51 protein-coding genes (2 of these 51 cut by a window edge) are annotated in these 57,671 nt (G+C 59.4%); 41 read left to right on the forward strand and 10 right to left on the reverse strand.

Annotated elements, in window-relative coordinates; translation table 11 throughout:
* From ABIE59_RS13770 to ABIE59_RS13800, 7 genes are all read left to right on the forward strand, one after another.
* Positions 1-3,625, forward strand: partial view of an Hpt domain-containing protein gene (locus ABIE59_RS13770; protein WP_354447737.1) — the 3' portion only. 3,989 nt of this gene lie to the left of the window's left edge; the window shows 3,625 of its 7,614 coding nt (coding positions 3,990-7,614); its start codon lies beyond the left edge, outside the window; its stop codon occupies positions 3,623-3,625.
* Positions 3,625-4,677, forward strand: a complete 1,053-nt coding sequence (locus ABIE59_RS13775; RefSeq protein ID WP_354447739.1) for a chemotaxis protein CheB — start codon at positions 3,625-3,627, stop codon at positions 4,675-4,677. The genes ABIE59_RS13770 and ABIE59_RS13775 overlap by 1 nt, the downstream gene beginning before the upstream one ends.
* An 11-nt stretch (positions 4,678-4,688) precedes the next feature.
* Positions 4,689-5,150: a chemotaxis protein CheW gene (locus tag ABIE59_RS13780; protein ID WP_354447741.1), complete on the forward strand. Its 462-nt coding sequence runs from the start codon at positions 4,689-4,691 to the stop codon at positions 5,148-5,150.
* A gap of 74 nt (positions 5,151-5,224) precedes the next feature.
* Positions 5,225-5,716, forward strand: coding sequence for a Fur family transcriptional regulator (locus ABIE59_RS13785; protein ID WP_354447743.1), 492 nt, complete (start codon positions 5,225-5,227; stop codon positions 5,714-5,716).
* Entirely contained in the window at positions 5,709-6,482 is a 774-nt protein-coding gene (gene znuC, locus ABIE59_RS13790; protein WP_354447745.1) for a zinc ABC transporter ATP-binding protein ZnuC, read from the forward strand. The genes ABIE59_RS13785 and znuC overlap by 8 nt, the downstream gene beginning before the upstream one ends.
* On the forward strand, positions 6,469-7,281 hold the full coding sequence (locus ABIE59_RS13795) for an iron chelate uptake ABC transporter family permease subunit (protein WP_354447747.1): 813 nt from the start codon (positions 6,469-6,471) through the stop codon (positions 7,279-7,281). The genes znuC and ABIE59_RS13795 overlap by 14 nt, the downstream gene beginning before the upstream one ends.
* 82 nt (positions 7,282-7,363) lie before the next feature.
* On the forward strand, positions 7,364-8,380 hold the full coding sequence (locus ABIE59_RS13800) for a PAS domain S-box protein (RefSeq protein ID WP_354447749.1): 1,017 nt from the start codon (positions 7,364-7,366) through the stop codon (positions 8,378-8,380).
* Here the strand turns inward: ABIE59_RS13800 and ABIE59_RS13805 are convergent.
* Entirely contained in the window at positions 8,368-9,450 is a 1,083-nt protein-coding gene (locus ABIE59_RS13805; RefSeq protein WP_354447751.1) for a patatin-like phospholipase family protein, read from the reverse strand. The two genes, ABIE59_RS13800 and ABIE59_RS13805, sit on opposite strands and share 13 nt — an antisense overlap.
* A 139-nt stretch (positions 9,451-9,589) precedes the next feature.
* Here ABIE59_RS13805 and ABIE59_RS13810 point away from each other — a divergent pair, with 139 nt between their 5' ends.
* Positions 9,590-10,669, forward strand: a complete 1,080-nt coding sequence (locus tag ABIE59_RS13810) for a GGDEF domain-containing protein (protein WP_227513146.1) — start codon at positions 9,590-9,592, stop codon at positions 10,667-10,669.
* Between the two features lie 6 nt (positions 10,670-10,675).
* Here ABIE59_RS13810 and ABIE59_RS13815 read toward each other — a convergent pair whose 3' ends face one another.
* Entirely contained in the window at positions 10,676-11,596 is a 921-nt protein-coding gene (locus tag ABIE59_RS13815) for an alpha/beta fold hydrolase (protein WP_106696081.1), read from the reverse strand.
* A 178-nt stretch (positions 11,597-11,774) separates the two neighbouring features.
* Between ABIE59_RS13815 and folE the strand changes: the two genes are divergently transcribed.
* The 11 genes from folE to ABIE59_RS13870 all read left to right on the forward strand — a co-directional run bounded on the left by folE (position 11,775) and on the right by ABIE59_RS13870 (position 24,048).
* Positions 11,775-12,344 carry a GTP cyclohydrolase I FolE gene (gene folE, locus ABIE59_RS13820; RefSeq protein ID WP_058090792.1) on the forward strand — a complete coding sequence of 190 codons (570 nt, stop codon included), beginning with the start codon at positions 11,775-11,777 and terminating at the stop codon, positions 12,342-12,344.
* 25 nt (positions 12,345-12,369) lie between these two features.
* The gene (gene folX / locus ABIE59_RS13825) at positions 12,370-12,744 is read left to right on the forward strand and encodes a dihydroneopterin triphosphate 2'-epimerase (protein ID WP_072675972.1); all 375 of its coding nucleotides are present in this window, start codon (positions 12,370-12,372) and stop codon (positions 12,742-12,744) included.
* Between the two features lie 19 nt (positions 12,745-12,763).
* Positions 12,764-13,201: a CoA-binding protein gene (locus ABIE59_RS13830; RefSeq protein ID WP_354447754.1), complete on the forward strand. Its 438-nt coding sequence runs from the start codon at positions 12,764-12,766 to the stop codon at positions 13,199-13,201.
* A gap of 196 nt (positions 13,202-13,397) precedes the next feature.
* Positions 13,398-15,620, forward strand: coding sequence for a bifunctional diguanylate cyclase/phosphodiesterase (locus ABIE59_RS13835; protein ID WP_420195734.1), 2,223 nt, complete (start codon positions 13,398-13,400; stop codon positions 15,618-15,620).
* 53 nt (positions 15,621-15,673) lie between these two features.
* Positions 15,674-15,994 carry a hypothetical protein gene (locus ABIE59_RS13840; protein WP_354447758.1) on the forward strand — a complete coding sequence of 107 codons (321 nt, stop codon included), beginning with the start codon at positions 15,674-15,676 and terminating at the stop codon, positions 15,992-15,994.
* 248 nt (positions 15,995-16,242) lie between these two features.
* The gene (locus ABIE59_RS13845; RefSeq protein ID WP_354447760.1) at positions 16,243-16,686 is read left to right on the forward strand and encodes a MerR family transcriptional regulator; all 444 of its coding nucleotides are present in this window, start codon (positions 16,243-16,245) and stop codon (positions 16,684-16,686) included.
* Positions 16,679-19,267 carry a heavy metal translocating P-type ATPase gene (locus ABIE59_RS13850; RefSeq protein WP_354447762.1) on the forward strand — a complete coding sequence of 863 codons (2,589 nt, stop codon included), beginning with the start codon at positions 16,679-16,681 and terminating at the stop codon, positions 19,265-19,267. Before ABIE59_RS13845 ends, ABIE59_RS13850 begins: the two co-directional genes overlap by 8 nt.
* 132 nt (positions 19,268-19,399) lie before the next feature.
* On the forward strand, positions 19,400-19,849 hold the full coding sequence (locus ABIE59_RS13855) for a DUF411 domain-containing protein (RefSeq protein ID WP_342631412.1): 450 nt from the start codon (positions 19,400-19,402) through the stop codon (positions 19,847-19,849).
* 157 nt (positions 19,850-20,006) lie between these two features.
* Positions 20,007-21,725 carry a diguanylate cyclase domain-containing protein gene (locus ABIE59_RS13860; protein ID WP_354447764.1) on the forward strand — a complete coding sequence of 573 codons (1,719 nt, stop codon included), beginning with the start codon at positions 20,007-20,009 and terminating at the stop codon, positions 21,723-21,725.
* A 72-nt stretch (positions 21,726-21,797) separates the two neighbouring features.
* Positions 21,798-23,783, forward strand: coding sequence for a ribonuclease R family protein (locus ABIE59_RS13865; protein WP_354447766.1), 1,986 nt, complete (start codon positions 21,798-21,800; stop codon positions 23,781-23,783).
* Positions 23,784-23,844: 61 nt separating this feature from the next.
* Positions 23,845-24,048 (forward strand): hypothetical protein, encoded by a 204-nt coding sequence (locus tag ABIE59_RS13870; RefSeq protein ID WP_354447768.1) that lies wholly within the window; start codon positions 23,845-23,847, stop codon positions 24,046-24,048.
* 10 nt (positions 24,049-24,058) lie between these two features.
* Here ABIE59_RS13870 and yihG read toward each other — a convergent pair whose 3' ends face one another.
* Positions 24,059-24,958, reverse strand: coding sequence for a 1-acylglycerol-3-phosphate O-acyltransferase, YihG family (yihG, locus tag ABIE59_RS13875; protein ID WP_354447770.1), 900 nt, complete (start codon positions 24,956-24,958; stop codon positions 24,059-24,061).
* 179 nt (positions 24,959-25,137) lie between these two features.
* On the opposite strand from yihG, the gene ABIE59_RS13880 reads away from it, so the two are divergent.
* Positions 25,138-26,289: an alpha/beta fold hydrolase gene (locus tag ABIE59_RS13880; RefSeq protein WP_354447772.1), complete on the forward strand. Its 1,152-nt coding sequence runs from the start codon at positions 25,138-25,140 to the stop codon at positions 26,287-26,289.
* 136 nt (positions 26,290-26,425) lie between these two features.
* Here the strand turns inward: ABIE59_RS13880 and ABIE59_RS13885 are convergent, their stop codons facing one another.
* A complete protein-coding gene (locus tag ABIE59_RS13885; RefSeq protein ID WP_342631417.1) occupies positions 26,426-27,103 on the reverse strand; it encodes a haloacid dehalogenase type II in 678 nt (225 codons plus the stop codon).
* 140 nt (positions 27,104-27,243) lie between these two features.
* On the opposite strand from ABIE59_RS13885, the gene ABIE59_RS13890 reads away from it, so the two are divergent.
* The 10 genes from ABIE59_RS13890 (at position 27,244) to ABIE59_RS13935 (ending at position 37,845) form a co-directional block, all read left to right on the forward strand.
* Positions 27,244-28,155 (forward strand): LysR family transcriptional regulator, encoded by a 912-nt coding sequence (locus ABIE59_RS13890; protein ID WP_354447774.1) that lies wholly within the window; start codon positions 27,244-27,246, stop codon positions 28,153-28,155.
* A 222-nt stretch (positions 28,156-28,377) separates the two neighbouring features.
* Positions 28,378-29,595 (forward strand): Bcr/CflA family multidrug efflux MFS transporter, encoded by a 1,218-nt coding sequence (locus tag ABIE59_RS13895; RefSeq protein ID WP_354447776.1) that lies wholly within the window; start codon positions 28,378-28,380, stop codon positions 29,593-29,595.
* A gap of 249 nt (positions 29,596-29,844) precedes the next feature.
* Complete coding sequence (tpx, locus tag ABIE59_RS13900; RefSeq protein ID WP_152439418.1) at positions 29,845-30,342, forward strand: thiol peroxidase; 498 nt, start codon at positions 29,845-29,847, stop codon at positions 30,340-30,342.
* A gap of 282 nt (positions 30,343-30,624) precedes the next feature.
* On the forward strand, positions 30,625-31,956 hold the full coding sequence (locus ABIE59_RS13905) for an MATE family efflux transporter (protein ID WP_354447778.1): 1,332 nt from the start codon (positions 30,625-30,627) through the stop codon (positions 31,954-31,956).
* A 123-nt stretch (positions 31,957-32,079) separates the two neighbouring features.
* On the forward strand, positions 32,080-34,887 hold the full coding sequence (locus ABIE59_RS13910; RefSeq protein ID WP_354447780.1) for a monovalent cation/H+ antiporter subunit A: 2,808 nt from the start codon (positions 32,080-32,082) through the stop codon (positions 34,885-34,887).
* Entirely contained in the window at positions 34,887-35,225 is a 339-nt protein-coding gene (locus ABIE59_RS13915) for a Na+/H+ antiporter subunit C (protein WP_072675956.1), read from the forward strand. The genes ABIE59_RS13910 and ABIE59_RS13915 overlap by 1 nt, the downstream gene beginning before the upstream one ends.
* Positions 35,222-36,751 (forward strand): monovalent cation/H+ antiporter subunit D, encoded by a 1,530-nt coding sequence (locus tag ABIE59_RS13920; protein ID WP_354447782.1) that lies wholly within the window; start codon positions 35,222-35,224, stop codon positions 36,749-36,751. The genes ABIE59_RS13915 and ABIE59_RS13920 overlap by 4 nt, the downstream gene beginning before the upstream one ends.
* The gene (locus ABIE59_RS13925) at positions 36,748-37,242 is read left to right on the forward strand and encodes a Na+/H+ antiporter subunit E (RefSeq protein ID WP_354447784.1); all 495 of its coding nucleotides are present in this window, start codon (positions 36,748-36,750) and stop codon (positions 37,240-37,242) included. The genes ABIE59_RS13920 and ABIE59_RS13925 overlap by 4 nt, the downstream gene beginning before the upstream one ends.
* Positions 37,235-37,504, forward strand: a complete 270-nt coding sequence (locus ABIE59_RS13930; protein ID WP_354447786.1) for a K+/H+ antiporter subunit F — start codon at positions 37,235-37,237, stop codon at positions 37,502-37,504. Before ABIE59_RS13925 ends, ABIE59_RS13930 begins: the two co-directional genes overlap by 8 nt.
* An 11-nt stretch (positions 37,505-37,515) precedes the next feature.
* Positions 37,516-37,845, forward strand: coding sequence for a Na+/H+ antiporter subunit G (locus ABIE59_RS13935; protein WP_354447820.1), 330 nt, complete (start codon positions 37,516-37,518; stop codon positions 37,843-37,845).
* On the opposite strand, the gene ABIE59_RS13940 is transcribed toward ABIE59_RS13935, so the two are convergent.
* Positions 37,842-38,270 (reverse strand): thioesterase family protein, encoded by a 429-nt coding sequence (locus ABIE59_RS13940; protein ID WP_058090816.1) that lies wholly within the window; start codon positions 38,268-38,270, stop codon positions 37,842-37,844. The two genes, ABIE59_RS13935 and ABIE59_RS13940, sit on opposite strands and share 4 nt — an antisense overlap.
* Before the next feature lie 288 nt (positions 38,271-38,558).
* Between ABIE59_RS13940 and ABIE59_RS13945 the strand changes: the two genes are divergently transcribed.
* From ABIE59_RS13945 to ABIE59_RS13960, 4 genes are all read left to right on the forward strand, one after another.
* Positions 38,559-40,187 carry an MBL fold metallo-hydrolase gene (locus tag ABIE59_RS13945; protein WP_354447788.1) on the forward strand — a complete coding sequence of 543 codons (1,629 nt, stop codon included), beginning with the start codon at positions 38,559-38,561 and terminating at the stop codon, positions 40,185-40,187.
* A 316-nt stretch (positions 40,188-40,503) separates the two neighbouring features.
* On the forward strand, positions 40,504-41,850 hold the full coding sequence (locus ABIE59_RS13950) for a succinylglutamate desuccinylase/aspartoacylase family protein (protein ID WP_502915366.1): 1,347 nt from the start codon (positions 40,504-40,506) through the stop codon (positions 41,848-41,850).
* A gap of 46 nt (positions 41,851-41,896) precedes the next feature.
* On the forward strand, positions 41,897-42,865 hold the full coding sequence (locus tag ABIE59_RS13955; protein ID WP_354447790.1) for a DMT family transporter: 969 nt from the start codon (positions 41,897-41,899) through the stop codon (positions 42,863-42,865).
* A complete protein-coding gene (locus ABIE59_RS13960; RefSeq protein WP_354447792.1) occupies positions 42,862-43,389 on the forward strand; it encodes a carbohydrate-binding protein in 528 nt (175 codons plus the stop codon). The genes ABIE59_RS13955 and ABIE59_RS13960 overlap by 4 nt, the downstream gene beginning before the upstream one ends.
* Here the strand turns inward: ABIE59_RS13960 and ABIE59_RS13965 are convergent.
* Complete coding sequence (locus ABIE59_RS13965; protein WP_354447824.1) at positions 43,384-44,565, reverse strand: MalY/PatB family protein; 1,182 nt, start codon at positions 44,563-44,565, stop codon at positions 43,384-43,386. The two genes, ABIE59_RS13960 and ABIE59_RS13965, sit on opposite strands and share 6 nt — an antisense overlap.
* Positions 44,566-44,762: 197 nt before the next feature.
* Between ABIE59_RS13965 and ABIE59_RS13970 the strand changes: the two genes are divergently transcribed.
* Positions 44,763-45,650 carry an AEC family transporter gene (locus ABIE59_RS13970; protein ID WP_354447794.1) on the forward strand — a complete coding sequence of 296 codons (888 nt, stop codon included), beginning with the start codon at positions 44,763-44,765 and terminating at the stop codon, positions 45,648-45,650.
* Between the two features lie 32 nt (positions 45,651-45,682).
* Complete coding sequence (locus ABIE59_RS13975) at positions 45,683-46,573, forward strand: prenyltransferase (protein WP_354447796.1); 891 nt, start codon at positions 45,683-45,685, stop codon at positions 46,571-46,573.
* Here ABIE59_RS13975 and ABIE59_RS13980 read toward each other — a convergent pair.
* The gene (locus ABIE59_RS13980) at positions 46,563-48,206 is read right to left on the reverse strand and encodes a methyl-accepting chemotaxis protein (protein ID WP_354447798.1); all 1,644 of its coding nucleotides are present in this window, start codon (positions 48,204-48,206) and stop codon (positions 46,563-46,565) included. The genes ABIE59_RS13975 and ABIE59_RS13980 overlap by 11 nt on opposite strands.
* A gap of 203 nt (positions 48,207-48,409) precedes the next feature.
* Between ABIE59_RS13980 and ABIE59_RS13985 the strand changes: the two genes are divergently transcribed.
* Entirely contained in the window at positions 48,410-50,911 is a 2,502-nt protein-coding gene (locus tag ABIE59_RS13985; RefSeq protein ID WP_354447800.1) for an acyl-CoA dehydrogenase, read from the forward strand.
* Here ABIE59_RS13985 and ABIE59_RS13990 read toward each other — a convergent pair.
* Together ABIE59_RS13990 and ABIE59_RS13995 are read right to left on the reverse strand one after the other, a co-directional pair.
* Positions 50,908-51,480 carry a helix-turn-helix domain-containing protein gene (locus tag ABIE59_RS13990; protein WP_354447802.1) on the reverse strand — a complete coding sequence of 191 codons (573 nt, stop codon included), beginning with the start codon at positions 51,478-51,480 and terminating at the stop codon, positions 50,908-50,910. The genes ABIE59_RS13985 and ABIE59_RS13990 overlap by 4 nt on opposite strands.
* A 120-nt stretch (positions 51,481-51,600) precedes the next feature.
* Positions 51,601-51,750: a hypothetical protein gene (locus tag ABIE59_RS13995; protein WP_354447804.1), complete on the reverse strand. Its 150-nt coding sequence runs from the start codon at positions 51,748-51,750 to the stop codon at positions 51,601-51,603.
* Positions 51,751-52,004: 254 nt separating this feature from the next.
* On the opposite strand from ABIE59_RS13995, the gene ABIE59_RS14000 reads away from it, so the two are divergent.
* Both ABIE59_RS14000 and ABIE59_RS14005 read left to right on the forward strand, forming a co-directional pair.
* Positions 52,005-52,970, forward strand: a complete 966-nt coding sequence (locus ABIE59_RS14000; protein ID WP_354447806.1) for an esterase/lipase family protein — start codon at positions 52,005-52,007, stop codon at positions 52,968-52,970.
* 52 nt (positions 52,971-53,022) lie between these two features.
* Positions 53,023-54,066 (forward strand): lipase secretion chaperone, encoded by a 1,044-nt coding sequence (locus ABIE59_RS14005; protein ID WP_354447808.1) that lies wholly within the window; start codon positions 53,023-53,025, stop codon positions 54,064-54,066.
* Here the strand turns inward: ABIE59_RS14005 and ABIE59_RS14010 are convergent.
* Positions 54,011-54,985 carry a LysR family transcriptional regulator gene (locus ABIE59_RS14010; protein WP_354447810.1) on the reverse strand — a complete coding sequence of 325 codons (975 nt, stop codon included), beginning with the start codon at positions 54,983-54,985 and terminating at the stop codon, positions 54,011-54,013. The genes ABIE59_RS14005 and ABIE59_RS14010 overlap by 56 nt on opposite strands.
* Before the next feature lie 356 nt (positions 54,986-55,341).
* Here ABIE59_RS14010 and ABIE59_RS14015 point away from each other — a divergent pair, with 356 nt between their 5' ends.
* Entirely contained in the window at positions 55,342-56,223 is an 882-nt protein-coding gene (locus ABIE59_RS14015) for a DMT family transporter (RefSeq protein ID WP_354447812.1), read from the forward strand.
* Between the two features lie 530 nt (positions 56,224-56,753).
* Positions 56,754-57,671, forward strand: part of the annotated coding region (gene istA, locus ABIE59_RS14020) for an IS21 family transposase (protein ID WP_354447814.1) (this coding region is incomplete at its 3' end). The annotated region continues 275 nt past the right edge of the window; 918 of its 1,193 annotated nt are in view.

Consider the following 57,671-nt stretch of genomic DNA (forward strand, 5'->3'; position numbering starts at 1 on the left):
CGACCTGTCCCACGAACTTGAGAACCTGTTCGAGGGACTGACCGAGCAGAAGTTTGCCGTCACCGACACCCTGTCTGATCTGCTGTTCCGCTGCCATGACCGCCTGGCAGGCATGGTAGACGCCTTGGAAACACAGGAGCAACCAAGGCCGGCGCCGGATCTGATCGACGAAATCCACGCCTACATCGATACCGCACGGGGCTCACGCCCGGTCACCGACGTCAGCCTCTCTGACACCCCAGACGTGTCCGAAGACCAAGAGCTGCCGCTGCCCGAGGCTGACGAAGCACCAGACGAGACCACTGCGGAAGACGAATTACAGGCTACCGACCTCTCTCACCTTGATCCCGAATTGGTAGGCATTTTCCTTGAAGAAGCCTATGACCTGATCAACTCCACCGGCAGCTCGTTACATGCCTGGAGTGAAGACCCGTCGGATCGTGAAGTCGCTGCCGTCCTGCAACGGGAAGTGCACACCCTCAAGGGTGGTGCCCGCATGGCAGGTGTCGACGCTATCGGTGACCTGACCCACGTGCTGGAAGACCTATTCGAGAAGGTAGCCGAAGGCCAGATCGACGCCAGCGGGGAAATGACTGACCTGCTGTTTGCCTGCCACGATCGTCTGGCCCAGATGGTCGAACAGGTTGCCACCCAGAAGCCCTGCCCACCGGCCAGTGAACTGGTTCAGCAGGTGGAAGCGATTCTGCGGGGCGAGTCCCCTGCAACGTTGCAGGCCCTGCCTGTCGCAGGTCTGGAAGAGTTTGAAGAGCCGGAAGCCGAAGAACAGGCTGCGGAGACCATGACCGAGCCCGGCGCTGTCGCCGAAGAGGATCATGCCGAAACGCTGACAGCGGCCTCCGATGACGACCTGATCGGCATTTTCCTGGATGAAGGCCTGGAGATCCAGGACGCCATCACCGAATGCCTCGACCAGTGGCGTGAAGAACCGGACGAACTGGCCGGCATAACCCGATTGCAGCAGGAATTGCACACTCTCAAGGGTGGCGCCCGACTGTCTGACGTCGATCCGATCGCCGACCTTGCCGAAGCCTGGTCGGATGCACTGGACACACTGGTATCGGGCGGTAACGGTCAGCAAGGTCTGCTGAAGCTCAGCGATCGTGCCCTCGCCAGCCTCAAGTCCATGCTCGACACCATTGAGGCAGGCAACAAGCCAGCACCGGCCAACGACCTGATTGCCGACTTCCAGGCCGCCGGCCAGATTGCAGACGACCTCCCGGAAGCACCAGAGGCCAGCGCCGGAACAGAAGCCGACTCTGATGCGATTGATCCGGAAGTGCTGGAGATCTTCCTGGAAGAGGCCGGCGAGATCATGGACCAGCTCGAGCAACTGTTGGATGACTGGCGCAAAGAGCCGGCCAACCATCATTTCAACCAGGAAGCACAGCGCGCCCTGCACACCCTTAAGGGTGGTGCCCGGTTGTCGCAGCTCAGCGAATTGGGAGACAAGGCCCACGCCTTTGAAACCCGCCTGATTGACCTGGGTGGAAATGCTCCGGACGACAGCCAGTGGCAGGCGATTACCGAAGACCACGACACAATCATTGGTTTGGTGTCAGCTATCCGCACTCGCTTCGAGTCGGGTGCACCGGTTATTGCACCGTCACAGACACAGCCTGATTCAACGCAGCCAGAGCCGGCACCTGAGCGGCCAGCCGAGGTACCGGCGCCACAACCAGAAGCACCCGCCAAACCGGCCCCGGAGCAGCCTAAGCCAGCCAAGACCCCGGCCAAAGCACGCAACAAGGCTGCCGAAGCCCAGAGAGCAGCCCAGGAAACCATCCGGGTATCTGCACCGCTGCTGGACGAGCTGGTCAATCTGGCTGGTGAAACCAGTATTACCCGCGGTCGTCTTGAGCAGCAAACCAGCGATTTCAGCCACACCCTGGATGAAATGGCCGCCACCATCGAACGTTTGCGCGAACAGCTGCGCCGGATGGATATCGAAACCGAGGCCCAGATTCTGTTCCGGGCCGAACAGGAACACGGCCCAGACTACGGCGATGACTTCGATCCGCTGGAGATGGACCGTTACTCATCGATCCAGCAGCTGTCCCGGGCACTGTCCGAGTCATCCTCTGACCTTGCCGACCTGAGGGAAACCCTGGCCGACCGGGTACGGGATACCGAAACCCTGCTGGTGCAGCAGTCCCGGATCAACACGGAACTCCAGGAGGGTCTGATGAAGACCCGGATGATTCCGTTCGCCTCGATGGTGCCACGCCTGCGCCGTATCGTGCGCCAGATCAGCGGCGAGCTGGGCAAGAAAGTGGACTTTGATGTGCGCAACGCCGAAGGCGAAATGGACCGCAACATTCTGGAACGCATGATCGCGCCTCTGGAACACATGCTGCGTAACGCCCTGGACCACGGCATTGAAACCCCGGAAGAGCGCAAGAAAGCCGGCAAGCCCACCACCGGTGAAGTTGTGCTGTCACTGACCCGTGAAGGCGGCGACGTGGTACTGCGTATGATGGACGACGGCAAGGGCATCCCTGCCAACATCATCCGCGACAAAGCCGTTCGCCAGGGGCTGATGCGGGCTGATGAAGACCTGTCAGAGCGGGAAATCCTGCAGTTTATCCTGCAGCCCGGCTTCTCCACCGCCCAACAGGTTACCCAGATCTCCGGCCGTGGCGTGGGTATGGACGTGGTTGGCAGCGAAATCAAACAGCTGGGCGGTAGCCTCGATATCGACTCCGCTCTGGGCCGTGGCACCACCTTTACCGTGCGCCTGCCGTTTACGGTGTCGGTCAACCGTGCCCTGATGGTTGCCACGGGTGAAGACTTCTACGCCATTCCGCTCAATACCATCGAGGGTATTGTGCGGGTCAGCACCTACGAGCTGGAAGAGTACTACAAGCCGGATGCCCCCATGTACGAATACGCCGGCCAGCAATACCGCCTGCAGTACCTGGGCAGCCTGCTGAACAGCGATCACCATCCGAAACTGCAGGGCCAGGCATTACCGTTGCCGGTGATTCTGGTGCGCGGTGCCGAACAGCCCATGGCACTGCAAGTAGACCACCTGATGGGCAGCCGGGAAATCGTTGTTAAATCCCTGGGCCCGCAGTTCAGTACGGTGCGCGGTGTGTCCGGTGCCACCATTCTGGGTGACGGTAACGTGGTGGTGATTCTTGACCTGCCAGCGATGATTCGTTCCGACATTCTGTCCGAACGGCAACGCCTGGCGAACCTCGAAAAAGCTCGGGAAACCAGCCGCTACGAAGAGAAGATCACCACGGTTATGGTGGTGGACGACTCGGTGACCGTGCGCAAGGTTACCTCCCGCTTGCTGGAACGGAACGGCATGGAAGTCATTACCGCGAAGGACGGTCTGGATGCGGTGGCCCAGCTTCAGGATCATCGCCCGGACATCATTCTGCTGGACATCGAAATGCCGCGGATGGATGGTTTCGAAGTGGCCAGTTTCGTGCGCCACGACGACAACCTCAAGGAAACTCCGATCTGCATGATCACTTCCCGGACCGGCGAGAAACACCGCGAACGGGCACTGTCAATCGGGGTCAACGAATACCTGGGCAAACCGTTCCAGGAAGCCGAACTGCTTGACACCATCAAGCGGTTGACCGGGAATCAGTGATGGCCGGCCAATCTGGCCGGCCCGGGGTCGGGATTGTGTCCGACGCGGTCCTGCAACGCCATCGGTTGCAGGCCGCCACCGGCAAATTCGGCCTGGAAGTGTCATTCTCAGGCGATCCGTCGCGACTCATGAACTATCCGGAATTCCCGGATGCGTGCCTTTGGCTGGTCACGCTGGAGGATGAGGCTGATCATCCGGCGCTGTTTGATCATTTACTGGAAAACACCGATGCCCCGGTACTGTTCGGAGTTGACCAGGCCCCCAAGCCCGGCAGCACCGAGTATTTCCGCTGGGAACGGCGGCTGGTGGACAAGCTGGAGCAACAACTTGGCCACCTGGAAGAACTGGATACCGCCAATGATCTGGAAGAGTTGGTGGAAGCCGTGCCGGCGGCTCACTCAGCGCCGGAACTGCCTCACTGGATTGCACCGGCAGCGCCGGGTTCACTGGCAGAGGACGTCTGGGTGCTGGGGGCTTCCCTTGGTGGGCCTGCTGCGGTCAAAACGTTTCTGGACCACCTGCCACCGGGATTACCGGTAGGGTTTGTGTACGCCCAGCATATTGATGGTAACTTCACCGAGGTTCTGACCCGGGTTCTGGGCAGGCATGCCCATTACCAGCTCAAACAGGCGGCAGAAGGCTACCGGGTACGCAACGGTGATGTGGTGTTGATGCCGGTAGAGCGGGAATGGGGGTTCGACACCCTGGGCCAACTGACAGAGCGTAATAGCCCATGGCCTGGCCCTTACGGCCCGTCCATTGACCAGGTTCTGCTCAACGTGGCTGATTACTACGGTAAACGTTGCCACGCCATTCTGTTTTCCGGTATGGGCAACGATGGGGCCATTGCAGCCCCTATGCTGAAAGCCTACGGCAGCCGCATATGGGTGCAGGAAAGCAGTAGTTGCGGCAACAGTTCGATGCCGGATTCGGTCGCCGCGACCGGCTGCAGTAGTTTTTGCGGCACCCCGGAGCAACTGGCCAGGGAATTGGTAAAAACCATAGAGAACAACTGCCTGCTCAAAAGCCGGCAAAAACGGGATTCCGCTTGAGGTAACACATCATGAAAGAAAACAGCCAGTCCCTCTCCTGTGTCATGATCCCGGTCAGTGACCGGCAACTGCTGTTGCCCAACGTGTCGATCGCAGAGGTGGTGGATTTCAACAGCACCGACGCCGGCGCCAGTACCCCGGAATGGCTGGTGGGCTTTCTGGACTGGCGTGGCCTTACACTGCCGGTCATATCCTATGACGCGGCCAACGGCGGAATCCTGACTGTGCCCGGAGACAACCGGGGCAGAATCATTGTGCTCAATACCATCGGTGACAGCCATCAGCAAGCTCCGTTCATGGCGCTGGTCACCCAGGGCATTCCCAGCCAGGCCCGACTGGTGGAGGAGCAGATCCGGAAACTGGACGGCGAAGCCGGCCCGGCTGACCTCATGCAGGTGGAAGTCGACGGCGAAGCTGCCTGGATCCCCAACCTTGAGTACCTGGAGTCACTGGCGCTGACCGCCAGGCACTGATGACCATCCGGTCACACCCGTAGCAGTACTGCCTGCAAATGTTATAATGTTTCAAACTTTGCAGGATCCAGACTATGCCGGAACGCGCGCTTCCTTACCGCCCGCACAACCATGAGGCCTGTGTCAGCCAGGCTTTAGCGGATGCCCGGGCCATTTGCCGACAACAGAATGCCCGCCTGACCCCCATTCGTGAGCGGGTACTGGAACTGATCTGGCAATCTCACAAGCCGCTCGGGGCCTACGACATTCTCGCCATGCTGAGTACCGAGGGCCATAACGCCGCACCACCCACCGTGTATCGGGCCCTGGATTTCCTGTTGCAATACGGTCTGGTGCACCGGATTGCCTCCCTGAACGCCTTTACCGGCTGCACCCATGCCGGTGAACATCACCGGGGCACCTTCCTGATCTGCCGCCAATGCGGCAATGTGCTTGAACTGGACGTGCCGGACGTCTCACGGGCGGTTGAGGCCGCGGCAGCCGAGGTGGCCTTTCAGCCAGAAGAGGTCACCCTGGAAGTGGCCGGCCTGTGCCCCCGGTGCCGGGGAGAATCCGGCCATGCCTGATACCCTGGTTCAGTTGAATCAGTTGACCGTGCAGTTCGATGATCGACCGGTGGTGGACCGGGTGGAGATGACGGTTCGCAGGGGCGACATCATCACCATCATCGGCCCCAACGGTGCCGGTAAAACCACCCTGATCAAAGCCGTCCTGGGCATCCAGAAACCCAGCTCCGGGAAGGTCTCGCTGGCTAATGGGCTGGTCATTGGCTATGTCCCCCAGCACCTGTCACTGGAGGCGACCCTCCCTCTGAGCGTGCGTCGGTTCATGCTGTTGAGCGGCCGTTCCGGGGCAGAATGCGAGGCCGCCCTGGAACGCACGGGGGTCCGGCACCTGCTTGACGCTTCGGTGCACCACCTGTCTGGCGGCGAAAAGCAGCGGTTGTTACTGGCCAGGGCACTGGCGCGGCAGCCGGACCTTCTGGTGCTGGACGAACCTGCCCAAGGGGTTGATATCAACGGCCAGGCATCCCTGTATGACTTGATCCGCCAACTGCGGGATGAGCTCAATTGTGGCGTGATCATGATTTCCCACGATCTGCACCTGGTCATGGCAGCCACCGACAAAGTCATCTGCCTGAACCAGCACGTGTGTTGCAGCGGTTTCCCGGCGGATATTTCCCACGACCCGGCATTTATCGAAACCTTTGGCCACCAGGTGGCAGAATCCTTGGCTGTCTATCATCACCAGCACAACCATCGCCACAACCTGCACGGTGACATTGTTACCAGCACGGACGTTCAGGGAGCCTGTGACCATGAGCATCATTGATTCGGTGCTGGGGGATTTTTTCTGGCGAGCCCTCATAGGCGGACTGGGTGTCGCGCTGGTAGCCGGCCCCCTGGGCTGCTTCGTGGTCTGGCGACGAATGGCGTATTTTGGTGACACCCTGGCCCATTCCGCGTTACTCGGCATCGCCCTGAGCTTCCTGATCAGCGTTCCGCTGAATCTGGGCGTGATCATTACCTGCGTCACCATTGCCATAGCCCTGGTATTGCTGTCGCGAACCCGGGCATTGGCCACCGACACCTTACTGGGCATTCTGGCCCACAGTGCCCTGGCCATCGGTCTGGTCACCCTGAGTTTCATGCCAGATGTGCGGGTTGACCTGACCGGCCTGCTGTTCGGTGACCTGCTGGCCATGAGCCGCCAGGACCTGCTGTGGATCTACGGCGGCGCAGCTTTTGTGTTGTCCCTGTTGGCGATTCTCTGGCGCGGGCTCTTGATGAGCACCATTCACGAGGAACTGGCCCGGGTGGAAGGGATACCGGTAGAGCGGCTGCGCCTGGCGCTGATGCTGATGTTTTCCCTGGTAATCGCGGTGGCCATGAAGATTGTCGGGGTGTTGCTGATTACTGCATTGCTGATTATTCCAGCGGCCACGGCCAGGCGCCTGGCCAGAAACCCGGAACACATGATGGCACTGGCGGTGGTGTTCGGCTTTATAGCCGTGGCGGGCGGTCTGACGCTGTCCTGGCACCTGGATTCCCCAGCCGGGCCGTCGGTGGTGGTGACCGCATTCCTGGCTTTTTTGCTGGTGTACGGTACCGCCCGGAGCGCCAGCCGATAACCGCTTACTTCTTTCGAAAGCGGCGGAGCTGGTCTAGAGTAATCTGGACAACCTTTCAGCAACAACTCCAGAGGCATTCAGCATGGACAGCGACCTCTCTGACATCCATGGTCCGGGCCCGCGCCGGCCAGGCCTCTGGCCCGGGCTATGGGCCCCGGCCACTGTTCTGGTTTTCGGCGTCATTCTCAGCCTGATGACCGCCCGCTTCGCCTCTGATCTGACTTATCAGCTTGCCTACCAGCATTATCAGGCCCAGCATCAATCGCTGGTCAGCCAGGTAGTCATCCATCTTGCCCGCGTATCGCAGGAGAACGAACAGCTTCCAGAGCTCCGGAATACCCTGGCAAGGGGACTTCCTGACGGCGTCAGTCTCAGAGTAGATACCCTTGAGCGCCACACAAAGAAACCTCTGATACAGCTGGGCAGCGCTCGACATCCGGCAGGTAATGACGCCCTGAGAACCGAATTGCACACCAGCGGCCGGCACTGGATGGTGACGACTTTGCCGGATACCCAGTTTCTCGCGTCGCCGGCCCGGCGTATGGGGTGGCTCGTTGGCGCCAGTGGCGGGATGATTACCGCCGTGGCAACGCTGCTCGTCCTCGCCCTCTGCCGGCAGGCTGCCCGGAAAGACGACAACGGTCATCGGTTGGCCAGGCTGAACAGGATCGCTGACCAACGGATCACCAACTTGCAGGTCGAGAAGAACGTGCTGCGCCAGGCACTGAATGACAGCGAATCCCGCAGTCGGGACCTGGTCGCGCTGTCGGGAGCCATTGTCAGCGAACTGGATGAACAGGGGCAGATAGGATTCGTATCGGCACAGGTAGCGGATGTGCTGGGACTGGCGCCGTCAGACCTTGTCAACCGGCCGTTCAGCGAACTGGTCGCCGAGCCCGACCGTGAACGCTTCGACCAGTGCCTGGCCGCAGCCCGGCAAGAGGCCACCCTGGCCAGGGTAGATGTGAATCTGTTGCACCGCAGCGCCGAGCGGACGGTCCCGGCGGTGGTGCGGGTGATGGTATTGAAGGACCCGATCCACGGAGTGACAGGCTTCAGACTGAGCGCACTCAAGATTGCCAATGGCTACAATGGCTGAACCTGATCCAGCAGGCGCCCGCTCTCCACAAGTTCGAGGAACTCGTCCCCCAGCCGGTCACTCTCGGCAATGGATGCGCGCCAGGATCGTTCACGGCCTGAGTCGTCGCCAAGGTACTTCTCGAAGTCTTTCCGGTCTGGCAGTTTGCGGTCCGGCAGGCTGTCCAGATACGCCCGGGACGGGGAGACCAGCAGCACATCCTGTAATCGGGTGGCATCGCCCCGGCGCCACGGCAAAGTCTTGTCAAACCAACCCGGCACTACCTTATCGGTAAAGTGCGGGTACAGGATGATGCCCGGTTGCTCGTAGGGCAGATCCAGGTGGTAGTCCAGCAGCCCGCCATCCCGGTAGACGCCATCCGGGGCTCCGGGAATATTCCGAACACCGGACATAACCAGCGGAATTGAAGCGGAGGCCAGTAGCGCAGGCAGCAGATTGTCCCCAGACAGCGCCACTTCATGGCTAGGAAAATCCACCAGCTTGGACACCGGCGTCCTGATGCGGGCATCGTGCACGATACCCCGCTCCATGAATCGGCCAAGGTGGCGACGACTGACCATATTGGCGCTGATTGCACTCATCAGGCCCAGACCCAGGCGGCCCCTGGCGTCGTGTTCCAGCAAGCCCAGGCTGCGCACAACCACCACATTCAAACGGTACCAGGGGTGATTGAGGATATACTCCTCCCGCCCACCCAAAAGTTCTTCCAGAAACAGAACACTCTTGCGGGACACCTCGGCGGCACTGACCCCCTTGGCAAAACGCTGGCTGGTATAGAGTTCCGCCAGCCTGGCTAGTTGGCCTTTCGGATCGTTGGATGAGGCAATCGCCGCGAACCGCCAGCTGCCGATGGACGAGCCGATCAGCACCCGCTCTTGCGGTGCCCGGGGCAACCAGTCACCGAAGATGGCCTTGTCCAGACCGCTGATTCCCAGGGCTTTCGGGCCACCGGCGGCGCCGGGTATCACATGGACGTCCGCCGGTGTTAAAGGCTTGTCCCTCAGGCGCTGAAGGGCCCGTCGCCCAGCCCGGATGGTCAGCGCCGGTGTTCGGATCTGGATTGCAGTCATCACGTGTTCCTGCTTACGGTTCTGGTCAAAGTCCCGGGAGTTTATCGAAACCTGCAGTGGCCAGCCAATAACTCCGTGCTAGACTTGAGCCATCAGTGTTTCAGGGAAGTATGCCAGCCATGAGCTGCAGGAGTAGGCTGTGAACCTTTTTGCCTCGCCGGATACCATGGCGACCAATCCAACCCTTGCAGTATTGGGTTTCAAACGTCAGCTGGTGTACCACCTGCATATCTGGGCCTTTATCGCCGTGGCACCTCTGGTGATGGTGCAATGGCAACACGGTAACTTTCTGCTGTCTGCCCTTCTGATTCTGTTCTGTGTCAACGCAGCCCTGGTAATCCTGTTCCTGCGGTTGCGCAGTGTCTATTTCCTGAAAGGGCGCCTGTTTCCGATTCTTGCCGTGGTCTGCGCGGCCTACTCGACATCCATTAACGGTCACGCTGGTCTTTACTGGGCCTATCCAGCGGCTATCGCACTGTTTTTCCTGTTACCGCTGAAAGAAGCCATTGTCTGCAACATCATTTTTGTCAGCGTCATGGCCGTGGTGTCATTCCTTCAGTTTCCCGAAGCCGATTTCTGGCGGATCACCTTCTCCCTGGGGCTGAGTTGCCTGTTTGCCATGATCTTCGCCTGGCTGGTGGGCCGGCTCCAACAGGAGCTGACCCGGCTGGCCACGACTGACCCGCTCACCGGCTGCCTGAACCGGTCTCAGCTGGCCGACATTCTGAACAGCCAGATTCAGCTGCGGGAGCGCTATGAAAGGGTGTCCAGCCTGGTGCTGATTGATCTGGATTATTTCAAGACCATCAATGACCGCTGGGGGCACCTGGCCGGCGACCGGGTGCTTAAGGAAATGACCATCCGGCTGCGCAAGCGACTGCGGGAAAGTGATCAGCTGTTCCGTATTGGCGGCGAAGAGTTCATGGTGGTGTTGCCGGAAACCCGCCAGAAAGATGCCGACACCCTCGCCCATCAGTTACTGACCAGCATCAGTGCCAGGCCGTTCCTGGATGACATAAAGCTGACCGCCAGTGCCAGCGTGGCGGAAGTGTGCCGCGGCGAGACCTGGTCGGTTTGGCTGAACCGTGCAGATCAGGCGCTGTACGACGCCAAGGCAAAGGGCCGCAATCAGGTGGTCAATGCGGCTCGGCCATCCAATGAACCAGCGCACACCGCGGGGCCATCAACTCCGGCCAGTGATACCAGCGCGGCGATTTGAACAAGATCAGGACTCAAGCCCGGCGCGGAAATCCCGGTAAGCACTGAATACATCCCAGGGCGATTCGAAGTGCGGGTAGTGGCCGATGTTCCGGAGGCTGATGACGTCCGGGTTCCGGATCAATTCCCGGTAGCGCCGTGCCGTGGCCGCGCCCGAGACCGGATCCGCAGCGCCGGAGATCAGGCGCATCGGCTGTTGGGCATTCTGCAAAGCCCCCACCCAGCGATTACGATGGCAACGGCGTTCCTCCATAAACTGGATCAGTTCGTGCAGGATCCCACGGCCATTGTTGTAAGTGAGAAGATGCCAGAAGTCCTCCAGATCCTGCTGGGCAGGAGGATTCCGGTCACCAAACAACCGGCGGAAATTCCGTTCGAAACTACCCCGGGTAAGCCCCCGGCTGATCAGTCCACCAAGGGGACTCTTCAGAACTTTCTGGATAAACAGCGGGCTGTGCACCTCGGGAAACAGGCCACCGTTCAGCAAACACACACTGGTGATGTCGAAAGACAAAGACCCTTCCTGGTCCCTGGCCAACAGCTCCTGGGCAACCGAAGAGCCGTAGTCGTGGGCGAACAAGTGCACCGAATCCAACCCCAAACCTTCGATCCAGCCCTGGATCAAATCCGCCTGGTCCTCAATGCTGTAAACATAGTTGCGGGGCTTGTCAGAAAACCCGAAGCCGAGCATATCGACAGCCAGTAGTTGGTGGCCGGACGCCAGCATCGGCCATAACCGGCTCCAGTCCCAGCTGGCGGTCGGAAAACCGTGCAGAAGCACCAGTGGCGAGCCTTTGCCGGCCATGCGACTGAAGATGGCGTGGCCATCGTAGCTGAACCATTTACCGGCCTGCTGCCAGGCCTCGAGGGTATAGGTATCCTGGCGGCTGTCTGCCCTGATTTGTGAACCGGGTATTACCTGCTCCATTTGTTCGTCCCGACATACCTGCGGAACCTCCACTTTAGTCCAAAGCCGTACAGGCTGCCATATCACTAAACGCTGCCCGTGAACTGGTCCATAATGGGCAAACCGGCGTAAACCGTGGAGATGGCCTGAAAATTCCCTTAAGCTTGCGCCCTTTATCAGACACAAACCGGAAACGATTATGACCTTACCTCTGGACGACCTTGCTGGTCACTACCGCGCCATCATTGAAGGCCTCGGCGAAAATGCCGACCGCGAAGGTCTTCAGGACACTCCGATGCGGGCCGCCAAGGCCATGCAGTTCCTGACCCGGGGTTACCAGCAGGATCTTGCCGACCTGGTCAATAATGCTGTGTTTGAATCCGCCATGGATGAAATGGTGGTGGTCCAGGACATCGAGCTGTACAGCATGTGTGAACATCACATGCTGCCCTTCATCGGAAAATGCCACATCGCCTATCTGCCCCAGGGCAGGGTACTGGGCCTGTCCAAGTTTGCTCGCATTGTGGACATGTATGCTCGCCGCCTGCAGATTCAGGAGAACCTGACCCGCCAGATCGCGGAAGCGGTGGAAAGCGTTACCAATGCCAAAGGTGTCGCCGTGGTTATCGAGGCCCAGCACATGTGCATGATGATGCGGGGCGTGGAGAAACAGAACTCCCGGATGAAAACCTCGATGATGCTGGGACAGTTCCGGAAATCACAGGCCACACGTACCGAATTTCTTACCCTGATTGGCAACAATCGCTGAACCAGACGCCGAAAACGGAGGCATCATGACAACCATGACTGGTGATCACCTGGCCCGTGTCAGGATCAAGAACCTTCTGCTGCGTGCCTACATTGGCATCAAGGAAGAAGAGATCAACAACCAGCAGGATGTGGTGATCAACGTCACCCTTCGCTACGATGCCTCCGCCGCCATTGACCAGAACGAAATCTCCGCTGCCCTGAATTACCGCACCATCACCAAGCAAATCATCGGGCATGTGGACGGCAACAGTTTTGCTCTACTGGAACGGCTGACCCACGAAGTTCTCGAAATTGTGATGGAACATCAGGCCGTGCAGTGGGCACAGGTAGAAATCGACAAGCCGCACGCGTTACGCTATGCGGAATCGGTCTCTGTCTGTCTTGAGGCCCACCGTTAATTCTTCGAGGTCTGCCCCGATGCCCAGCAATGCCCCTGACCAGATGCGCGATATTCTGGAGTCTGTGCGCACGATTGCCCTGGTGGGCGCCAGCGAAAAAACCAATCGACCATCCCACGAAGTCATGGAATACCTGCAAAGACAGGGCTACCGGGTTATTCCGGTTAACCCCAGGCTGGCCGGACAGCAAGTGCTTGGCGAAACGGTCTACGCCGACCTGGCATCACTCCCGGCACCCGTAGACATGGCCGAGCTGTTCCTGGCCCCGGAACGCACCGATACTGTGATCGACCAGGCGATTGCACAGAAGATTCCGGTACTCTGGCTGCAGATCGGCGTGATTAACGAGCCCGGTGCCGCCCGCGCCGAAGCCGCCGGGCTGAAGGTGGTCATGGACCACTGCCCGAAACAGGAGATCCCGAAGCTCGGTATTGGGCCCATCGTTGAACAGGCCTGACTCCGTGTACCTGCAACCATCACTGCTCCAACCCGCTTCCGGAGTACCAGACCCAATGGGGCATGGCCAAACAGGATAACTATGGCTCATAATCAAGCGCGATTGGCCGTTAAACCTGTTCAGCCTGTCTTTTAACGATCTGGAGTACACTGTGGCAAAACCCGAAACCGGTACCAGCCTTGTTGTCCGATGGCTTATGAGCCCGGTGTTTGTACTGGTCATTTTTCTGGTTTTTCTTGCCATTGCCGCAGGCCTCCGGGAAGGGCTTATCCAGCAGGATAACCGTCAGATCGAAGCCAACCTCCGTAATGAAGCCAGGGCGCTGACGGATAACCTGGAGCGGGAATTCCTGGTGCACGTTCAGGCCATCGGGCGCATGGCCTATCGACTGTATACCCAGCCCGACACCCCGGAATCGCAATGGCGTGTGGACGCACGCAACTACCTGGAAGATTTTGGTGTTTACCAGGCCATCGAGTGGATTGATTCCAACTACATCATCCGATGGCTGGAACCGCTGGCTGGCAATCAGGACGTGGTGGGTTATAACGTGGCGTTCAACGACCAGCGCCGCGAAGCACTGGATAAAGCAGCAGCCACCGGTGATTATGATCTGTCCGGTATCATCGATCTTCGCCAGGGCGGCAAGGGCATGGTGATTTATTACCCCGTGGGCGCCGGAGACACCAATAACGGCTACATGGCCGGTGTGTTCAGGATGGAAGTTCTGGCCGAGCAGTTACTGACCAGCCGGGTACTGGAACACTTTCAGATTGAAATCCGGGACTCCGGAGAGCCTGCCTACGTTCTCAACTCAGACACCGAGATTGCCAGGAACTTCAGCTTCACCGTGCCCGTGCAGTTCCCCACTCTGGATTGGACCCTGACGTTACGCCCCAATCAATCCTGGGTCGACAGCCAACGCAGTTCCTGGCCGATGCTTACTTTCGCAAGTCTGGTCTTTATGGGCCTGCTTACCAGCCTGACCACTTTGCTTGTCCAGTTGATCCTCAAGCGTAACCAGGCGCTTTTGAAAACCCGCCGGGAGCTGGAGCGGGAGATTGATCAGCGTATCGCCATGCAGGTGGACCTGGAGCGACTGGAATCCACCGATACCCTCACCGGCCTGGCCAATCGCCGGTTCTTCATGGAAGACCTGGCTCACACCCTGAACATCGCCGACCGGCAAATGCGCCAGGTGGGGCTGGTCATGATTGACCTGGACAGGTTCCAGATGCTCAACGATTCCCTCGGCCATCAGTTTGGCGACGAATTGTTGATCAAGGTCTCTGAGCGGCTGAACAGCCTGAGTAATGAGCGGATTCTGGTGGCCTACTCAGGCGGCGACGAGTTCATGATCTGCCAGCAACACGTCGACGACATTGATGATGTGATTCACCTGCTTGGCCAGATCAAGCAGTGCTTTGCCGAACCATTCGAGGTTCAGGGCGATGCCCACAGCATTACCGCCACCATGGGTGTCGCCGTGTATCCCCAGAGCGGGCTGGACGCCGACACCCTGCTCCGCAATGCCGATATTGCCCTTTACCGTGCCAAGGAGCAGGGCCGCAATACTTACCAGTTCTACACCGAAGGCATGCAGGACCGTGAGGTGATGCGCCTGGAGCTGGACAAGGATCTGAGCCAGGCCCTGGCCAACGACGAGTTTGTGCTGTTTTATCAACCCCAGCTGAACCTGCAAACCGGTGAGATCAACAGTGTGGAAGCCCTGATCCGCTGGCAGCACCCCCGCCGGGGGCTTTTGGCACCCATCGAGTTCATCCCCCTGGCGGAAGAGAGCGGTCGGATTACCGAGATCGGCCGATGGGTGGTGCTTGCCGCCTGTCGCCAGCTCGCCAATTGGCGCGGCACGGCTTGCGAGCAACTCAGGATCGCGGTGAATCTTTCGGGCCGGGAGCTGGATGATGAATCATTGGTGGAACATGTACGGGATGCCCTGCTATCGGAAGAAGTGGACCCGAGCATGCTGGAAGTGGAGCTGACGGAAGAGATCTTCATCCAGAACATTGAACACAACCTGAATCAGTTGTCGCGTCTGCATCAGCTGGGGGTTCACCTGGCCATTGATGATTTCGGCGTGGGCTATTCGTCTCTCGGCTATTTGCGGGATTTCCCGGTAGATCTGCTGAAAATTGACCGGTCGTTTATCACCGATGTGACCGAGCGCCATGACGACGCGGTCATCACTCGGGCCGTGATCAATCTTGCCCACAACCTCGGCATTCAGGTGGTGGCCGAGGGCGTGGAAACCGAGGAGCAACTGAATTTCCTGAAAGCGCACCGTTGCAATCTGGCCCAGGGTTATCTGATCAGCCGGCCGATTCCAGCGGAAGACCTGGAGACAGCGTTGGCGGAAGGCATCCTGTTTACCGGTCAATCGATCAATTCGGGTTTGTAATGGCGGTTTCTGATCCCCAAACTTCTCTGTAACTTTTTCTTTGAGTGATGTTTATGTCTGCCAGATATCTGACTCCGGAGCAGGATGCCAGGCTGCGCCGCTGGGAGCGCTGGAACCGGAATTATTTCATGTTTGCGTTTGTGGCGCTGACGGTGGTGTTGGTGTTCAGTAGTCAGTTGGGGATTTCCAGTGGTGATGAGTGGGGGTCTCTGGGGGTGCTGCTGGTGTTGTTGGTGGTGCCGATTATTGTGTTGCAGTTGCGGCTGCAGTGTCCCGCCTGTGGGGTGAAGATTGGCTGGCAGGCTAAGCTGATGGCGCCTGATCAGTGCAAGTCTTGTGGTGTGTTTCTTCGCTCTAAGAATTCTTCTTCCTGATATCCTGCCTGAAAACCTTTGACCTGTGAGTTGGTCAAAGGTTTTAGTCTATCCTTCAACGTAGCGAGCTTGCCGTGCTGGCACGGGGGTAGCCCTTCCGAAAACCGCTGCAAGTACGTCCCTGTACGCTTGTCTCCGCCATCCATGGCTCCGAACATTTTCGGAAGGGCTACCCCCGCACCAGCACTCCGCTGACTTGATTCGTGGATTCTCGCTAACCGTTTACCACTTTGTGCTGGACGCCGTTTATGAAGGTCAAAGAGATCGCCACCGCCGCCGGGGTAAACCCCGATACCGTCCGGTTCTACACCCGGGAAGGTTTGTTACAGCCCACGCGCAACCCGGACAACAACTACCAGCAATACGATGCCGAGGATCTGCGCCGGCTGCGGTTTGCCCGTAAGGCACGGCAACTGGGGTTTTCGTTGCCGGAGATTCGGCAGATTCTGGCCCGGGCGGATGATCAGCATTCGCCGTGCCCGATGGTTCGGGACGTGTTTCAGCAGCGGTTGGTGGTGGTTGAACGGGAAATTGCGGAGTTGCAGCAGTTGCGCAAGCGGATGATTTCGGCGCTGGCTGCCTGGCAGGAGATGCCGGACGGGACGCCGGATGGGCATACGATTTGTCGGTTGATTGAGTACTGGGACGATCCCTCGGCCGAGTCTTGTTGCGAGGAGCCAAAGCATGAGTGATGCACCTGAGCTTAAACCGGCGCTGTCGATTTCCGGAGCCTCGTGTCAGGGCTGTGCGAAGAAGATTCGCAATGCTCTGGAGCCGTTGACCGGCAGTACCGAGCGGGTTGCGGTGGATATCGAGGCGCAAACGGTGGCTTTGCCTGACGGGGTGGATCTGGCCGAGGCGGCGCGGGTGGTAACCGAGGCAGGGTATCCGGCGGAGCCTGTGGCGACGTCAGAGCCGGCATCGTGTTGTGCTTCGAAGAAGGCTTCGTCCTGCAATAGCCAATCCGACAATACCGGTGCACCAGCCAAGTCGGCCAAAGAACACGCACAAGCATACGAAGCAGCAGACGATGACCAGGTTGTGCTGTCGGTTTCCGGGGCTACTTGTGCGTCCTGTGTTGCCAGTATCGAGAAGGCGTTGCTGTCGGTGCCGGGGGTGACCCATGCTCATATGAATCTGGCGGATAACACAGCCACGGCCCGCGGCAAGGCGGAACCGGATGCGCTGATTAAAGCGGTGGAAAGTGCCGGCTATGGTGCCAGCGTAATTGAGGATGCCGACGCGGCTGATGATCGCCGGCAAGCGGAGGATAAAAAGCAGTACAAAGTGCTGCTGGTGAAGATGGCCATCAGTCTGGGCCTCGGCTTGGTGTTGATGGTCTGGGGTATGGGTTTCGACACCATGATGGTGACGGAGGCCAATCAGCTTACCTGGATCAATTTCGGCGTTCTGACCCTGGGTGTGATGATCGCTACCGGTGGGCATTTCTTCACCGGGGCCTGGAAGGCCTTCAAACACCATAACGCCAACATGGACACCTTGATTGCCCTGGGTACCGGTACCGCCTGGCTGTATTCCATGGTGGTGTCGTGCGTGCCGGAGCTGCTGCCGGAGATGGCGCGGCATGTGTATTTTGAAGCTTCCGCCATGATCATCGGCCTGATCAACCTGGGCCAGGCATTGGAGCTGCGGGCCAAGGGCAAAACCTCTGAGGCGGTGCGGCGGTTGCTGGACCTGCGGGCCAAGACCGCCCGGGTGATTCGCAACGGCGAAGAACAGGACCTTCCCGTTGAGCAGGCTCGCAAGGGCGACCACATACGGGTTCGGCCCGGAGAGAAGTTGCCGGTAGACGGGGTGATCGTGGAAGGCAGCACCCGCATCGACGAAAGCATGCTGACTGGCGAACCCATGCCGGTGAGCAAGGCGAAGGATGATGAGGTGTCGGCCGGCACTCTGAACACCCACGGTTCGATCATTTACGAAGCCACCCGTGTCGGCAGCGAGACGGCGCTGGCGCAGATCATCAAGCTGGTGAAAAAAGCCCAGGGCTCGAAACCGGCCATTGGCCGGTTGGCCGACAAGATTTCCTCGGTGTTCGTGCCCACGGTCATGCTGGTTGCCATCGGCGCGGCACTGGTCTGGTACAACGTGGGGCCAGAGCCGGCGGTGGTTCACATGATGATAGCGGCCACCACCGTGCTGATCATTGCCTGCCCCTGTGCTCTGGGCCTGGCCACGCCGATGTCGGTGATGGTGGGCGTCGGCAAGGCTGCCGAGTATGGCGCGCTGATTCGCCAAGGGGATGCGTTGCAGACCGCCGGCAAGATCGATCTGGTGATTCTGGACAAGACCGGCACCATCACCGAAGGCCACCCGGCCGTCACGCGGATGACCGCCGTTGATAATAACGAGACCACCTTGTTGGCACTGGCAGCCGGGCTGGAGCGCCACTCCGAGCACCCCCTGGCAGAGGCCATATTGAGCCGGGCCAACGAAGATGGCGTAGAGCCTGAAACAGTGACGGACTTTGAAGCGCTCAATGGCAAGGGCGTGCAAGGCAAGTTCGATGGCCAGACGGTGCGCCTCGGCAACCGGCGCTGGCTGGAGGCCGAAGGCATCGACGTGACAAATCTGGATTCGGCCGCCAACACCATTACCGAGGAAGCCGGCACGCCGTTGTTTCTGGCACTGGGCGCCAAGGTGCTGGGCGTTATCGGGGTGGCCGATGCCATCAAGCTGGATTCCGAAGCCGCCATCCGCCGCCTGCATGACGCAGGCATCAAGGTGATGATGGTGACCGGGGACGTTGATGCCACCGCCAAAGCCATCGCCGCCAAAACCGGTATTGATGACTACCGGGCCGAAGTACTGCCCGAGAACAAGGCCGAAGTGGTCAGCGAGATGCGCGGCAAAGGCTACACCGTGGCCATGGTAGGCGATGGCATCAACGACGCCCCGGCACTGGCGGCCGCAGATGTCGGTTTTGCCATTGGCACCGGCACCGATGTCGCCATTGAAAGCGCAGCCATAACCCTGATGCGCGGCTCCCTGCACGGCGTGCCGGATGCCATCGAGATTTCCCGGGCAACCGTCACCAACATCAAACAGAACCTGTTTGGGGCGTTTGTATACAACACCATGGGTATTCCCGTGGCCGCCGGGCTGCTCTACCCTGTATGGGGCATCCTGATGAGTCCGATTCTGGCCGGTGCCGCCATGTCGTTGTCGTCGGTGACAGTGGTGTCTAACGCCAATCGGCTGCGCCTGTTCAAAAGCAGCCATAGCCCGGCACAGCAAGAGGAGCGGAACTGATGGAGACGATTCTGGTCAACGCAGCAGGGCTGGCCCTGATGGCTGCCGTGGTCTGGTGGTTCTGGTTATCCGACAACAACTCCGGGCAGAACCAATAATCCTGTTTACACATGCATTACCGAGGTAACCGCCATGAAAAAACACACCTTAGCCCTTGGCCTGGTGGCCGCCCTGGGATTTAGCACCACAGCCGTCGCCGGCGGAGCCGCCCACAGCATTCACGTGTATAAATCGCCCACCTGCGGCTGCTGTGGCGACTGGATCGACCACCTGGAAGAAAACGGGTTCGACGTCACCGCCACCGACACCAATGACATGGGCAAGATCAAGGCTGAGGCCGGTTTGATTCCGGGCCTGGGCAGCTGCCACACCGCTTTTGTGGGTGATTATGTGGTGGAAGGCCATGTGCCGGCGGATGACATCAAACGCTTGCTAAGTGAAGCCCCGAAAGCCACCGGTATCAGTGTGCCTGGTATGCCCATGGGGTCGCCCGGCATGGAGATGGGCGACCGCAAGGATCACTACAAGGTCATCCTGTTCAACAAGGAAGGCCAGACCCGGGTGTTTGCCGAGCACAACTGACCGTTTTGCGCTCAGGCCAGGATATCCTTGCACAGCCAGCCCGGCTGTGCACCCGTGAGGCTTGCGGGTCTGTCTGTTTTTTCTACACTGTCGTTCCGGGCTGTTCTATTATGGAAGTCAGTGTTGGAAACAAAACAAATACTCGCAGGGATTCAGCTTGAGCCTTAAAACCCGCCTTCTCGGCCTCGCATCGTTACTGATCATTCTCGCGGCGTCTGCCTCCTGGCTGGCCTACCGGGAGTTGTCAGAAGACATCATCGAACGCTGGGGCAAGCAGGTTACTGAAATTCAGGTGCGTTACGACAGCGCCCGACTGTTGCAGTCCCTGGAACGGGAAATCGGCCTGGCCCGGCAAATGGCGCAATCCTCTACCCTGCTGCAATGGGCCGCCAGCCCGGACAATCCCGAGCTAACCTCCGCTGCCATCCGCCAGATGGAAACCTTCCGCAATAACTTTCGGGACAACAGTTACTTTGTTGCCCTGCGGGAGAATGGTCACTATTACTACAACAATGCTGACAATCAGTATGCCGGTGACCAGTTCCGTTACGTACTGGACCCGGAAAAACCGGATGATGCCTGGTTCTTCCAGCTGATCGAAGAAGGCCGGGATTTTCACCTGAACGTGAACCCGGACCAGGAACTCGGGGTTACCAAACTGTGGATTGATGTGCTGATGCGTGATGAGAGCAACGAGATTCTCGGCATGGTCGGCACCGGCCTCAATCTTGACACCTTCCTGCAGGACATCGTCGACATAGGCCAGGAGGGCATCACCACGCTGTTCGTGGACTACAACGGCGCCATTCAACTGTATCGCGACCGCAATTACATTGATTTTGCCAGCATTATTAAACCCGAAGGCCAGAAGAACACCGTGGACCTGCTGTTTGAGGATCGCCAGGACAAACAGCAAATACTGGGCATGCTGCAGATGCTCAAACAGCGCAACGGAGAAGACGGCGCGGTGGAAAGTGGTTTTGTCACCATTGACGGCCGCAAGCACCTGGCCGGCGTGGCTTTTCTGCCGGCTATCGGCTGGTTCGAGATTACCCTGCTGGATTTGAACGCACTGATACCCACCAGCTACCTGTGGCCCCTGATTGCTGTTTTCCTGGTCACCTTGCTGGTCGCCCTGATTGCCTTTCACCTGATCATTCAGTCACGCATTCTCAAACCGGTATTGAGCCTGGAGTCTGCCGTGATGCGGCTGCGAGAGGGCCGGTTTGACCTGCCCTACCTGCCCAAACCGGATAACGAAATCGGCCGGCTGGTAGACCACTTTGAAAAGATGACCAGCAAAATGCGGGATACCACCGCCGAGCTGGAGCACAAAGTCGCGAAACGCACGGAAGAACTGCACCGGCTGGCTCGGGTGGATGCCCTCACCGGCCTGAAAAACCGGCGTGGCCTCGATGAAGTCATCGAACAGGAAATCCAGCGGTCAGAACGTGAAGGGAAGGGATTCGGGCTGATCTGGCTGGATATCGACCATTTCAAAACCATCAACGACACCCGTGGCCATCAGGCCGGGGACGACATTCTGTGCCGGGTGGCACTCTGGCTGAAAGCGGCGGTTCGCCCCTATGATCAACCGGGCAGGTGGGGTGGCGACGAGTTTGTGGTGCTGTTGTCCCCCTGCGACAAAGACACCCTCGAACAAATTGCCAACCGGGTGCGTACCAACGTGGAGCAGGAAAGCCAGCATACAGGTACATCAGTCACCATCAGCGTAGGCGGCTATTTCAGCCAGCCAGGCGATGACATGGACACCTTGCTCCGTAACGCCGATCAGGCCCTGTATCAGGCCAAACGCGGGGGGCGAAACCGGGTATGTATCCAGACTGCCGCCGGCGAAGAGACATACCCGGCCTGACAGATCTGACTCGCACCTGCATAACCGTTATACTCCGCTGCATCACCCATTTTATAGCCAGGTCTTTTCTACATGCTCAATGCCGACGCTCTCAATCAGTTGCGCCAGCTGAAAACCGATATCAAGCAGAACAAGGTGGTCTTCCCGGGCACGGTCAAGCCCACCAACGGGCGCTTTGGCTTTGTGGCTCTGGATGAAGGGCGGGATGTGTTCCTGCCACCGGAAGAAATGCAGAAAGTGCTGCCCGGGGATCGGGTGAACGTCACCGAGCAGGAAGTGGAAAAAGGCAAAACCCAAGGCGTGGTGGACGAGCTTCTGGAATCGCACCTGACCACCTTTGTGGGCCGCTACCTGATCAAGGGCAAGGGGCATTTTGTGGCGCCGGAAACCCCGGGCATCAACCGCTGGATCTTCATTCCACCCAAAGAGCGCATGGGTGCCGAGCCCGACGACTTTATTTACTGCCAGATCCATCGCCACCCGATCAAGGACGGTAAAGGCCAGGCAAAAGTCCTGCGCGTCATTGGCAAGGCTGGCCAACCGGGCATCGAGCGGGCGTTCACCCTGGCCAGTTTTGACCTGGCAGACGCCTGGCCGGAGGAAGTGCAGAAACAGGCCGACAGCCTGAACGAAGCATCGATAGCCGCCCATACCGAGGGCCGGGAAGACCGCACCGAGCAACCCTATGTGACCATCGACAGCCCGGGTACCCAGGACATGGACGACGCCCTGATGGCCACGCCCAACGCCACTGGCTGGACGCTATCGATTGCCATTGCCGACCCGACGGCGATGATCGAACCGGGCAGCCCCGCCGAGGAAGAAGCCTTCAACCGGGCCACCGCCATCTATTTCCCGGGCGAGCCGCTGCCCATGCTGCCGGACAGCATCAGTACCCGGCTGTGCTCGCTGATGCCGGATGTGCCCCGCCTCGCTCTGGTGTGTGACCTGCAGGTGAATAACGACGGCAGTCTGGGCGATTACAGCTTCCACCAGGCCATGATCCGCTCCAAGGGCAAGCTGAGCTACGAACTGGTCTCCCATCTGATCGAAGGCCGGGAAGACGACGAGATCAAGGCTCTGCCAGACGAGGTCGCCAACAGTCTGGACCAGTTACACCAAGCCGCCACCGCCTTGCGCAAATGGCGCGCCGAACACGCGCTGCTGAGCCAGGACCGGCCGGAATTCCGCCTGCGCCTGGATGAGAACAAACGTATCCGGGTGATTGAACCGGCGGTGCAGAACGAGGCCCACCGATTGGTGGAGGAGTGCATGGTGGCAGCCAACCGCTGTGCCGCAGACTTCCTGACCCAGCAGGGCAAAGGCCTGTTTATCCAGCACCCGGGCCTGCGGGACGACCGCGCCGACAACATCCGGAAATTGCTGGAAAGTCATGCGCCGCACCTGGCCGAGCACGACGCCAACACCGCCGAGGGCTTCAAGGCGCTGATGAAACACAGCGACCAGCCACAGGCCGAGGTACCGGTGAAAGCCATCCTGTCCCGCCAGCTGGCCCGGGCGGAGCTGGGCTTTGACGCCGCGCCCCACCAGGGTATGGGGCTGGACGCCTACACCACCTTTACCTCACCGCTGCGCAAGTTCTCAGACTTTTACGTGCACCGGCTGATTAAAGCGGCGCTCTGGGATACCCCCATCAAACCTCTCAACAGCCAGCAACTGGAAGCCCTGCAGGCCACCCAGTTCCGCGCCCGCCAGGCCGCCAACACACTGGAAACCTGGCTCAAGGCCGACTACGCCAAGACCCTGCCAGAAGACCCCATGGAAGGCACCATCAGCCGCACCATGCCCTCCGGTTTCTTTGTGCGCCTGGACAGCAACGGGCTGGAAGGCTTTGTCAGCTGCAAGGACCTGGACGGCAAATACGGCTTTGATCCGGTCACCCTGCGGCTGGTGCACAACAAGAATGGCCGCATCTTCCAACTGGAGCAGCGGGTTACCGTCAGCTTCGCTGGCGTGGACGACGAGCGCCGGCAGATTAATTTCAAGCTGCTTGAAGCAGAAGAGATTGCCAGTCGTGATGGCACCGACAACGGTTGAAAAACCGAAAGCTCAGGCGCACCGTACGTCATAGGAGACAACCTTTGACGGGAGGTGCGCCATGCCCATCAGCCCCCAGGAATTTCTGAAGAAATACGGGTTCGACAAAGAAGACGAAGAGCGCGATCACAGTCTGCGTGAAAACGCGCTGGACCATGCCAAACACCTGAAGCGCCCCCATGCCGGGACGCCTCACGATTGGGAAGAATGGGAGCGCTACAAGCGTGAACACCCCGACGAGGTGGAGGACGAAGACGAGTCTTGACCCGCTTTGTTCATTTACTCGTACCCTGCACCTGACTCAGGCGCTCATCCTTGCGTTGCCATAACTCTCCCAGCCAGTCCTTCACATTCCGGCGATGTTCGGCATCGCTGGAATAATCCCGCCCTTTCAAGTGCTCCGGAATTATCTGGGTGCTGATATCCAGCTGGACTTCAGGCACGCGGCCACACATGAAATCCCAGAAGGTGGGCGCGCCGTTGGGGTAGGCAATGGTTACGTCTACCAGGGTGTCGATGGAATCGCCCATGGCATCCAGCACAAAGGCGACGCCGCCGGCTTTCGGCAGCAACAGGTTCTGGTAGGGGGATTTCTGCTTGTCGTGTTTGGCTTTGGTAAAGCGTGTGCCTTCGACAAAGTTCATGACGCTTACCGGGGTGTAGCGGAATTTTTCACAGGCCTTGCGGGTGGCTTTCAGGTCTTCACCGCGTTTTTCCGGATGCTTGATCAGGTACTCCCGGGTATAGCGTTTCATGAACGGGAAATCCAGGCCCCACCAGGCCAGGCCAATCACTGGCACCCAGATCAGCTGCTGTTTCAAGAAAAACTTCAGAAACGGCGCCCGACGGTTGAATACCCGCTGCATGGCAAAGATATCCACCCAGCTCTGGTGATTACTGAGCACCAGGTACCAGCTTTCCCGCTTCAGGTTGTCTGCACCGGTCACCCGCCAGCGGGTGCCGTGGGTCAGTTTCATCCAGCCAGTGTTGCAGGCCACCCAGGATTCCGAGATCCAGATGATCGCTTTGGTGCACAATACCCGGAACCCCTTGTGCGGGATGACCAGTTTCAGCACCGCCGGAATGTACAGCAGCAAGCACCAGAACAGGGTGTTTAGGCCCAGCAGAATGGAGTTGAGTATTCCGACAACGGGGGCGGGCAAGAAACTGAGCATGAGAAACCTGTTTTCATTGTTTGACCAAAGGGCCGATATCATAACAATGAGATACAGGATTGGGCAGTGGCCTGAAGTGACCATTATGCCGGCCAGATGTGACGGTTTTGCCATGGTGCCCGGGCAACAGCCCGCCTATCCTGTCCGGAACAGTGACTGAAGCACCAACGGAAACACACATGCTTAACCCCGTGAAAACTGCCCTCAACCTGACCTCTGACCTGGCTCGCCAGGGCACCCTCTATGCCGGTAACGCCTTTGACCGGGTGTTTCGCGCCGCCAGCCTGGTACAGGCAGGCCAGACCCCGTTTGAAACCCTCTATTCGGACGGATTGGTCAGCCTGCGTTACTACCCGCCACTGAAAGAGGATTTCATTGAGCTGGACGATATGGTGATCCCGGTGGAACGCACAACCCATCGCACACCGATTGTGATCATTCCGCCCCTGGCGGTGAACATGCTGATCTACGATCTGTTCCCCCAGCGCAGCCTGGTGCGGTTTCTGCGGGCGAAGGGATTCGAGGTGTATCTGATTGACTGGGGCATTCCCAAGCGGGAGCACACCCACTACAACATGCATACCTATGTGGCGGAGTTGCTGCCGGCCTATTTGAACCGGGTGCGGGAGCACAGTGGTGAGCAGGAGTTGTCGCTGCATGGCTGGAGTATGGGCGGCATGTTCACGCTGTTTTACTCGGCCCTGAGCAAGGACCAGCACATTCGCAATGCCATTGTGCTGGGTCTGCCCATCGACAGCCACGCCTCCGGCGCCATCGGCTGGATGTACCAGCGCATAGCGGATGTTGCCGGCGTTGTTCGCAAGCGCACGGGGTTTCAGTTGCACAGTATGAAGCCACACTGGTTCCACACCCCGGGCTGGGCCAATACTATCGGTTTCAAGCTGAGTAATCCGATTGGCAGTGTGATGGGTTACTGGGAGTTGATTGTGCGCCTGGGTGACCGGGAGTTTGTCACCAACCATGCCACTACGTCGGCGTTTCTGGACCGGATGGTGGCTTATCCTGGCGGGGTGATTCAGGACACGGTGGTGCGGGTGTGGATTGATAATCAGCTGGCCAAGGGGCAAATCCAGATTGGCGAGGATTTCGCGCGGCTGGAGAATGTGAATGCCAACTTACTGGCGATTGCCGGCCAGGAGGATACCTTGGCGACGCCGGGGGCAGCGAAGCGGGTGATGGATCATGTCAGTTCCACCGACAAGACGTTTCGGGTAGCGCCTGGGGGTCACATGGGAATTCTGGCCGGGAGTAAGGCGCCCAAGGCCTCTTGGCTTGAGTTGGCGGAGTGGCTGGCTGCTCGGTCTGACTGACTTTTTATCGGAGTCTGTCGGCAGGCGTTGGGGAGGGGGTGCCAAAACGGAAAACGTGGTTTTCCTGATGGTTTTGGCACCCCCTCCCCAACGCCTGCCTTCGCTGACCGTTCGATATGCCTATTGAAAGCTGCTTTCAGGTATTGAGAGCCTTGAGACTCTCGGGAAGTTGAGAAAGGCTTTGTATTACTGCTGACGGCTCTATGCCCCAGTCTTCGAAGACCCTGTTTTCATCCCGTTTTACCCAAATCGCAGACAGCCCGGCCGCTCTGGCACCGATCACGTCCCAGGCGTTGCTGGACACCAGGCACAGGGGGCTACCCCAGGCGCCGGTGGCGCGGCGGGCGTAGGTGTAGACGGCGGGGTCGGGTTTGAAACTTTTGATGTCATCCACCGACACCAGGCCATCGAACTGGTCCAGCAGGTTGTTGTGGCCGAGGACTTTTTCCAGTGCGGGGTAGCTTCCGTTCGAGAAGGCAAACAGGGGGTACTGGCCTTTCAATGCCTGCAGGGCCGGTAAGGCATCGTCAAAGGCGGGGAGAGACAGGTAGGCGGCCATGAGTTGGTCTTCCCGCGCCTTGCTCAGCTCCAACTGGTGCACGGCCATGGCATAGCGCAACGCCTGGCGGGTGCATACGCCGAAGTCTTCGTAAACTCGCATCAGGCCCTTCCGGAACGAAAACTCCAGCTGCTTTTCCCGCCAGAGCCCGGCAACCGCCGCTGCCTGCTCGCCCGCATCCTGTTCGAGCAACCGGGACATGCCCATCGGATCTACCAATGTTCCGTAAACATCAAACGCCAGAGTGGTTTTCATGCTTGCTCCTGTTCCGGGAAAGTGCGCCTCAATATTGAACGATTACTCAATTTAGACCAACCGGACTTTAGTGGCAAAACCGCTGAACCAGGCCCGGCTCTCTGGTGACTTGGCCTTTGCTCTCGCCTAAACTGCCAACCATGAAGCCCGTTGATATGTTGAACCTGGACCTGAGATCACTCGCCACCTTCGTTGCTGTACTCGACGAGGGTGGGGTGTCGCGCGCGGCCGTTCGGTTGGGGGTGACGCAATCGGCAGTGAGCCATACTCTGGAGCGTTTGCGCCAGGCCTTCGGCGACCCACTGTTTGTGAAATCCGGCCGGGGCATTGTGCCAACCGACTATGCCCTGCGCACCGGGCCGCACATCCGTCAGCTACTGGACGACCTGCGCACCCTGCCCTCCGGGCCGCCGTTTGAGCCGGCGACGGCGGAGTTCACCTTCACCATCGCGGCCAACGACTACCAGCGGGATCTGCTGTTACCGGGTTTGGTGAAGACGCTCAGGGAGCAAGCGCCAGGTATTCACCTGCAGGTCATTCCCTCCGGTATTCCCAATGCCGATCTGCTGCGCAAAGAAGCTTGTGATCTGGTGATCAGTCCCTTTGCGCCGGAAACCACAGATATCATGCAACGGGGTTTGATGGCGGACCGGATGGTGGTGTTCTACGACCAAAACCACCGTGACGCGCCGGCTGACCTGAAGGATTACATGAACGCCGACCACATCACCGTGCTATTCGCCACTGGCGAGAAGCCAGGGCTGGACAGCACCATGGAGGCACGGGGGCTGAAACGGCGCAGCGTAGTGACCGTTTCCAACTTCTCTGGCCTGCCAGCCTTTCTGCGCGGCACTGACCTTTTGGCCTCCGCACCCGAACGAATGAGCACACAACTCATGCGGGACTTCGCCTATGTACCGCTGCCTTTCGAATACAACCCCTTCACTTTGCTCATGCTCTGGCACCGCCGCCACCAGACAGACCCCGCCCACCGCTGGGTTCGCAACCAGGTGAACTCCGTGGCGGCCACCATGAACGGTCTTCACGATTAATCAATCGATTTTGCTCATGTATTGCATGAAAGGGGACGCCGTTATTTTTCCGAGCCGATCGTCCTAGACTTCCCGCCCTAATGTTGCCTGTCAGGTTGGGGGACGGCTTTCCAAAACCTTGCGGAGCCAGGGATGGCGGAGCAGAGCGTACAGGGATGTATTCACAGCGTGTTTTGGAAAGCCGTCCCCCAACCTGACACTTCACCGAAGTCAGGAATCGACGTGCTCGCACTCACCAGCATCTGGACAACCATTCTATTAGCCGCTGCCGTGGCGCTCGGCCCAATGGCTATCGATATGTACCTGCCTGCGCTACCGCAGATTGGTGCTGACTTTAATGCCGGCACCGATCAGGTTCAGTTCACGCTGAGTATTTACCTGATTGGTTTTGCCCTTGCCCAGCTTGTTTGTGGACCTTTGGCAGACCGGTTTGGACGCAAACCCGTCATGATCGGCGGAATGCTGCTGTTTGCACTTGCAAGCATTGGCTGCGCCCTGTCCAGCAACATCGAATCATTGCAGTTGTTCCGATTCCTGCAAGCACTCGGCGGTTCCGCTGGCCCGGTCCTCGGCCGGGCCGTGGTTCGGGACGTTTACACACCTCGAGAAGCGGCAAAAATTCTCGCCCTGCTGGCCGGCATGATGGCTTTGGCACCGGCAGTGGCACCGACGCTCGGCGGCTTCATCGTAGCCACCATGGACTGGCATTGGATCTTCATCGTCATGGCGGGCTACGCCCTGATCATGGTGGCCGTCATCGCCTTCGGCATCCCCGAACCCCTGCGCCCGGAAAACCGCCAGCCGTTCCGATTCTGCCACCTCATGCGCAACTACCGCCGCATCGGTACCGACATGACCTTCATCGGCTATACCTTCACCAGCGCCGCCATCTACGGAGGCCTGTTCGCCTTCCTGTCCGGCTCCGCCTTCGTGCTAATCGACGTCCTGGGCGTCGCCCCCGAACACTTCGGCCTGTACACCGCCATCACCGCCGGTGGCTACCTGCTCGGCAACATGGCCTCCATCCGCCTCGCAAGACGTTACCTGCCAGACCAAATCCTGCTCTACGGCCTGGCCACCACCCTAACCGCCGGCGCCACCATGGCATTACTCGCCTATCACCATGTCTACAGCCCCTGGGCCGTGGTGCTACCGCAAGCCCTGTTCATGGCCGGCACCGGCATGGTCCTACCACAAACCATGGCCGGCGCATTAGCCAACCACCCCACCATGGCCGGCTCCGCCTCCGCCCTGCTCGGCTTCGTCCAAATGGCCGCAGCTGCCGCCGCCGGCGCCCTCGTCGGCATCCTCCACGACGGCACCCCACTGGTCATGGCCACGATTATTGCGATATGCGCAGGGCTCGGCCTGATTGGTTACCTGTTTCTAGTGCAGCGATATCCTGCACCGGGTTTTGAGGCCCAAGGCGCTTCCCACTAGCCACAACATAATCACCCAAAGAATCCCGGAAAAGGCTACGGAGCTTTCTAGGGGGATCAGCTTTCCAAAACCTTGCGGAGCCATGGATGGCGGAGCAGAGCGTACAGGGACGTATTCACAGCGTGTTTTGGAAAGCTGATCCCCCTAGAAAGCTATGCACGGATTACTGAAAGGGGATGAAAACTCATCCAAAGTAAGCTACACAGAGTAGATTGCAGAGATCCAAAACCACAAGACAAGGAGCACACCATGAGCAACGTCACCCTGGACGGCAACCCCATCGACGTCAGCGGCAAATTCCCCCAAGCCGGTGAAAACGCCGCCCCGTTCACCCTCACCAACAGCGGCCTCGAAGAAGTAAAACTCGACAGCTGGCCCGGCAAACGCAAAATCCTCAACATCATCCCCAGCATCGACACCGGCGTCTGCGCCGCCAGCACCCGAAAATTCAACGAAAAAGCCGGCAGCCTGGACAACACCGTCGTCCTCGTCGTCTCCGCCGACCTCCCCTTCGCCGCCGCCCGCTTCTGCGGAGCCGAAGGCCTGAACAACGTTGAAACCCTCTCCACCTTCCGCAACTACAGCTTCCAGCAAGACTACGGCGTCGCCATTCAAGACGGCCCACTTGCCGGTCTGTGCGCCCGTGCGGTCGTGGTCCTCGACGAGAACAACAAAGTGCTGCACAGCGAACTGGTCAACGAAATCAAAAACGAGCCGGATTACGAAGCGGCGCTGAAGGTTCTGTAAGTAATCCCCAACCGGGTGGTCAGAGCATTTACGCAGCCTCGATATCGTTTTGGACTACCCGTTCCGAGTTTGGGCTGCGCCGGCAAGACTCCGGCGTTAGGGCAGCCGGTTGGGGTGGGCTTTGCAAAACTGTGCGGAGCCATGGATGGCGGAGCCCAAGCGCCACATGGATGTGCCGAAGGAGCGTGTTTTGGAAAGCCCACCCCAACCGGGTGCTTCCTCCGAAGCCAGACCTGTTAGAATCCACGCCCAGAATCCAAAACCCAAGGCACCGACCCCCAAGTGCAGAACCAACCCCAAAGCCCAAGCCTGGCCCGCCAGCTCTACCAAATGACCTGGCCCATGCTGTTCGGCGTGCTCTCCCTGATGACCTTCCAGCTCACCGACAGCGCCTTCGTCGGTCAGCTTGGCCGCGATCCCCTCGCCGCCCTGGGCTTCACCGTACCCATGCAACAACTGGTTAGCGGCATGTACGTGGGCCTCGGCATCGCCACCACCGCCATCATCTCCAGGACCCTGGGCCAGGGCGACAACCTCCGCGCCCAACGCCTCGGCGGCCTGGTCGTCACCATCGGCGCCAGTCTGGCGCTGATCCTGTGCCTCTCAGTCTGGCTATTACAAACCGGCATACTCAACTTCCTCGGCGCCGACGACCAACTCCGGCCAGCCATCCGGGAATACTGGGTGCCCTGGCTCATGTCCGCCTGGCTTGGCGCCCTGCTCTACTTCGGTTACGCCGTCTGCCGTGCCAACGGCGACACCAAGCTACCCGGCTACATGATGATCGCCACCAGCCTGCTCAACATTGCCCTGGACCCGCTGTATATCTTTGTCTTCGGCTGGGGCCTGCCCGGGGCCGCCTGGGCCACCATCACCGCCTTCGGGATCGGCGCCCTGGTGGTTTTCCCGGCATTGGTCAGGCGCCAATGGCTGCGCTTTGACCTGCTGCAACTGCAACTGGCCAAAGCCATCAAGCAGCTCGGCGGCATCATGGCACCGGCCATGGTCAGCCAACTGATGCCGCCTCTGTCTGCCATGCTGGCCACCTCGCTGGTGGCCGGTTTTGGCTCCGCCGCCGTCGCCGCCTGGGGATTGGGTACCCGGCTCGAGTTCTTCTCCATCGTGGTGGTGCTGGCCCTGACCATGTCCATGCCACCGATGATCGGGCGCATGCTGGGGGCTGGTGAGCTCGACAACATCCGCAAACTGGTGCGCATTGCGGTTCGCTTTGTAGTGGTCTGGCAACTGATGCTGGGGCTGGTATGGCTGACGGCCTCCGGGCTGGTTTCCACTCTGTTCAGCCGGGATGCTGATGTTCAGGACATACTGCTGAGCTATCTGCTGCGAGTGCCCCTGAGCTATAGCGGCCTGGGGGTCTGCATGTTGATGGTTTCAATCAACAATGCCCTGGGATTACCCATGCGGGCGCTGCTGATTTCAACGCTACGGCTATTCGCCTGTTACCTGCCTCTGCTGTGGCTGGGCGCCCAGGTGTCCGGGCTCACTGGCTTGATGTCCGGTGCCCTAATTGGCAACCTGTTCGCCGGGGTGATGGCGTACAGTCTTTACCGCCAAGGAATGACCAGATTGAGACAAAAGTACCCCGCCACTTGACGGTTAACAATGAATTAATGTGCTAGTCTTCGGTAATCTGTTTTGGCTATCGCGCCCCGGCCTTTTCGCTGCGGGCAGATGAATAATTAACCCCAATACTCCTTCCGGGTTACCGGCCTCACTATGGTACCAGGACTCATCATTTTGCTGCCGGTGCTGGGAGCCTTTGCCTCCTGGGTACTGAGCCGCAACCCCACCGGCGTGAGTGTACGTGTTCATGCCATCACAGCCGCATTGGCACCCCTGGCCGGTTTACTTCTGCTGGCAGGTCACTGGCCGCAGGCGTCTGACCCGAACGCGCTGGTCACCACCGTACAGTGGATTCCACAACTGGGCCTTAACCTGTCGTTCCGGCTGGACGGGCTGAGCTGGCTGTTTGCCACCCTGATCACCGGCATTGGCTGCCTGATCATTCTGTACGCCCGTTACTACTTCGATGGCAAAGCCACTGCCCCACGTTTCTTTATCCTGATCCAGCTGTTCATGACCGCCATGCTCGGCATTGTGCTGTCGGAGAACCTGCTGTTCATGCTGGTGTTCTGGGAACTGACCAGCCTGGTGTCGTTCCTGCTGATCGGCTTTAACTGGTCCAGCCGGGGCGCCCGCCGGGGTGCCCGAATGTCGCTGGTGATTACCGGTGGCGGCGGCCTGGCGCTGCTGGCCGGCATTCTGTTGCTGGGCAACATGGCCGGTAGTTTCCAGTTATCTGACATTCTCGCCCAGGGCGAGACGCTCAAACAGCACAGCCTGTATCCGCTGATGCTGAGCCTGGTGCTGCTGGGGGCATTCACCAAATCCGCCCAGGCGCCTTTCCACTTGTGGTTGCCCCACGCCATGGCCGCCCCTACACCGGTCTCCGCCTATCTGCATTCAGCCACCATGGTCAAGGCCGGGCTGTTCCTGATGGCGCGCCTGCACCCGGCCCTGGGCGATACCGAACTGTGGTTTACGCTGATCACCGTTACCGGCATGGTCACCCTGATGGTGGGCGCTTTCGTAGCGATGTTCATGCACGACATCAAGGGTCTGCTGGCCTATTCCACCATTTCCCATCTGGGCCTGATCACCCTGCTGATTGGCATGGGCAGTGAAATGGCCATGGCGGCAGCGCTGTTTCATCTGGTCTGCCACGCCTTGTTCAAGGCCCCGCTGTTTATGATGGCAGGCTATGTTGACCAGGCCACGGGCAGCCGTGACATGCAGTTGATTAACGGCCTGTGGCGCTGGATGCCTGCCCTGATGATCGTCACCCTGGTGCCGGCGGCCGCCATGGCGGGGCTACCGCTTATGAGCGGCTACCTGAGCAAAAAGATGCTGTTCTCCGAAAGCCTGCTGGTGACGGCACCCCACTGGGCGGATGTGGTGATCCCGGCCTGGGTCACCGTGGCGGGGCTGTTTTCGGTGGCCTATTCAGTGCGTATCTTCCACAACGTTTTCTTTAACGGCCAGCCACGGGATCTGCCGGTGTGGCCACCAAAACGTAAACCGGCCGCCGCGTTGTTGCCGTTGGCCATTCTAGCGACCCTGTCGCTACTGGTTGGGTTGGCGCCCCAATGGATCTACGACCACCTGGTGCATATGGCGGTGCTCCAGACCACTGCGGCTCACCTTCCGGAATACGATTTCAGCGCCCTGTCCGACGCCCACACTCCCGCCATGATGAGCCTGCTGGCGATGCTGGGCGGGCTGGCAGTCTACGCGGCCCGCAAGCCGTTGTTCGCCATTCACGCCCGGCTACCGGAGGTGGACGCCAAGGACATTTTTGAAACCGCCATGCAGCGCACCATCCGCTTCTCCCAAACGCTGGTTTATCGCCTGGAGAATGGCTCGCTCCAGCGCTATCTGGCGCTGATCCTGTTAACCACCGTCGCCCTGGTGGCCTGGAGCCTGAGCGGCCTGGAACACTGGCGTGGACCCATACCCATGACTTCCCTGGACCCACTGGTGGTGTTCGGTGTCGGCATTCTGTGCCTGTCTGCCATTGGCGTGACACTGTTCCACCGCCATCGCTTGCCGGCGCTGCTGCTGTTGTCGGTCACCGGCCTGTTTGTCACCCTTACGTTTGCCTGGTTCTCCGCACCGGACCTCGCCCTGACGCAACTGTCGGTTGAAGTGATGGCGGTGGTGATCATGATGCTGGCATTATCCTTTTTGCCCCAGAGCTCGCCGAAGGAATCCCGTTGGCCCAGAATTGCCCGGGACCTGTTCGTGGCCCTGGCCGCCGGCGGCGGTGTGGCCGCGTTTACCTTTGCCGTGCTGACCCGCCCGGTAAACTCCATTTCCGATTTTTTCCTGGCCAACAGTGTGCCCGGAGGCGGCGGGACCAACGTGGTCAACGTTATCCTGGTGGATTTCCGGGGTTTCGATACCCTGGGTGAAATCACCGTACTGGGTATCGCGGCAGTGGCGGTGTTCGCCTTCACCCGTAACCTTAACCTGAAAAAACGGGTGGCAGAATCCGGCCACTCCCATTGGGTAGCCGAGCCCCATCCGGTCATCCTGCAGATGGTGGCGCACATGGCTTTGCCCATTGCCCTGCTGGTATCGGCGTATATTTTCCTGCGCGGCCACAACATGCCAGGGGGCGGTTTCATTGCGGGATTGGTCACGGCCGTTGCGCTCACCCTGCAATACATGGCCGGTGGCCTGGTCTGGGCCCAGGCGCGCATGCGTACGCACTTCCGCTCGCTCATTGGTGCGGGGCTGCTGATCGCCCTGCTGACCGGTGTTGCCAGCTGGCTGTTCGGTTATCCGTTCCTGACCACCACCTTTGCCCACCTGCACTGGCCATTAATAGGTGAGTTCGAGCTGGCCAGCGCCTTGCTGTTTGACCTGGGTGTGTACACCACCGTGGTCGGGGCAACCCTGTTGATTCTGGCGAATCTGGGCAAACTGATGACCATCGCCGGCCCGGGCAGGGAGGTAGGCTGATGGAACTGATGATCGCGGCCGCCCTGGGCATCCTGACCACCTGCGGAGTGTTCCTGATTCTGCGCGCTCGCACCTTTTCCGTGGTGCTGGGCCTGACCTTGTTATCGCACGCAGTCAACCTGTTCCTGTTCAGCATGGGCCGGCTGACAACCGGCGCCCCGGCCATTGTCGGCCTGACGGAATCCAGCGCAGACCCACTACCCCAGGCGCTGGTGCTGACCGCCATTGTGATCAGCTTCGCCATGACCGCCTTCGTGGTGGTGTTGTCCCTGAAAGCCGCCGTAGAACTGCGCAATGACCACGTAGACGGTGAAAACCCGAACGAGGACCGGCCATGACCCACCTGATGATTCTGCCGGTGGTCATCCCCATGCTGGCCGGTGCCTGGTTGCTGGTAAACCATCGGGCCAGTATTGGCCGCCAAAGGGTTTGGAGCATTTTGTCCACCAGTATCCTGGTGGCTCTGGGTGTGTGGGCGGTTATTGCCGCGCAAACCGATTACCACACCTACTGGCTGGGCAACTGGCAGCCGCCGTTCGGCATTGTCCTGGTGCTGGACCGCCTCAGCGCCATGATGCTGTTGCTGGCCGCCTTACTGGCCCTGTTCTGTGTGCTTTATGCCAGCCGGGGCAGCGATCGGGAGGGTTCCCACTTTCATGCCCTGTTTCAGTTCCAGCTGATGGGCATTAACGGCGCCTTCCTGACCGGTGATCTGTTCAACCTGTTCGTGTTTTTTGAAATCCTGCTGCTGGCTTCCTACGCCCTGTTGCTGCACGGCGGCGGCCGAGCCAGAAGCCGGGCAGGCCTGCATTATGTGATCATCAACCTGCTTGGTTCCGCCCTGTTCCTGCTGGCCCTTGGCATTCTTTACGGCCTGACCGGCACCCTGAACATGGCCGACCTGGCGGTGCGGATTGCCGCCGCCAACCCCGATGACCAAACTCTGCTGAAAGGTGCCGCCCTGCTGCTGATGGTGGTGTTTGGCATCAAGGCTGCCATTTTGCCGTTGCTGTTCTGGTTGCCCCGTGCCTACTCTGCCTCCAGCGCACCGGTGGCGGCGCTGTTTGCCATCATGACCAAGGTGGGCTTTTACGCCATGGTGCGGGTGCTTCTGATTGTGTTCGGGCTGGACGCAATGCAGCCCCTCAACGCCGAGGTGTTCCTCTGGCTCTGGCCCCTGGCGCTGGCCACCCTGGGTCTTGGTGCCATTGGTGTACTGGGGGCAGCCAGCCTGCGCACCATGGCGGCCTACCTGGTGATCATGTCCAGCGGTTTGCTGATGGCCAGTTTTGCCATGGCCGAGGCCACCGTACTGGCGGCCAGCCTGTTCTATCTGCTGCACAGCACCTGCCTGGCCGCAGTCTTTTTCCTGCTGGCCGACCTCATCGGCCGGCAGCGGGCCGACGGCTACGACCTGCTCTCGGTGACCGCACCTTTGACCCACCGCTGGACCCTGGGCACGCTGTTTCTGGTGGCGGCGGTCAGTATGGCGGGGCTGCCGCCGTTCTCCGGGTTCGTTAGCAAAGCCTGGCTGCTACAGAACGCCATCACGCACCCACACTATCTCTGGCTCTGGGGCATCACCTTGATTGCCGGCTTGTTCATGCTTGCCGCCCTCAGCCGAGCCGGCTCCGGCTGGTTCTGGAAGCCAGAACCGTTTACTGGCCGGCAGCGCCGCAAGCTGGACCCGGCCCGGGTAGCCACGGTGTCCGTACTTATCGGCATCAGTGGCGCCCTGGCCCTGTTTGCCGCGCCGGTGATGGAGTATATGACTGCAACCGCAGGCCAGCTTTATCATCCGTCCGCCTATGTTGAGGCGGTGCTTGGTGAGCCTGCCACGATGACGGGAGGGCGAGCCCCATGAACTGGTTACAGCGCTGGGTGCCACACCCCCTGTTCGCCGGCTTTCTGCTACTGTTATGGCTGTTGATGAACGAGTTCAGCTTTGCCCACCTGTTGCTGGGCGCGGTGCTGGCGGTGGTGATATCCCGGGTGACCCAGCCGTTCTGGCCGGAGCGTTCAAGGATCAAGCATCCGGGTAAGTTGCTGCGCTACCTTGGCCGGTTATTGATGGATATCCTGAAATCCAACCTGATTGTCGCCCGGCGCATTCTGTTCCATTCCCGGCGGCTGGAGCCGGGGTTCTTCACTTACCCCCTGGCACTGACCGACGATTTTGCCGTCACCATACTGGCCAGCACCATTTCGCTGACTCCGGGCACGGTCAGTGCCCACTACGATCGCGAGGGCCGGTGCCTGCTGATTCATTGCCTGCATCTGGAGGATGAAGCAGCGCTGATCAGAGACATCCGCGAGCGTTATGAGCAGCCGTTACAGGAGATTTTTGATGATTGAATGGGCGGTTAACCTGGCAATTACCGTGTTTGCGGTGGCCATCCTGCTAAACCTGTACCGGCTGGCCATCGGCCCGGACATCGTGGACCGGATCCTGGCGCTAGACACCCTGATGATCAACAGTATTGCGTTGATTGTGCTGTTTGATATCCGGCTGTCGCTGGGCATCCTGTTTGAAGCCGCCATGCTGATTGCCCTGATGGGTTTTGTCGGAACGGTGGCGATGACCAAGTACCTGTTGCGGGGGGATGTGATCGAATGACTTCGTCATCCATGCCGTTCGTTCTTGAATTGGTGATTTCGCTGTTCCTGGTGGCCGGCGCCGTGTTTGCGCTGATTGGCTCTATCGGCCTGGCCCGCCTGCGGGATTTCTTTATGCGGTTGCACGGGCCCACCAAGGCCAGCACCCTGGGCCTGGGCTGTTTGCTGATCGGCTCGTTGCTGTTTTTCAGTTTCCAGCGCGGCGCGCTGTCCGTGCATGAGGCGATTGTGACCGTTTTCCTGTTTGTGACTGCCCCAGTCAGCGCCCATATGATGGCCAAAGCCGCCCTGTTCCGGGGTGTGGATAAGGGCGGCCCAAGCCGGAATTACCCGGACCGTTAGCCGGCAAACCTGGCCCGGAAGCTCTCGGGCATGGGGGTGACTTCCCGGGTTTTGTAGTTGAAGAATACAAAGCCGTATTTAGCCATGGCCACGGATTGCCCGGTGTCGGCTTTGGTGACCCGGAACACGAAATCGCCGCCGTATTTGTTGAAATCCATCAGGCCGACTTCGAAGCGCAGCATGTCCGGGTAGAAGGATTCGCCCTGGTACATGGTGGCCAGGTCGGTGACGATGATGCCGGTGCCGTTCTGGTCGGCTTCTTCGATGCCGTGTTCTACCAGGAACTGGGCGCGGGCCTCGGAGAGCATGGAGATCAGGGCGTCGTTGCCGAGGTGGTTGGCGCCGTTGATGTCGGTGATTCTGACGGGCATTCGGGTTTCGAAGCTGAAGGCGTTGTCGGGGAATTCGAGTTTGATTCTTGCCACGGGGGTGTCCTGATCTGATTCAACATTGGATTGGCCTGAATCATACGCTTCCGGTTGTGACTTCTCATCTTATGGTGCTATCGGGTATCTTGCTTGGTATCCCTGCGCTTCTTTTTGCGGGGGCGCGGCGGTAAGGAAGGGCTTTCCAAAACACGCTGTGAATACATCCCTGTACGCTCTGCTCCGCCATCCCTGGCTCCGCAAGGTTTTGGAAAGCCCTTCCTTACCCCCTCGTTCTTACAATGTGCGCGCACCGTTTGAAGATTTAACAACAAACAAGAGTGACTTATGGATATTCGCCCGGCTGCCACCCTGGTTCTTACCCGCGATACCGAAAACGGCATTGAAGTGCTTCTGCTGCAACGCACCTGGGAGGCTATTTTCCTGCCCGGTTACTATGTGTTCCCCGGCGGGGCGGTGAACGAGCAGGAGTCGGAGGCGCAGCCGCATGTTGTGGGTGTTGAAGACGCGGATATCAGTCAGACCATGAGTCTGGATGAGGGTGGCGCGGATTTTATGTTGGCGGCGGTTCGGGAGTGTTTTGAGGAGGCGGGGGTTTTGCTGGCTCAGGATACGAACGGCAAGCTGGTTGGCGCGGACCATCCGGTTCTTGGTGAACGGCAGGCGTTGTTTCAGGATGAGGTGTCGCTGGCGCAGTTGTGTGAGAAGTACAAGCTGGTGGTGCCGCTGGACCGGTTGGCGTATTTGAGCCATTGGGTGACGCCGCCGGGGCCGCCGCGGCGGTTTGATACTCGGTTTTTTGTGGCGGTGGCGCCGGAGGGGCAACGGGCCGGGCATGATGGTCAGGAGACGATTGATCACGTGTGGATTTCACCGGCGCAGGCGCTGGAGGAGCATCGGGCGGGGCAGCGGTTGTTGGGGTTGCCAACGATCCGTACCTTGCGGGTGTTGTGTGATTTCAGTTCCACCGCCGAGCTGATGCGCTATGCCCATGCCAATCCGCCGGAGGCGTTCCCGACCGATCCCTGGCCGGCGCTTCGCAAGGGTAAGCCGGTGATGCTGGAACCCAACGCGCCTGCTTACGATGAGGCATTGAAGCTGGACCCGGAGGGCGAAGGCTCCACCCGGGCGGAAATCGTGCCGGGGCAACCGGTGGAGGTGGCGGCCGGTGTAGTACGATTGACGGCACCGAACCCGGGGATGATGACCGGGCCGGGTACCAATACCTATATCCTGGGTTTTGAGCGGTTTACGGTGATTGATCCGGGGCCGGCGAACGAGGCCCACATTGAAAAGATTCTGGAAGTGACCGGCGGGGTGGTGGACCAGGTACTGGTCACCCATACCCACCTGGATCATTCACCGGCGGTGTCGCTTCTGAAAGCACGAACCGGTTGCCGGGTGTTTGGCTGGCCAGCCCCGGAAGGCGCCGGGCAGGACCAGTCCTTCACGGCGGACGACGAGCCGGAGCATGGCGACCTGATTGTCAGTGAGGCGGGCATCCTGAAGGTAATTCATACCCCCGGGCATGCCTCCAACCATCTGTGTTACCTGCTGACGGACCAGGAGCTGCTGTTCTCTGGTGATCACATCATGCAGGGCTCTACGGTGGTGATCAATCCGCCGGACGGCGATATGAAAGCCTATGTGGAGTCCCTGTACGAGCTGTTGGAGGAGCCGGTGAGATTTATCGCCCCTGCCCACGGTTTTCTGATGGGGCAACCGGAGGCGGTGATCGATTACCTGATTACCCACCGGTTATCGCGGGAGCACAAGATCTTCCGGGCGCTGGAAGCACTGGCACCGGTGTCCCTGAAAGACCTGACGGCGAAAGCCTACGACGATGTGCCTGCGGCCATCCATGGACTGGCAGCCCGATCGGCCCTGGCTCACCTTCTCAAACTCGAAGCGGAACACCGGGCCTATCAGTCAGACAGCCTCTGGTACAACCTGTAAAGAACACCTAACGGCGGTAACAGAATCGCAACCAGAATTCGCAAAAGGTCCATTTAGTTCTCTCCTCGTGGCACGTATAACAGTCATATCTCTGAAAGATAGCAGTGTTATTACATTCAACCACATTGGGCCATTACAGATGGGCCCGTGATCATGAAAGTGGCATTAAACCTCTGTCACAGCGGTATTCATGAACCATACAGGGCCCTATCCTTGGGGCCACTGGACAGGTACTCGAGGACTTATGCTGTTTCAAAGGCCCAGATACTCCACAATCCGACACTTTCCGATCTGGTTTTTCGCGGCCGCCATGCCCATGGTCGCTTTAGCGGACACCAACGATGCCTCTTTGCTGGTGGCCCAACTTGCAGAGGATGAAAACGTTGAGGATGTGGTGCGTTCTGAACCTCGGCGCAGTCCAGGCGAAGATGACGACGCCGGCGACGACGAGCAGGAACCATCGGCGCCAGATACCGACCAGCAAACGCACACGGTCAAATCCGTGGTGGTACCCGTTACCCGCAAGATTGCCCCCAACATCGACCTGAAAGAGGTGGCCCCCCTGCCGGAACCCGAGCCGGAACCGGAAACCCTGCCGGGCGCGGAACTGTCTGCAGAGGAACTTCAGGTAGCACAGGATACTGCTCAAGGAGAAACGCCTGCGGCCGAGGATGAAGCAGACGTTCCAACTGAACCCGTGCCGGCGGAAAGCTTCACCTTGCTCGGCAAGGACGTGCTGCCCGGCACCTCCACACGACTGGCCTGGTCACCCCAGATCCAGATTGCCGGGCTGTCGCAGATTACCCCTGTGCTGGTGGTCAACGGCATCAACGCCGGGCCAACCCTGTGCCTGACCGGCGCCGTGCATGGCGATGAGCTCAATGGCATCGAGATTGTTCGCCGCACCATGTACGACCTGAACCCCGAGAAGCTCAGCGGTCGGGTGATCGGCGTGCCGATTGTCAATCTCACCGGATTCCAGCAGGGCAGCCGGTACCTGCCTGACCGGCGGGATCTGAATCGCTATTTCCCTGGCCGCAAAGAGGGCAACCTTGCCGACCGGGTGGCCTATTCGTTGTTCGAGAACGTGATTCGCCACTGCGACATGCTGGTAGACATTCACACCGGTTCCCTCAAGCGCACCAACCTGCCCCAGTTGCGGGCTGACATGAACAATCCAGACGTGGCGGAATTCACCCGTGGTTTTGACCGCATGGCGGTGGTGCACAGTTCCGGCTCCCCGGGCATGTTGCGCACGGCCGCCGTCCAGGCGGGCATCCGCGCCGTGACCATGGAAGCTGGAGAATCGTTGCGGATTCAGGAGCACCAGATTGAAGCCGGGGTAAACAGCCTCAACAGCCTGCTGGAAAAGCACGGTATGATTTCAAGGATGTTTGTCTGGGGCGATCCGGAACCGGTCTATTACGATTCCACCTGGGTGCGCGCTGAGCACGGCGGCATTCTGTTCAGCGAGATTGGCCTGGGTGCCAACGTCTCAGAGGGCGAGGTGCTGGGCTATGTGGCTGACCCGATTACTAATGAACAACACCCGATACGCTCCACCTCCAGCGGCAGGATCATCGGCATGGCGGTGGATCAGGTGGTGATGGCCGGCTTTGCCGCCTACCACATTGGTACGGAGGCAGAAGTTCCAGGAGAGTAGTATGCTAGGGGTTTCACCCAGGAGCATCTGATCCACAGGAGCCCATGTGTCTTCGGCAAACCCCGGCATTGTGTCCCGAATTCCCGGCCTGGCCTATGTGGGCCTGGTGCTTACGCCGCTGTTCTGGGCAGGCAATGCCGTGGTGGCTCGTGGCACGGTTGAACAAATACCGCCCCTGTCCATGTCGTTCTGGCGTTGGGTGATTGCCCTTGCCATTTTGCTGCCCTTCGGGTTCCCTGGCATGTGGCATCATCGCGGGGTCATCCGCGCCCGGCTTGGCTCCATGCTGGCCCTGGCCACCTTCAGTGTGGCGGCGTTCAACTCGCTGCTGTACTACGCCGCCATCACCACCACCGCCACCAACATTGCCCTGATTAACGCCACCATCCCCATTTTCGTGGCCCTGCTGGCGTGGATTCTTCTCGGCGACCGCACCCGGCCAATTCAGGCATTGGGCATCACCCTGGCCATCGGGGGCATTCTGACCGTAGTGGCCCGAGGCGAGCTCTCGGTTCTGACCGCCCTTCAAGCCCAGCCAGGCGACCTGATCATGGTGGCGGCCGTGTTCAGTTGGGGGTTGTTCTCGGTACTGCTCAGGCGACAGGCGGTACCATTACCGGCCCTCACCTTCCTGACCACCCAGATTCTGCTGGGCACGCTGGTGATCCTGCCGTTTTACCTGGCAGACCTGATTTTCTTCGCCGGGGGCTTTGAACTGTCCCGGAATACGGCGATGCCGCTACTGTATTTCGCCATATTCCCCGGTATCCTTGCCTACGCATTCTGGAATCACGGCGTGCATGCGATCGGTCCGGCCAGGGCCGCCATATTCATGTACCTTACACCGGTATTTGCATCCATACTGGCCGGCATTTTCCTCGGCGAATCCCTTGGTGTGTTTCACATGGTAGGGGGCTTGCTGATTCTCGCGGGCCTGGTAATGGCCACGCGAACCGGTCGCCGACAGGTTGCGTATCCACTTCGGAGTCAGGAACAAAACGGGAGAGACACATGATGAAAGCCGCCACCAGCATCAGGCGAACTCGCACCCTTTGTGGTCTGCTTTTGATGATTCTGGCACTTGGCATGCCTGCACTAGCGGCTGCCGAAGCCTGTGATCCGGAAGACCACCAATGGGTTCCCAGCCGCTATTACCCGGCAGGGTCTGTGGTGTTTCACAACGACACCTGGTACGAGTCCCGTGAAATCCATGAGGGTATGGAGCCGGGCATTACGTTTGACTGGAAACGCCTGCATTCAGTGCCCGATTGCAGTGGTGACAACAGCCCGCCCGACCCGATCGATCCGTCTGACGTCGAAGAGGGCATAACCCAGACTGACAACGATACCGAGTTCTGCGAACGCCCGGAACAGTGGCTGTTTGCTGAAAGTTACTCGGTCGGCAGTCAGGTGAGCCATGGCGGCAAGATCTGGGAAGCCATCCGGGATACCAAGGGCGATATGCCGGGTATCAAGGAACCACCGCACTGGAAGCTGATGCAAGAGCACTGCGCCATCCAGTCGCAACCGGTATTATAAGCCCGCCAGCGCTGCCTCGATCCGGGCAATGACCTGTTCCAGCACGGATCGGGGGCAGCCAATGTTCAGGCGCATGAAGCCACTGCCCGGTTGCCCGAAGGACAACCCCGGGTTCATGCCCACGCCGGCCTCCTGCACGAAGAATTGTTTCAGGCCGGCGTCATCCAGCCCCAGGCTCCGGCAGTCGAGCCACATCAGATAGGTGCCTTCCGGCGCAGCCACCTCAATACCCGGCAATCGCTTTGACACCGCGTTGGCCACATAATCCCGATTGGCCTGCAGATAGCCGAGCAGTTCATCCAGCCAGCCGGCGCCGTGGCGATAGCCCGCTTCAAAGCCGGCAATGCTGAACGGGTTGCACTGGGGCAAGTGCATGGACTCAAACACCGCTTTCATGGCTTTGCGCCGATCCGGGTCCGTGATCACCAGGGCCGACAGACCAAGACCGGGCATGTTGAAACTCTTGCTCGGAGCCACCGCCGTCACCAGAGCATCCTCTTCTCCGGCGAGTCTACCCAGGACGGTATGCGGTGCCGCGTCCGGATAAGTCAGATCACAATGTATCTCGTCTGAGAGCACCACCAGGTTGTGGCGCCGGACAATGGCCAGCAGCTCTTTGAGCTCCGCGTCCGTCCAGACCCGGCCGACCGGGTTGTGGGGGGAGCACAACAACAGCACCCTGGCATCGGGCCGGGCAGCGCATTGCTCGAGATGCTCCAGATCCATCCGGTACTGCCCGGTCTGCGGATCCTGAACCAGGGGGTTTTCGATCACTTCACGACCGCTCTGGCGCACCGAGCTGAAAAAAGGCGGATACACCGGCGGCTGTATAATCACGCCCTCGCCGGGTTCGGCGTAGGCCATACAGGCGGCATTCAGAGATGGCACCACCCCCGGCGCCATCAATATCCACTCCCGGCGAATGTGCCAGCCATGGCGCTGCGCAAACCAGTCGATCATTGCCTGACACAGGCTGTCAGGAAACAGGGTATAGCCGTAAACCGGGTGCTGAGCCCGCTCAGTCAGGGCGCGGGTGACCGCCTCGGGCGCAGCAAAGTCCATATCCGCCACCCACACCGGAATGACATCCTCCCGGCCAAACACTGCCTGGCGGGCATCAAATTTGACTGAGCAGGTATTGTCACGTCGAACAGGCTGATCAAACGCACTGGCCACAAACGAACTCCCCAACTGGTTGAAAGACTGCCGAAGGCTATTGTGGTAGCCCCGGCCAACGACCGCAACCAACCGTGGCAGGCGCCTCCCGCTTTGGTCGAACATGGGCAATTTTTGCTTGCCGAAACGGGCCGATACTTGCGAACCTAACCGTTTGTTGATGGTTGTCGTCCCGAACGTTTGTCGGAGTTCTCCCCATGATCGGCCAGATCCTAGCTACCATGCTGCCGGTATTCCTGATTGCAGGTTGCGGCGCCCTGTATGGCCGCTACCGCACACCAGACATTCAAGGCCTGAACGTTCTCAACATGGAACTGTTTGTGCCCATGCTGGTGTTTGCCGTACTGGCCGACCAGCAGGCGCCCCTGCAGGACTATGGCTGGCTGGCCCTGGCGGCAACGGTGGTGGTGCTCGGTTCTGGCATCCTGCTGTACCCGGTGGCCCAGGTTCTGAACCTGAACCTGAAAACCTTCCTGCCGCCGATGATGTTCAACAATTCCGGCAACATGGGCATTCCGTTGCTGGTACTGGCGTTTGGTGAGGCGGCACTGCCGGCAGCGATCGTACTGTTCATCGTCGAGATGCTGCTGCACTTTTCCGTTGGCCTGTACATGCTGGACCCGCACACGTCGATCATCCGGCGATTGCGGCTACCGATCGTGTTCGCCAGCATCGCCGGGCTAACGGTTAACTTCAGCGGTGTTGCCCTGCCTGGCTGGCTGCTGGAAACCCTGAACATGCTGGGTGGCGTGTGTATCCCCTTGATGCTGTTTGCCCTGGGGGTGCGGATGCTGGATGTGGATTTCCGGGACTGGAAACTGGGGCTGATTGGCGCCATTGCCTGCCCGGTCAGCGGCTTGCTGCTGGCCTGGCCGATGATTGCGATACTCGACCTGCCTGGCTTGCAGGTAGCCTGCCTTTGGGTGTTTGCGGCGCTCCCGCCTGCGGTGCTCAACTACATGGTGGCGGAGCAGTATCAGCAGGAGCCCCATGCGGTGGCATCGCTGGTATTATTGAGCAACCTTGGCAGTCTGGTCGTCATGCCCATTGTCCTGGGCCTGGTGTTCGCAGCCGGCTATCTGTGAACGGCTCACCACTTCACATGGATGAATAACGGATGTCTGAAACCGTTGCGGTGGTGCGTGCTGCCCGCCCGAACTTTCTCCTGCTGGCACCCGTGTGCGTGGGGCTGGGCCTGGCCGTTGCCTGGCAACAGGGCCAGACCCCTGCTCTGATCGACACGGTGCTGGTGTTTGTGGGCGCTTTGCTGGCCCATGCTGCGGTCAACCTGCTCAATGAATATGACGATTTCCGGTCCGGGCTGGATCTGATCACCCAGCGGACTCCTTTCTCCGGAGGCAGCGGCGCACTATCCGAAATACCCTCCGCAGCGCGGGGGGTACTGTGGGCAGGGCTAGGCACCCTGGGAATGGTGGTCGCCATCGGCGTGTACTTTTTGTGGCTTCGGGGTTTGCCCATGTTCATTCTGGGTGCCGCCGGGGTGGTGCTGGTGCTGACCTACACTCGCTGGATCACCCGTTCGCCGCTGTTATGCCTGCTGGCACCGGGCATTGGCTTTGGCCCGGTGATGGTGTTGGGCACCCTGGTGGCCCTGGATGCCCGGCTGGATGCCGCCGCTCTCGTCTGCGCCGCTGTCACCCTGCTGCTGGTCAGCGAGTTGCTGTTGATCAACCAGATACCAGACGCGGATGCTGACCGGCAGGTTGGCCGCCGGCACCTGGTGATTACCCTTGGGCCGGAGATCGCCAGTAAGGTGGTGGCATCCCTGCTTATCGGCAGCTATGTGCTGATTATCGCGTCGATGGTTGCCAACATTATGCCCAAGCTAACGCTGCTCGCCGTGTTACCAATGCCCCTGGCCCTGTGGCTCAGCCTGCGCCTGCCTCGCGTGCTTTCAGCACCCAGAGAATTGAACCGGGTGCTGGCCATCAACGTGGCTGTTGTTGTGTCTACCCTCGCCCTCTTGGTGACCGGGCTCAGTCTTTAAGCCTGAACACCCGCACTCTGGAGCGCAATTGACCTGCGAGCACAGCCAGATCACGACTGGCGCCGGCAACCTGATCGGAGCCCGCAGAAGTTTCAATCGTACCGTCGTGAATTCTGGCGATGTTGCGGTTAACTTCTTCCGCTACCGAACTCTGCTCCTCCGCCGCACTGGCAATCTGGGCATTCATGTCGTTGATAGACGCAACTTCCTCACGGATACGCCCCAGGGCGGTCTCCGCCTCCGCCGTTTTCTCGACCGTCACCCGGGCCAGATCCCGGCTCCGTGCCATTTCACCGGACGCCTCGCCAGCCCCTGCCTGCAGTCTGCCGATCATGTCATGGATTTCGCGTGTCGAATCCTGGGTGCGTGATGCCAACGACCGGACTTCATCCGCCACCACGGCAAAACCCCGGCCATGCTCGCCCGCCCGTGCTGCCTCGATAGCTGCGTTCAGGGCCAGCAGATTGGTCTGCTCGGCAATGGCATTAATCACTTCGATAATTTTCTCGATGTTGCCACTGTCCTCAGACACCCGGCTAACCGAAGCTGCAGCATCCTCAAGCTTACTCGCCAGATCGGAAATGGACACGGCCGTTTCCTGAACCACCCGATTGCCGGTTTCCACTTCCTGGTCGGCCTTGCGCGTTGCTGTGGCGGCGTTGGCCGCAAACCCGGCCACTTCGTTCACCGTGGCGGCCATCTGGTTCACTGCGGTCGCCATCTGCTCCGCTTCGTTAGCCTGCATGCGAATCTGCTTGCTGTTGTTGTCGGAGGTTGCTTCAAGTTCACCAGAAGCGGAGGACAACTCTTCAGAAGCCGAACGCACCTCGCGAATAATCCCGGTCAACCGATCTATGGTGTCGGCCAGGGCGCCCATGACACTGTTGGGATATCGTGTCGTCAGGCTCTGGTCCAATTGGCCATCCGCCAGTTGACGAATAGCACCGGCCACCTCTTCCGGCTCGGCCCCCAGAATACGTTTGAGGTTACGGATAATCAGGGTCGCCACCAGCACACTGACCAACACGGCAAAGCCTGTGATTGACAGAATCATGATATTGAAACCACTTGCCGCTTCGCGCACCTCGTTCAGATCATCGGCAATGGCATCCTCCTGGTAGTCAATGAAGGCATTGACCCTGGCAAGCCACTCGCTGTAGGCCGGCGAAACCTGATCAAGCAACAACCGCCGCGCACGCTCTACGTCACCCGAACGCCGCAATTGCACGACATCTTCAGTAAGCGCCAGCGTTCTTTGCTCGGTGGCGTCAATCGCGGCCAGCAAACGGCGTTCCTGCTCAGTCGCACCCTGAGCCCGAAACATGTTCGCCATGGCCTCAGCGTTTTCCCGGTACATGGCCGCCAGGGACCGGATATCATTCAGGTGCCTCTGCAGGTTGGCATCGCTGTTTACCAGCACCACATCACGAATCGCAATGGCGCGGTCGTGAACACTGCCTCGAAAGTTGATGGCAAATCGCTGTTTGAGTGAAGCGCCTTCGTTAACAGAAGTCAGGGTTCTATCGATAAAGCCGACCCGGTGGTTACCAACCACACTGACCAGCACCATCAACGACACCATCAAACCGAAACCCAGCGCAAGACGTTTTGCAACAGTAAGCTGGCCAATCATTTGCGCACTCCAGATATTTGTTTTGTCTGCAAGAGTACGATTAAAGAAGCAAATGGATTATTTGTGTTTAAGAGGAATTGTAAATAATCGTATCTTACGCCCTGGCAGATGGTTATCCGCCCGTTTTACTTGCAACTACGGATGCTTTGACCGATGGTTAAAGGCAAATGCGCCCGATTTGGTAACGATATGGAGGTCTTTCCATGAGTGTTCTGTTTCTGATTCTCAGCGCCCTGGTGCTGATCTATTTCAGTGTTGGCGGGAAGGCAGCGGCAATCGTGATGTCAATTGCCACCCTGGTCGGCGTTGCCAACGACGGCTGGCACATTCTCAGCTTTCTGATCGGCGGTCTGTTGCTGGCACTGGCGTTGCTGATCACCCTCCCGGGCGACCTGCGCCTGGACAAGTTCAGCCGGCCCCTGCTGGGCTGGGTCCGCAGCCGCCTGCCCAAGCTCTCTCCAACCGAGCAGGAAGCCCTCAACTCCGGTTCGGTAGACTGGGATGGCGAACTGTTCTCCGGCAAACCCGAATGGAACAAGCTGCTGGACGCCGCTCCGGCGCATCTGACCAGCGAGGAGCAGGCGTTTCTCGACGGCCCGGTGGAAGACCTGTGCAAACTGCTGGATGACTGGCAGATCACCCACGAACACTACGACCTGCCAGACAAAGTGTGGAAATTCATCCGTGACAAGGGCTTCTTTGGCCTGGTCATTCCCAAGGAAGACGGGGGCCTGGGCTTCTCCAACACTGCCCACTCCGAAATCGTGATGAAAATCTCCACCCGCAGCGTATCGGCAGCGGTGACCGTCATGGTGCCCAATTCCCTGGGCCCGGGTGAGCTGCTGATGCACTACGGCACCGACGACCAGAAACACCACTACCTGCCGCGCCTGGCCAAAGGCAAGGAGATTCCCTGTTTTGCCCTGACCTCCCCGGTGGCCGGCTCCGACGCAGGTGCCATTCCGGACAAAGGCATCGTCTGCAAGGGCGAATGGAACGGCAAGGAAGTGCTGGGCCTGAAGGTCACCTGGAACAAGCGCTACATTACACTCGCCCCGGTAGCGACCCTGATTGGCCTGGCCATCAAGGTGTATGACCCTGAACACCTGATCGGCGATCAGGACGACATCGGCGTGACCTGTGTGATGGTGCCGCGGGAAACCGACGGCGTGAACGCCGGAGCCCGCCACCTGCCCATGAACACCGTGTTCATGAATGGCCCCACCTGGGGCACCGAAGTGTTTATCCCCATGGAACAGGTCATCGGCGGACAGGACATGCTGGGCAAAGGCTGGAAAATGCTGCTGGAATGCCTGTCCATCGGCCGCTCCATCTCCCTGCCGGCTCTCGGCACCGGCGCCGGCAAACTGGCCAGCCTGGCCACCGGCTCCTACGCCTATACCCGGGAACAGTTTGGCCGCACCATCAGCCAGTTTGAAGGCGTTCAGGAAGCCCTGGAGCCCATCGCCGGCTACACCTACATGATGGACGCCGCCCGCCTGCTGACCGCCGGCATGCTGGACCGGGGCGTACGGCCTTCCGTGCCCTCGGCGGTACTGAAGTACCGCAACACCGACCTGATGCGGGAGGTGATCAACCACGCCATGGATGTAGTCGCCGGCCGGGGCGTGATCACCGGCCCCCGCAACTTCCTGGCCCGGGCCTACCAGGCAGTGCCCATCGGCATTACCGTGGAAGGCGCCAACATCCTGACCCGCAGCCTGATGATCTTCGGCCAGGGCGCCATTCGCTGCCATCCGTTTATCGTGGAAGAAATCGAAGCCGCGGGCATGGAAGATGAAGACAAAGCCGCAAAACAATTCGATGGCATCTTCTACCGCCACCTGGCCCACACTACCCGCAATGCCCTGCGGGCGTTCGTACTGGGCCTGAGCAAGGGCTGGCTGGAAACCGCGCCACGCCAGGGCGACATCCAGAAATACTACCGCCAGCTGGGCCGATTCTCCGCTGCCTTCGCATTAATGACCGACGTCACCCTGCTGACCGTCGGCGGCGGCCTGAAAGCCCGCCAGCGCTTGTCTGGCCGCATGGCCGACTGCCTGGTCCAGCTCTATTACGCCACCGCCGTGATCAAGCAATGGCATGAAGAAGGCTACCCGGACGACCAGCGAGACCTGGTGGAATGGTGCCTGCAAACCTGCCTGCACGACCTGCAGGACTCCATGCGTGAAGCCATCATCAACTTCCCGGTACCGGCCCTGCGCTGGCCGCTGCGTTTGCTGGTGTTCCCCCTTGGCGCCACCGGCCTGAACGGCCCGGACGACAAGCTGGGCGCGAAAGTGGCCGCGACCATCGTGAACGACACCCCGGTGCGCCAACGCATCAGCCGCGGCACCTTTATCAACATGGATCCCGACGACCCGCTGGGCCGCGTACTGAATGCCTATAACCTGGCCAACGAAACCGCCGAGATGCGCCAGCGCCTCCACGAAGCCATCCGCAATCGTGACGAAGACGAACTGGACGGCATTGCCCTGCTGATGGGCCATCAACGTAAAGAGCTGGTGGACTGGGCCTGCGCCCAGGGCATCATCAAGGCGGACGAATGCCCGAAAATGGAAGAAGCGCTGACAGCCCTGTATGACGTCATCCGGGTGGATGCCTTCGACGCCGATGGCCTGAAAGCCCTGGCCAAGGGTGCCAAGGGCAAGCGCAAAGTGGTTGAGCGCCCCGCAAAAGGCTAGTTCCCTGCCGGAGTGGGTAACCCTGCTCCGGCGTTTTGGCCGTGCATAGCACCGACAGCGGGACCATGACCCACAAAGATACGACCCGAAAGCATCGTTACAATGTCTGACGGTTTCATGCCCAGAGTCATCCGAAAGGTATGGGAGAAGTGGGCAGAATCTGCAAAGCCCGCGGCGATCGCAGCCTCCGTGAGTGATGCGCCACGCTCCACGCCGGTAAACGTAACAAACAACCGGTGCCACTGCCGATAGCGACGCACGGGCACGCCTACCTGGGCACGAAACAGCTCTACCAGACGGGAAACCGAGAGGTTGACCGAGTTCGCCAATTCCTCCACTGAGACATTTCTGCCGATCTCCGACTGAATCCGTTCCACCACCCGCGCCACCCGTGGATCGGTCTCAGGATAGGGCTGAGCCCCGGGGTTGATCCCCGACTCCAGTGCATCGAAGGCTGCCTCCGCCTGCATGGGAGCGTTGTAGAGCGCTTTGAGCCAACGTTGAAGTGAGTGCTCACCATGAAAGCCGGCGTATACCCCGTCCTGATGCCTGGCCATGCTGTGAGACAACAGACGGAAATCCTGCCCCAGGGCATCCAGGTAACACGCCGCGACCAGCTGACCCTGGGGATCAATCCTGGCGCTTTGGCCCGGCGCTAACAGCAGCGAATGCTCATGCCAGACAACGTCTTATCCCGGCAACAGCAGTTGCACGGGCCCTTCGGCTGCGATGACCAGCGAAGCGGCCGCTTGGCTGAACTCAATCGGATGCCGCAAGCGCCCGACAAACAGGGTGCGCCGGGGCCAGAGATACAACAGGTTGGAACGTGAATTATCCATGGGCATCAACGCATGCCCGCTGCATTCTTGCGCCGGGCAAACGGCTTCTTGTTGTTGTATGTCTGCCCGAGTGTATATGCATTTCTCAACAATCACCCACGAAAGATGCCGGTTACGTGAACAATTCCGGGCTTTTTTGGCGTTAGCCTGCGAACTCGTCAGTTCTTACAAGCGCAGCGGGGCAATCCATGGGTAGATTCAAGGGGCAATACCATGCAGTCATCCTGACAACAAACACAAAAAGGAACGACATCATGAACTCATGGATAAAAAGCGCCGTCGCAGCGCTGATATTGAGCCTGTCCCTGCCAGCACAGGCCGGTCTTTTCGACTGGTTATGGGGATCAAAAAAACAGGGTGCAACCAAGCACCCGATCGTCCTGGTACCGGGCATTTTTGCCTTCGACACCATTGCCGGCGTTGATTACGGGTACCGCATTCCCAACGCCCTCGAAAAAGAGGGCGCCACGGTATTCGTACCCAAGATCAATGCCTTTGACAGCTCAGCCATGCGCGGTGAGAAGCTGATCCAGCAACTGGACGCCATCCGGGCCGCCTCCAGTGGCGCAATCACCCGCTTCAATCTGATTGGCCATAGCCAGGGCGGGGTGACCTCCCGCTATGTCATGAACGTTCGGCCCGACCTGGTGGCTTCCGTGACCACACTTCACTCTCCTCATAAGGGCTCGCCCCTGGCCGACATAGTGACCGGCATCGCTCCAGAGGGGTCACTGACGGGTGTCGGTTTTGAAGCCCTGGCAAATACCGTGGGCAATCTCGTTAATCTCCTGTCCGCCAACAAGGCGGACCGTTCCGACATCTACGCCATGCTCGCAGAATTCAACAAACCGGGCGCCGCGGCCTTTAACAACCTGTTTCCAGCCGGCTTACCAGCGTCTGAATGCGGCCAGGGGCCGTCAAGCGTCAACCTGAACGGCCACACCATCCGGCTGTATTCCTGGAGCGGGACCGCCCAGTTCACCACCGGCTTTGATCCCTCAGATGCCCTTTTCGGCATCACCAGCCTCGCCATTCCAGGGGCAGACGACGGCGTAACCGGCCGGTGCTCCAGCCACTTTGGCCAGGTGATTCGCGACGACTACTTCATGAACCATCTGGATGTGACCAACCAGGTGCTGGGTATGGTATCGCTGTTTGAAACCTCGCCGCTGACCCTGATGCGCAACCACACCAGGCGCCTCGCTAACGCCGGGCTGTAAAACCAACACCCCACTGGCCAGCCCGGTGGGGTGCCTTCATGGGCTTATATTCATGAACCACCGCAGCCGTTTCCTTCTGGTGGCCGGCATTATCACCATAGCCGGCGCCCTGACTCTGACCCATCGGGGAACCACCGAGGGTCCAGACACCGCAATTCAGGCACCGAAAATCTCCACCGACCAGACCGGTACCCCCGGACTACCTGCGCACAACCTCAGCCAGCAAAGCGTCCCGGAGCTGCCTCCTGAACTCGTTGGCCTGGAACCGAAGGGGGCGCTTTCAGTCGATGCCAACCACCACCTGGTCCCGGATGAAAACCTGCGCACCCTGTTTGATTTTCACCTGGCCAACCTGGATCGTGAACCCATGGACCTGGTTCTCAACCGTATCAGAGCAACGCTGGCTAACCGGCTAGGCGAACCGGCTCGAAGCCAGGCCCTGGCATTGCTCAACGATTACGTTAACTACCGGCTGGCACTTACCCGCATTGACCAGAACCTGCCACCGGGTTTCGACCACGATGGCTTCGACCTCAACGCCCTGACATTGCGCCAGAAAGCATTACTGGCGGCCCGCGCCGAGCATTTCACACCACAAACCCACGCCGCCTTTTTCGGCGAAGCCGAGCAACTCGACAACTACACTCTCGAAAGACTGACGATTGAACGCAACGAAGCGCTCACCGAACAACAAAAAGCCCAACAACTGGCACAACTGGAACACGCTTTGCCTGAACACATTCAACGAACCCGAGCCCGGGCCACCATCAACAGCACCCTGTACCAGAAGACCGAAACCATGAGACGCAACGGCGCCACAGACGCCGACATTTTCCAGCTAAGGGCACAAAACCTGGGCGAAACCGCCGCAGCCAACCTGGCGGAACTCGATTTACAGCAACAGACATGGCAAAACCGGCTTGACCATTACCGGCAAGAGAAAGCCCGGATCATCGCCGCCAGCCTCAGCCCTGAAGACCGGCAAACCGCTGTCAGCGAGTTACAACAGCGTCTCTTTGAAGGCCCTGAGCGGCTGAGAGTCAGAGCTCTGGATGCCGACGCCCGGCGCTACCCGATCGCAAACCACCCCGAATAGCCTCATCCACCAGCCAGCGGCGCAGCGTCTGAATCCCACGCTCCCGCCGGCGACTGGTCTTCCAGGCGAAGTAGAACTTGTCACCCGTCACCACCGAATGCGCGGGCAACCGAACAAAATCCGCCGAATCCTTGCGGGTACTGAGCATGTAATCATTGGTCAACGCAATGCCCTGATGAAAGCGCGCCGCCTCCAGCGACAACAGCATATGACTGGAATGCAGCAGCCGACTGGACGCAGGCAACTTCATACCGGCCTCCTGATACCAGGCCTCCCAGTCACCGCCCTGTCTGTCATAAATACTGTGAGTCGACAGCAACGGAAACCGGGCCACCTCTGCCGGCGCTACCGGCTGCTCATCCCGCCCCTCTGGCTCCGCATCCCGCCCCAATTCACGCCGTATACGCTGCCAATAGTCCTGACTGCACACCGGAAACAACCGCTCCTCATACAGCAGATCGTAGCTGTAGGCCCGCGAATCCCGGTGAATCGTAATAAAACAATCCGCCACCCGATCCGACAACACCGGATTCTCACTACTCATCTCCAGAGCCAGATCAATCTGCGGATGCAGCCGCTGCAAATCCGGCAACCTCGGCGCCAGCCAGCGCACCGCAAACGAACTGAACACCGACAACCGCAACCGCGACTCCTCATGCCCCAACAGTTGCTCACTGGCCCGTTCAATCTGCAACAGTGCCGAACCAATGGCATCCAGATACTGCCGCCCCTCATCCGTCAACGTTACCTTCCGGCCCGAACGCCAGAACAGCCGCTCCCCCAAATAGGTTTCCAGCTGTTTGATCTGGTGACTGACAGCACTCTGGGTGATCGACAGTTCCTCGGCAGCCGCCGAAAAGCTGTTAAGCCGGGCAGCGGCTTCGAATACAGGGAGGGCTTTCAGTGGAGGTAGTTTCATCGGCTTAGTATCTAATTTTCTAATGGATGGCTAATAATCATCATTTTATCGGATATTAGCACTTCATTAGACTCTCCACCGAGATTAATGTCATTCCAACTCGAGATTGAGATTCGATCTCACGAAACGTGGTATTGCTCCAGGCCAGAGCCACCAAGGCTTGGACGGCTACTTTTGTCCTATCAGGAAAAGTGCCTCACCATTTTAATGTGAGATTCCTCCTGTTTTATCTCGTTTTGGCGTTTGTCAGTCGTCTGTCGTGGGCCGGACTTTTCTGGCAGTGACAGTGCTAAATCACATTAAACCAGGCGCGAAACGGCTTGCGCCTGCCAAAGCCGGAACCATAGGAGGTCATCATGTCAGGTAAAACCGTCAATAGCGCCATCCTGCTACTTGTGATCGGCAATGCTATGGCCATTTTGTCTGATGTGTTTATCAAACTGCTGGAACCGGGCGCCCCGATCTTTCAGTTCGCTTTCCTCCGGTGTGTCCTCACGCTGGCCTTTCTGCTACCTCTCGCGGGTCACCTGAACCGGGGGCAGCTGTTCAGTGGGCTAAAGATCCACACGCTCCGGGCTCATATTCATCTGGGCGGCATCCTGTGCATGGTCGTGGCTCTGGGCAATCTGCCGCTGGCTACCGCCAATGCGCTCTTTTACGGCGCACCGATTCTGGTGATGGTGTTTTCGGCCCTGGTTTTCCGGGAACGGCTGACGCCCCTGAGCGTACTGGCCGTATTCAGCGGTTTCACCGGCATCGTGGTAATCCTGCGCCCAGTGGAATTCAACTGGGCAGCCATCGCCGCCCTCGGGTCTGCTCTGGCACTTGCAATCAATGCGGTCATGGTCCGGCAACTGCCCAAACAGCAGTCAACGGTACACAAGCTGTTTCTCAATTACCTGCTGATCCTGCCGGTAGCCGGTGCCCTGGCGCTCTGGGAGGGGGCCGAGTGGTCGCCCGGCATACTACTGAGTGCCGCCGGTTCCGCTCTATTTATTCTCGGTTACAACATCACCGTCCTGCTGGCCTATCAGCAGGTAGACGCCAATCAAGTCACCAGCGCCGAATACACCGGCCTAATCTGGGCGGTGCTGATTGGCTGGATAGGTTTCAATGAGATGCCCGATCTCTGGTTCGCCGTGGGCAGCGCTATGATCGTAGTACCACTAATACTGGTGGGGTTGCATTCCCGTCAGCGGAGCCACCGAGTGCTCCGGCCTTACCCGGCGAATAGTTGAGGCCTTAGGGCAGTGATTATGCAGGCGGGACTGACCAGCAAGGATGGTCGTGCACATTTGGTTACCAGAGTCTGCCTATAGCCGGATTTTTCTATAACTGTGTTGTCCTATTACGAGGTCAAGGAGCCACATGCGCAGCTTCACTGAATGTGGGCTTCCTTTTTAGCTCCTTACTGCACAACGCCTAGCCCACACGCCTGTTTAGGCCAGGTCACAGCGAAATGGCGGGAAATCTAGGATGGACTTTCCTCATTAAGCGTGCCAAGCCCTAGCCTCAAACAGAGGCCATTTCAAAGGCCCCTTTGCTTCCGTTCGATCTGTGGTCTCTTCACGATACTCTACTCCCTGCGTATTCCAGACCAAGGTTGCCACTGATTCCAGACGAAGCCTGCCACCCATTCCACGCGAAAGCTGCCACTGATTCCACGGCAAAGCTGCCACCCCGGCAGGCTGCCTGAACCGCCATCAAAATCGTCCGGCGCGGGATAACTTAACGGTACTCTGACCCTTTTCATCCGGAGATGGGCCAGATGCCAGCGAAGAGGTTATCCATGCGCAAGATCAAAGAAGTTCTTCGCCTCAAGTGGGAGCGAGGGCTGAGCAACCGCCAGATTGCGGCGGCCTGTGGCGTCAGCCGCCCCACCGTGAGCGAATACCTGCGCCGCACGATTGAGGCCGGTCTGAGCTGGCCGTTGCCAGCGGATCTGGAGGAGGCCCATCTGGAGCAGTTGTTGTTCCCGCCACCACCGGATCTCCCGGCACAGGCCAGAGGTATACCCGACTGGCAACATATCCGCGACGAACTCACGGGCAAGAATGTTACCCTGTTCCTGCTGTGGCAGGAGTACCGGCAAGCCAACCCGGACGGTTATCAGTACAGCTGGTTCTGCGAGCACTACCGGGCCTGGCGGGGCAAGCTGGACCTGGTGATGCGCCAGGACCATCGGGCCGGTGAGAAGGTGTTCGTGGATTATGCTGGCCAGACCGTGCCCGTCATTGACCGCACCACCGGAGAGATCCATGAGGCGCAGGTCTTTGTCGCGGTGATGGGCGCATCCAATTACACCTATGCCGAAGCCACCTGGAGCCAGACATTGCCGGACTGGATCGGCTCTCACACCCGGGCCTTCCAATACCTGAAGGGAGTTCCGGAGTTAGTGGTTCCCGACAATTTGAAATCGGGCGTTACCAAGGCCCACCGGTACGAACCGGACCTCAATCCAACTTACCAGGATATGGCTGCCCATTATGGGATCGCCATCGTTCCCACGCGCGCCCGTAAGCCTCGCGACAAGGCCAAGGTGGAAGGGGGTGTGTTGATCGTCGAGCGCTGGATCCTGGCGGCGTTGCGCCATCACCAGCACTTCTCACTGGGGCAACTCAACGCCACCATACGTGAGCTGCTGGAGCGGCTGAACACCCGACCCTTCCGCAAGTTACCCGGCTGC

The organism is Marinobacter sp. MBR-99 (assembly GCF_040547575.1).
In the GTDB taxonomy this organism is placed as follows: domain Bacteria; phylum Pseudomonadota; class Gammaproteobacteria; order Pseudomonadales; family Oleiphilaceae; genus Marinobacter.

What these genes read in the sequence shown, in the direction of transcription:
- ABIE59_RS13775 (WP_354447739.1), top strand. Translation starts at nt 3,625, where the DNA reads ATGGCCGGCCAATCTGGCCGGCCCGGGGTCGGGATTGTGTCCGACGCG.
- ABIE59_RS13780 (WP_354447741.1), top strand. Translation starts at nt 4,689, where the DNA reads ATGAAAGAAAACAGCCAGTCCCTCTCCTGTGTCATGATCCCGGTCAGT.
- ABIE59_RS13785 (WP_354447743.1), top strand. Translation starts at nt 5,225, where the DNA reads ATGCCGGAACGCGCGCTTCCTTACCGCCCGCACAACCATGAGGCCTGT.
- znuC (WP_354447745.1), top strand. Translation starts at nt 5,709, where the DNA reads ATGCCTGATACCCTGGTTCAGTTGAATCAGTTGACCGTGCAGTTCGAT.
- ABIE59_RS13795 (WP_354447747.1), top strand. Translation starts at nt 6,469, where the DNA reads ATGAGCATCATTGATTCGGTGCTGGGGGATTTTTTCTGGCGAGCCCTC.
- ABIE59_RS13800 (WP_354447749.1), top strand. Translation starts at nt 7,364, where the DNA reads ATGGACAGCGACCTCTCTGACATCCATGGTCCGGGCCCGCGCCGGCCA.
- ABIE59_RS13805 (WP_354447751.1), bottom strand. Translation starts at nt 9,450, where the DNA reads ATGACTGCAATCCAGATCCGAACACCGGCGCTGACCATCCGGGCTGGG.
- ABIE59_RS13815 (WP_106696081.1), bottom strand. Translation starts at nt 11,596, where the DNA reads ATGGAGCAGGTAATACCCGGTTCACAAATCAGGGCAGACAGCCGCCAG.
- folE (WP_058090792.1), top strand. Translation starts at nt 11,775, where the DNA reads ATGACCTTACCTCTGGACGACCTTGCTGGTCACTACCGCGCCATCATT.
- folX (WP_072675972.1), top strand. Translation starts at nt 12,370, where the DNA reads ATGACAACCATGACTGGTGATCACCTGGCCCGTGTCAGGATCAAGAAC.
- ABIE59_RS13830 (WP_354447754.1), top strand. Translation starts at nt 12,764, where the DNA reads ATGCCCAGCAATGCCCCTGACCAGATGCGCGATATTCTGGAGTCTGTG.
- ABIE59_RS13835 (WP_420195734.1), top strand. Translation starts at nt 13,398, where the DNA reads ATGAGCCCGGTGTTTGTACTGGTCATTTTTCTGGTTTTTCTTGCCATT.
- ABIE59_RS13840 (WP_354447758.1), top strand. Translation starts at nt 15,674, where the DNA reads ATGTCTGCCAGATATCTGACTCCGGAGCAGGATGCCAGGCTGCGCCGC.
- ABIE59_RS13845 (WP_354447760.1), top strand. Translation starts at nt 16,243, where the DNA reads ATGAAGGTCAAAGAGATCGCCACCGCCGCCGGGGTAAACCCCGATACC.
- ABIE59_RS13850 (WP_354447762.1), top strand. Translation starts at nt 16,679, where the DNA reads ATGAGTGATGCACCTGAGCTTAAACCGGCGCTGTCGATTTCCGGAGCC.
- ABIE59_RS13855 (WP_342631412.1), top strand. Translation starts at nt 19,400, where the DNA reads ATGAAAAAACACACCTTAGCCCTTGGCCTGGTGGCCGCCCTGGGATTT.
- ABIE59_RS13865 (WP_354447766.1), top strand. Translation starts at nt 21,798, where the DNA reads ATGCTCAATGCCGACGCTCTCAATCAGTTGCGCCAGCTGAAAACCGAT.
- ABIE59_RS13870 (WP_354447768.1), top strand. Translation starts at nt 23,845, where the DNA reads ATGCCCATCAGCCCCCAGGAATTTCTGAAGAAATACGGGTTCGACAAA.
- yihG (WP_354447770.1), bottom strand. Translation starts at nt 24,958, where the DNA reads ATGCTCAGTTTCTTGCCCGCCCCCGTTGTCGGAATACTCAACTCCATT.
- ABIE59_RS13880 (WP_354447772.1), top strand. Translation starts at nt 25,138, where the DNA reads ATGCTTAACCCCGTGAAAACTGCCCTCAACCTGACCTCTGACCTGGCT.
- ABIE59_RS13885 (WP_342631417.1), bottom strand. Translation starts at nt 27,103, where the DNA reads ATGAAAACCACTCTGGCGTTTGATGTTTACGGAACATTGGTAGATCCG.
- ABIE59_RS13890 (WP_354447774.1), top strand. Translation starts at nt 27,244, where the DNA reads ATGAAGCCCGTTGATATGTTGAACCTGGACCTGAGATCACTCGCCACC.
- tpx (WP_152439418.1), top strand. Translation starts at nt 29,845, where the DNA reads ATGAGCAACGTCACCCTGGACGGCAACCCCATCGACGTCAGCGGCAAA.
- ABIE59_RS13910 (WP_354447780.1), top strand. Translation starts at nt 32,080, where the DNA reads ATGGTACCAGGACTCATCATTTTGCTGCCGGTGCTGGGAGCCTTTGCC.
- ABIE59_RS13915 (WP_072675956.1), top strand. Translation starts at nt 34,887, where the DNA reads ATGGAACTGATGATCGCGGCCGCCCTGGGCATCCTGACCACCTGCGGA.
- ABIE59_RS13920 (WP_354447782.1), top strand. Translation starts at nt 35,222, where the DNA reads ATGACCCACCTGATGATTCTGCCGGTGGTCATCCCCATGCTGGCCGGT.
- ABIE59_RS13925 (WP_354447784.1), top strand. Translation starts at nt 36,748, where the DNA reads ATGAACTGGTTACAGCGCTGGGTGCCACACCCCCTGTTCGCCGGCTTT.
- ABIE59_RS13930 (WP_354447786.1), top strand. Translation starts at nt 37,235, where the DNA reads ATGATTGAATGGGCGGTTAACCTGGCAATTACCGTGTTTGCGGTGGCC.
- ABIE59_RS13935 (WP_354447820.1), top strand. Translation starts at nt 37,516, where the DNA reads ATGCCGTTCGTTCTTGAATTGGTGATTTCGCTGTTCCTGGTGGCCGGC.
- ABIE59_RS13945 (WP_354447788.1), top strand. Translation starts at nt 38,559, where the DNA reads ATGGATATTCGCCCGGCTGCCACCCTGGTTCTTACCCGCGATACCGAA.
- ABIE59_RS13950 (WP_502915366.1), top strand. Translation starts at nt 40,504, where the DNA reads ATGGTCGCTTTAGCGGACACCAACGATGCCTCTTTGCTGGTGGCCCAA.
- ABIE59_RS13960 (WP_354447792.1), top strand. Translation starts at nt 42,862, where the DNA reads ATGATGAAAGCCGCCACCAGCATCAGGCGAACTCGCACCCTTTGTGGT.
- ABIE59_RS13970 (WP_354447794.1), top strand. Translation starts at nt 44,763, where the DNA reads ATGATCGGCCAGATCCTAGCTACCATGCTGCCGGTATTCCTGATTGCA.
- ABIE59_RS13975 (WP_354447796.1), top strand. Translation starts at nt 45,683, where the DNA reads ATGTCTGAAACCGTTGCGGTGGTGCGTGCTGCCCGCCCGAACTTTCTC.
- ABIE59_RS13980 (WP_354447798.1), bottom strand. Translation starts at nt 48,206, where the DNA reads ATGATTGGCCAGCTTACTGTTGCAAAACGTCTTGCGCTGGGTTTCGGT.
- ABIE59_RS13985 (WP_354447800.1), top strand. Translation starts at nt 48,410, where the DNA reads ATGAGTGTTCTGTTTCTGATTCTCAGCGCCCTGGTGCTGATCTATTTC.
- ABIE59_RS13995 (WP_354447804.1), bottom strand. Translation starts at nt 51,750, where the DNA reads ATGGATAATTCACGTTCCAACCTGTTGTATCTCTGGCCCCGGCGCACC.
- ABIE59_RS14000 (WP_354447806.1), top strand. Translation starts at nt 52,005, where the DNA reads ATGAACTCATGGATAAAAAGCGCCGTCGCAGCGCTGATATTGAGCCTG.
- ABIE59_RS14005 (WP_354447808.1), top strand. Translation starts at nt 53,023, where the DNA reads ATGAACCACCGCAGCCGTTTCCTTCTGGTGGCCGGCATTATCACCATA.
- ABIE59_RS14010 (WP_354447810.1), bottom strand. Translation starts at nt 54,985, where the DNA reads ATGAAACTACCTCCACTGAAAGCCCTCCCTGTATTCGAAGCCGCTGCC.
- ABIE59_RS14015 (WP_354447812.1), top strand. Translation starts at nt 55,342, where the DNA reads ATGTCAGGTAAAACCGTCAATAGCGCCATCCTGCTACTTGTGATCGGC.